Here is a 50,132-nt window from a genome sequence, read left to right as displayed (position 1 = left end):
GTGACGATCCAGAAGCAGGTGCTCGACCTGATCCAGAGCCTGGTCAAGGAGATGGGCATGGCCCTGATCCTCATCTCGCACGACCTGGGGGTGATCTCGCAGACGGTCTCGAAGATGCTCGTGATGTACGGCGGCAGCGTGGTCGAGAGCGGCCCGACCGAGGACGTGTTCGCCCGGCGCGCCCATCCCTACACCCAAGGCCTGTTCGCCGCGCGCCCCGCGATCGGCGCGCCGCGCGGCCTGCGCCTGGCGACCATCCGCGGCAGCGTGCCCGAGCTGGTCGACCTGCCACCGGGCTGCCCGTTCGCGGGCCGCTGCGCGTACACGGTGGATGCCTGCCACGCCACGCGCCCGTCCGCCACGGTGTTGCCGCCGAACCATGCGGTGCGCTGCATGCGTCTCGAAGAAATTGCAGCGATTGCGGGCAAGGAGGCTGTTGCGCCATGAATTCATCACCCCCGCTGCTGCAGGTGACCGACCTCGTGCGGCACTACGCCCTGCCGCGCGAGAAGCTCTTCGGCCCGCCGCCCACGGTGAAGGCGCTCAACGGCGTGAGCTTCGAGGTGCGGGCCGGCAAGAGCGTGGGCATCGTCGGCGAATCGGGTTCGGGCAAGTCGACCATCGCGCGCCTGGTGATGGCGCTGGACACGCCGACCTCGGGCAGCGTCGAACTCGAAGGGCGCAACCTGCACACGCTCTCGAAGGCCGACCTGCGCGCCGCGCGGCGCGACTTCCAGATGGTGTTCCAGGACCCGTACGGCTCGCTCGACCCGCGCCAGACCGTCGCGCGCATCGTCGCCGAACCGCTCGAAGCGCTGGCCGAAACGCGCCGCGCCGAGCAACGCGAACGCGCGGCCGAAGCACTCGCCGCCGTGGGCCTGCGCACCACCGACCTGGACAAGTACCCGCACGAGTTCTCCGGCGGCCAGCGCCAGCGCATCGCCATCGCACGCGCCCTGATCACGCGGCCCAAGCTCATCGTGGCCGACGAGCCCGTGAGCGCGCTCGACGTGTCCGTACAGGCCCAGGTGCTCAACCTCATGCAGGACCTGCAGCAGCAGTTCGGCATCAGCTACCTGCTCATCAGTCACGACCTCGCTGTGGTCAACCACCTGTGCGACGAGGTGTGCGTGGTGTTCAAGGGCCAGATCGTGGAACGCGGCCAGCCCGCCGAACTTTTTGCGAACGCGCAGCACCCGTACACACGCACCTTGCTGTCGGCGGTGTTGCACACGCCGCCCGGCGGCACGCTGCGCGCGGCCTGAAGCCACCCGGGCACGGCCTCGGACACATCGGTCATGCGCATCTGGTGGCGCGAGGCCCTGGCTTCGCGCAAGATCGTTCGCCCATCCGGGAACGTCCCGAGGAAATACCGCCTGCGCCGGCGCGCACCGGAGGGCCTGCTGCGAGAGAATGATTGGCAGCACTTGGCATCTTTCGTGCTGCGTGTCTTTCTTTCGTGGCGCTGCGCTTCCCCCCGGGGCACGGTGCGCGCCGAAGCAGTCATTCGACACTGACCGTTTTCCGGAGATCACCCCGTATGTTGAACCGTCGCACCCTCCTTACCACCGCTGGCGCCACCGTCGCCCTGGCCACGCCGCTGGCCGGCATGGCGCAGGGCCGGAAGGACGCCATCGTGATCGGCATGGCCCTGGAGCCGCCGGGTCTGGACCCGACCACCGGCGCCGCCGCCGCCATTGCCGAGGTCGTGCAATACAACATCCTGGAAACACTCACCAAGATCAACGTCGACGGCAGCGTCACGCCGCTGCTGGCCGAGAGCTGGGAAATCTCGCCCGACCTGAAGACCTACACCTTCAAGCTGCGCAAGGGCGTGAAGTTCCAGAACGGCGAGCCCTTCAACGCGTCCACCGTCAAGTTCGCGTTCGACCGCGCCGGCGGCGAGAAGAGCACCAACAAGGACAAGCGCACCTTCGCCAACCTCGCCACGCAGGTGGTCGACGAGCACACGGTGGTGGTCATCAACAAGGAGATCGACCCCGACCTGCCCTTCGTGCTGGGCCAGGCCACGGCCGCCATCGTCGAGCCCAAGAGCGCCGAAGGCAACGCCACCAAGCCGATCGGCACCGGCCCCTACAAGCTCGACAACTGGGCCAAGGGCTCGTCGATCACGCTGAGCAAGTGGGAGGGCTTCCGCGCCCCGGCCGTCGCAAAGATCAACAAGGTCACCTTCCGCTTCATCTCGGACACCGCCGCGCAGGCTGCCGCCGTGCTCTCGGGCGACGTCGACGTGTTCACGCGCATCGGCACGCGCGCCGTGCCGCAGTTCCGCAACAACCCGCAGTTCCAGACCATCCTGGCCGGTTCGCGCGCCAAGACGATCCTCTCGATCAACAACAAGAAGAAGCCACTCGATGACGTGCGCGTGCGCCGCGCCATCCTCGCGGCCATCGACCGCAAGGCCGTCATCGAGGGCGCGGCCGATGGCCTGGGCGTGCCGATCGGCAGCCATTACGTGCCGGGCGCGGCGGGCTATGTCGACACCACGGGCATCAACCCCTTCGACATCGAGAAGGCCAAGAAGCTGCTGGCCGAAGCCGGCGTGAAGACGCCGCTCGAACTGCGCATGACCCTGCCCCCGCCGCCGTATGCGCGCCAGGGCGGCGAAGTCATCGCAGCCCAGCTCGCCAAGATCGGCATCGTCGTGAAGATCCAGAACGTCGAGTGGGCCCAGTGGCTCAGCGGCACCTACGGCAACAAGGACTACGACCTGTCGATCGTTTCGCACGTCGAGCCCTTCGACCTGGGCAACTACGCCAAGCCCGACTACTACTGGGGCTACCAGTCGAAGGCCTTCGACACGCTGTTCGACAAGATCAAGACCACGGCCAACCCGGCCGAACGCAACAAGCTGCTGGGCGAGGCGCAGAAGCTGCTGGCCACCGACGCGGCCAACGGCTTCCTCTACCAGCCGCAGTTCCCGACCGTGGCCAAGAAGAACGTCAAGGGACTCTGGAAAGAGAACCCGATCTTCGTGAACGACCTGTCGGCCCTGTCGTGGGGATGAGCCGCGCAGTGCCTGCCCCTTCCCTGCCTTCATTGAGCGACCTGTCGGCGCAGGAGCTGTCCGCGGCCTACCGCGAGAAGCGCCTGTCGCCGGTCGAGGTGACGCGTGCCGTCATCGCGCGCATCGAGCACTGCGAGCCCCGGCTGCAGGCCACGTGGCTGTTCCGGCCCGAGGCCGCGCTGGAACAGGCGCGTGCCTCGGAGCAGCGCTGGCAGCGCGGCGACGCACGCGGACCGCTCGACGGCGTGCCGACCACGATCAAGGAAAACATCGCCACGCGCGGCGACCCGCTGCCCGCGGGCACCGCCGCCGTCGACCTCATGCCCGCAACGGCCGACGCCCCGCCAGCCGCGCGCCTGAAGGAAGCCGGCGCCGTCATCGTCAGCAAGACCACCATGCCCGACTACGGCATGCTGTCGTCGGGGCTGTCGAGTTTTCACACGCTCGCGCGCAATCCCTGGGACCTGAGCCGCACACCGGGTGGTTCCAGTGCCGGTGCCGGTGCCGCCGCGGCCGCGGGCTACGGCCCGCTGCACCTGGGCACCGACATCGGCGGCTCGTTGCGGCTGCCCGCGAGCTGGTGCGGCATCTTCACGCTCAAGCCCAGCCTGGGACGCATCCCGATCGACCCGCCCTACATGGGCCGCGCCGCCGGCCCCATGACGCGCACCGTCGGCGACGCCGCGCTCATGATGCAGGCGCTGGCCCGGCCCGACGCGCGCGACAGCATGAGCCTGCCCGCGCAGGACATCGACTGGGCCGCGTTCGACGTCGCGCCCGACCACCTGCGCGGCCTGCGCATCGGGCTGCTGCTGGACGCCGGCTGCGGCCTCGCGGTCGAACCCGAGATCCAGGCGGCCGTCGAGCAGGCCGCGCGCCTGTTCGAGAAGGCCGGCGCCGTCGTCGAGCCGATGCAGCCCTTCATGTCGCAGGCCCTGCTCGATGGCATGGACCACCTGTGGCGCATGCGCTCGCTGGTGGACATGAAAGCCCTGCGCCCCGACCAGCGCGCCAAGGTGCTGCCCTACATCCGCGAATGGGCCGAGAGCGCTGCCGAGTTCAGCGGCGAGCATGTGTTCCGCAGCTTCAGCCAGTTCCACGCGACGCGCGTCACCACGGTGAACGCCTGCGCTCGCTTCGACTACGTGATCTCGCCGGTGTCGCCCAACATGCCCGCGGCGGCCGAAGCGCCCTCGCCCACCAATGATCCGCTGCGGCCACTGGAGCACATCGGCTTCACCGTGCCATTCAACATGTCGGAGCAGCCTGCGGCGTCAGTGAACTGCGGGTATGCAGCCGACGGCTTGCCGATCGGGCTGCAGATTGCAGGGCAGCGCTTCGACGACCTCGGCGTGCTGCGCGTGGCGCGTGCGTTCGAGCAGATCCGGGAAGTGCAGCGGCCCTGGCCGCAGGTCTGAATGCGTCTGGCCTGAAAGCCGTCAGGCCAGCTGCAACGACAGCATCTCCCGCGCCCGCGTCACGAACGCGGTCTCACCCCGCCGCGCGGGCAACCACTGGAACGCCACGCGCGGCAGCGCCGGCAACCCATGCGGCGGCGCGAGCCGCGCGATGCCCTCGCCGATCGTCGATTCGTTGAGGCAGGCCACGCCCAGCCCCGCGGCCAGGGCCGATTGCAGGCCCGCCACGCCTGATGCCACGTGCGCCAACACATACGGCACGCGGCGGCGGCGCAGCAGGGCCACGGTGAACTGGTGCAGTGAGCAGGTGTCGGGCAGCACCAGCAAGCGCAGCGGCTCGCCGCGCACCACGCGCAGACCGGGCGCACCCAGCCACGCGAGCGATTCGCGCCGCAGCACGGCACCGCCTCCACCCGCTGCAGCCGCATTCGCACCCGCGATGTTCATCGCCAGCGCCACGTCGAAGTCGCCATGCGCATAGGCGGTGCGCAGCGCATCGCTCTTCAGGATGGTCACATGCAGCCGCACCTGCGGATAGCGCTCGCCGAGCCGGCCCAGCAGGCGAGTGAGGTCGCCGGGGCGGAAGTAGTCGGTCACGGCCAGCCGCAGCTCGCCCTGCAGGGTTTCGCCGCGCAGGTCGCGAAAGGCCTCGTCGCTCAGCGCGAGGAGGCGACGCGCATGCCCCAGCAGCCGCATGCCCGCCTCGGTGGGCGCCACGCCGGCCTTGCTGCGGGTCAGCAGCGACTGGCCGGCGCGCTCCTCGAGCTTGCGGATCTGCTCGCTCACCGAGGACTGTGACAGGTACACGCGCGGCGCGGCGGCGGTGAGGCTGCCGGCGTCGGCCACCGCCACCAGGGTGCGCAACTGTTCGAGGTCGAAGCCTTGCATGGTGCCTTCCTATCCATTCGTTGTTCCGATGGATTCCATCATATCTTCCCGTTTTTCCGATGATTAGGCGACGCCCACAATCACCCCATCAACACCCGTCCTTCAACGCAACAAGGAGTTCACCATGCCCCATATCGTCGTCCACCTCTCCGGCCAGCCTGACGCCGCCCTCACCCGCAAGACCGTTGACACGGTCGCCGAGCTCACGCAGAGCGTGCTGGGCAAGGCGCTGCCGGTCATCGCCATCACCGTGCAGTACATCGCCGCCGACAGCTGGTTCATCGGCGGGCAGTCGCTGACCGAACTCGGCAAGTCGGCCTTCCATCTGGACATCAGCGTGACCGACGAGACCAACACCAAGGCCGAGAAGGCGCGCTACCTGCGAGAGGTGCATGCGGCCATGGCACGGCTGCGGCCCGACCTGCACGAGGTCTCGTACGTCCACGTGATCGACGCGCGCGGCGCGGCCTACGGCTACGGCGGCAAGACACAGGAGTACCGCCACCAGCAAGCGGGTGTCTGAGAAGACTTGAAAGACGCCGGGGGCGTGGCACCATGCCGCCATGCCCTCCCACGGAATCCCGCACACCGCCGACAGCCTCGGCAATCCGCTCACGCTCGACGACGACGCCAACCTCACTTTGGTCGACGACTTCGTCATGGGCTTTCTCTCGACCGAGGCGCGCGCCGTGAACCTGCTGGCGCTGGCCGAGCGTGATGCCAGCCCGATCGTGCAGGCCTACTGCGCGACGCTGCACCTGTTCGCCGAATCGCGCGAGGCCGCCGGGAATGCGCGGCCCTTCCTCGACAAGGCCCGCGCCGGTGCGGCGCGCGCCACGCCGCGCGAGCAGCGCTACATCGCCGCCGTCCAGGCCTGGGCCGACGGCGACATCGCACGCGCCATCGCGCTGCATGCCGAGCAGGCGCACGAGCATCCGCGCGACCTGGTGTCGGTGAAGCTGGGCCAGTACCACTGCTTCAACACCGGCGACTGTCCCGGCATGCTGCGGCTCGCGCTCGCGGCGCTGCCGGCCGCGGCCGAGGTGCCCTACGTGCACGGCATGGCGGCCTTCGGCTACGAGCAGTGCCACCTGCTGCGCGAGGCCGAGGCCAGCGCGCGCCGTGCGATCGGCCTGTGCCGCAAGGAGCCGTGGGCGCACCATGCGCTGGCGCACGTGATGCTCACCGAAGGCCGGCTGGCCGAGGGGCTGGCGTTCATGCAGAGCGTGAGCGACACCTGGACCGGGCTCAACTCCTTCATGGTCACGCACAACTGGTGGCATGTGGCGCTGTTTCTCATCGACCTGGGCCGCGACGCCGAGGCGCTCGCGGTGTACGACGAGCACGCCTGGGGCGTGGTGAAGGACTATTCGCAGGACCAGATCGGCGCGGTGTCGCTGCTCGCGCGGCTGGAGCTCGCGGGCATCGACGTGGGCGATCGCTGGGACGACGTGGCGAACCATCTGCGGCAACGCCAGGCCGACCACGTGCTGCCCTTTCTCGACCTGCAGTACCTCTACGGCCTCGCGCGTGCCGGCCGGCCCGAGGCGCAGGTGCTGCTGCACAACATCGAGGCCTTCGCCCCCATCGCGCCGGTGTCTACGCGCGCCGCCTGGCAGCGCGTGTGCGTGCCGGCCGCGCGCGGCCTCGTGGCCCATGCGCGCGGTGATGTGGCGGGCGCGGTCGAGGGCCTGGGCATCGCGTTGCCGCGCATGATCGAGATCGGCGGCAGCCATGCGCAACGCGACCTGTTCGAGCAGCTGTACCTCGACGCGCTGGTACGCACCGGCACCGAATCCGCGCTCGCGGGCGCGCAAGGCCTGCTGCAGCAGCAGCTCAACGGCCAGCCCGAATCGCTGCGACTGCGGCGGCAGGCCGACGCGGTCTACGCGCGGCTGGGGCTCGGGCAGCTCGCGAAGGGCTGAGTGCCCTGGCTACGGCAAGACTGAACTTAATCTTCCTTCAGGTGCCGCCGCTGGTCGTAGGTCGGCTGCGGCGGCAGGTCGGCGAGGTGGCGCGTGTCGGCCCACTCGACGATCTCGATGGCGTCCGGCGCGGCCGGGTCGGCGATGCGGATGCGGTTGAAGCCCGCATTGGGAATCTCGCTCTGGCGCGGTCCGCTGAGGCTCAGGCCGCGCGCGGTGCGCCACACCATGTCGAGCACGCCGCCGTGCGTGACGACGATCAGGCGCTGGCCGCGGTGCGCGGCGGCGACGGTGCCGAGTGCGGCGATCACGCGCGCATGGAACTCGCGCGCGCTCTCGCCCTGCGGCATGGCGTGGTCTTCGCGGAACTCCAGCCACTCTTCCCAGGCGCGCGGATGCTGGCTCTGGATCTCGTCGGCCCGCATGCCCTCGACCACGCCGAAGTGCTGCTCGCGCAACGCCACCGAAGTGACGACCTGCAGCGACAGCTGCTGCGCTGCGGGCGCCGCGGTCTGCTGGGCGCGCATGAGGTCGCTGCTGATGAGGTGCTGTGCCGTCTCGCCCGCAAGCCGCAGGCCGAGGCGGCGGGCCTGCTCGTGGCCGATGTCGTTGAGCGGAACGTCCGCATGGCCCTGGAAGCGCAGTTCGCGGTTCCAGGCGGTTTCGCCGTGGCGGATCAGGATGAGGTCGGTGGGGGCGGAGTCGGGGGTGGTGGACATTGCAAGCATTGTCCCCCGAGTGCATGACACGCCGGCTTCGTGCCAACCCGCTGTTGCACGGTCGCCACCTCGTACCCGCGCTCCGAGCACGTCCGATCGCGCAGAATCAGCGCATGCCTCAACTTGTCCTGCTGCCCGGCCTCGCCTGCGACGAACGCCTCTGGGAAGCCCAGTTGCCCGCCCTGCCCGCCGCCTTCAGCGCCCGCGTGAGCGATGTCCAGACGCGCCACGACACCATCGAAGGCATGGCCAGTGCCGTGCTGCGCGAACACGACGGCCCGCTGGTGCTGTGCGGCGCATCGATGGGCGGCATGGTCGCGATGGAAGCGGCGCGCCAGGCGCCCGAGCGCATCGCCGGGCTGATGCTGCTGGGCACCAGCGCGCGGCCCGAGACGCCCGACATGTTCGCGCTGCGCGAAGGCGCCATCGCGTGCTTCGAGCGCGGCGAGGTGCGCGAGATCGTCGAGCCCAACATCGCCTTCGCCTTCCATCCCGCGCAGGCCGCCCACCCGGCGCTCGTGCAGCGCTACCTGGACATCGTGCTCGGCGCTGGCGCGGCCCAGCTCATCCGCCAGAACCACGCCGTGATGCGCCGCCCCGACGCACGCACGCACCTGGCCCTGTTGCGCGCGCCGGTGCTGCTGGTGTGCGGCGACGACGACCGCCTCGCGCCGCCCGAATGCACCCGCGAGATGGCGGCGCTGCTGCCGCGCGCGGAGGTGGTGTGGGTGCCGCAGTGCGGCCACATGCTGACGCTGGAGAAGCCTGCCCTCGTCAATGCGGCGCTCAACGCCTGGCTGGGCAAGCACTTCCCCCGCGCGTGAGAGCCCCGGTCAGTGCAGCTGGCCGCCGGTTTCCGCGACGTCCTGCTTCACGGCGAGTGCTGTCTTCACGGTGATGCGCAAGGCATCGACCAGCGTCTCGAGCGCCATGCTCGGCGCGCCCGGAAAGCGCGCCGCCTGCGCGGGCAGGTAGGGAATGTGGATGAAGCCGCCGCGCGCGCCCGCCGCCGACGGATGCGTCGCGAGGCGGTGCATCAGCCCGTAGAAGAGGTGGTTGCACACGAAGGTGCCCGCGCTGTTCGACACCGAGGCCGGCACGCCGCCCGCACGCAGTTCGCGCACGATGGCCTTCACAGGCAAGGTCGAAAAGTAGGCGGCGGGCGCACCGGGCACCACCGGCACGTCGATCGGCTGGCGGCCGTGGTTGTCGGGCACGCGGGCGTCGTCGACGTTGATGGCGATGCGCTCCGGCGTGAACTCTGCGCGGCCGCCGGCTTGGCCGATGCAGATCACCAGCGTCGGCCGGAGCTCGTCCATCGCGCGGTCGAGCGCGGTGAGCGCATCGCCGAAGACGCAGGGCACCAGTCGCGCATGCACCGTGGCGCGATCGCATTTCCAACCGTCGAGCGTGCGCACCGCCTCCCACGACGGATTCAGCAGTTCCTGCTCGAAGGGCTCGAAGCCCGTCAGCAGGACGTTGGGAGAAGCGCGCTTCGCCGGCATCGCGTGGCCCGCGTTCAGGCCATCGCGCGCACGGCGATGCCTTCCTGCTGCAGCCGTTCGCGGATGCGCCGCGCGAAAGCCAGCGCATGCGCGCCGTCGCCGTGCAGGCATACGCTCTGGGCGTTGACGGGCACGGTGCTGCCGTCGATGGCGACCACGCGGTGGTCGCGCACCAGCGACAGGGTCTGCGCCAGCGACTGTTCTTCGCTCTCGATGAGCGCGCCGGGCTGGCTGCGCGGCACGAGGCTGCCGTCGGGCATGTAGCCACGGTCGGCGAACACCTCCTCGACGGGCTGCAGGCCGGCACGGCGCGCCGCATCAATCATGTTGCTGCCCGCCAGGCCGAAGAACTTGAGCGAAGGATCGAAGCGGCGCACCGCCTCGCACAGCGCCTCGGCAAGCTCGGGTTCTTTCACCGCCTGGTTGTAGAGCTGGCCGTGCGGCTTCACGTGCGCGAGCCGGCCGCCCTCGGCCTTGACGATCGCGGCCAGCGCGCCGACCTGGTAGAGCACGTTCGCCACGATCTCCTCGGGCGGCAGGTGCATGGTGCTGCGGCCGAAGTTCTCGCGGTCGGGAAAGCTCGGATGCGCGCCGATCGCCACGCCGTGCGCCATGGCCCAGCGCACGCACTGCTGCATCGTCCTGGCGTCGCCCGCGTGCCAGCCGCAGGCGATGTTGGCGGAACTCACGAGGCCGAGCAGCGCTTCGTCGCTGCCGGCACCTTCGCCGAGGTCGGCGTTGAGGTCGATCTGCATGGGAGGTTCTCCGTCTCGTGGGGCAGGCAGGTGCAAAAACGACCTGCGCTGCCCGACAGTCTAGGCCGCGCCGGGCCAGCCTGCAGCCGCGAGGCCTTGCGCCACCTGCGCAAGATAGCGCTGCTGACCGGCCCAGGCCGCGAGCGCATGCGGCAGGTCGGTGCGCACCAGCCGCAGCCGGCCGCCGAGCGGCGCCTGCGCGAGCTTCCACAGGTCGGCGCGGATCACCACGCCGATGCGCGGATAGCCGCCCGTGGTCTGCGCGTCGCCCATGAGGATGATCGGCTGGCCCGAGGGCGGCACCTGGATCGTGCCGGGAATCACGCCCGACGACAGCATGTCGCCGGCCGCCTTGCGCTGCAATTCAGCGCCGGCAAGCCGGCTGCCCATGCGGTTGCTCTGCGGCGTGATGCGCCAGCGCTCGTTCCACAGCAGCGCCTGCGCGTCGGGCGCGAAGAACTCGAACTCGGGGCCGGGCAGCACGCGCAGCGCGAGCGCTCCGTCGGGCTCGGCCGTGCCCCAGTCGGGCGCGCGCAGGCCGAAAGGACGGCGCGCGTTCTGGTCTGCACCGAGACGCGAAGCCCCCAGCGCGAGCCGGTCGCCCTTGCGCAGCGCGCGGCCTTCGTGGCCGCCGAAGCCGGCCTTGAGGTCGGTGCTGCGCGAGCCGAGCACGGGCGCCACGTCGATGCCGCCCGCCACCGCGAGCCAGCTTCGCAGGCCGGCCTTCGGCGTGCCGGGCGTGTTGGCGCCGGCGAGCCGCAGCGTCTGGCCGGCGCGCACCGGCACGCTCCAGCAGGGCCATAGCGGCACGCCGTCGAGCGTGGCGCCGAAGTCGTCGCCGGCGAGCGCGATGCGGGTGTCGGTCTCGAACTGCAGCTCGCAGCCGCCCATGGTGAATTCGATGCCGGCCGCTGCGTCGGCGTTGCCGGCCAGCCGGTTCGCCAACGTGAGCGCGAGCATGTCGAGCGCGCCGCCCGGGCAGATGCCGAGCTGGCGCAGGCCGGGTCGCCCCAGGTCCTGCACCGAGGCATGCACGCCGGGTTTGCGCACGAGGATCATGTCTGCACGCTTTCAACGACGAAGCGCACGCGATCGCCGGGGCGCAGCAAGGTGGGCGGCTCGGCCGATGGGTCGAACAGTTCGAGCGGCGTGCGGCCGATGAGCTGCCATCCGCCCGGCGACACCAGCGGGTAGATGCCGGTCTGCTCGCCGCCGATGCCGACCGAACGCGCCGGCACGGCGGTGCGCGGTTCGGCACGACGCGGCGTCGCGAGTTCGGGCGGCAGTCCGCCCATGAAGGCGAAGCCCGGCAGGAAGCCGAGCAGGTAGACCACGTAGTCACCGCCGCTGTGGCGGCGCACCACCTCGGCCGCCGAGAGCCCGGTGTGGGCCGCTACGTCGGCGAGGTCAGGGCCGTGCTCGCCGCCGTAGGCCACGGGAATCTCGACGCGCCGCCCTTCGGCGGCATGGGCCGCGAGCGTGGGCCAGGCCTCGAGCACGCGGGCCGCGAGTTCCTCGAACGCCACAGCGGTCGGGTCGAAGGTCAGCGTGAGGTTGTTCATGCCCGGCAGCGCCTCGCCGACGCCGGGCCAGGCCAGCACCTCGGCGGCCAGCGCCCAGATGCGCTGCTGCTGCGCCAGCGTGGCGGGCGCGGGCAGGTCGCACACCAGCGCCGCGTCGCCCAGCGGATGCAGGCGGGGCAAGGGGGTGTCGCTCACCTCAGCGCGAAGCCTGGGAGCGGGCTCATTCCCTGCCGAGGCTGCGGACTTTGGCGGTCAGCTGCTGCTCGACGTTCGGCGAGACGAACTTGTTGACCTCGCCGCCGAGCATGGCGATCTCGCGCACGAAGGTGCTGGAGATGAACTGGTACTTGTCGCTGGGGGTCAGGAACACGGTCTCGACGTCGGGCATCAGCGAGCGGTTCATGCCGGCAAGCTGGAACTCGTAGTCGAAGTCGGTCACGGCGCGCAGGCCGCGCACCATGGCCTTGCCGCCGCGCGCGACGACGAAGTCGCGCAGCAGGCCCGAGAAGCTCTCGACCGTGACCTGGTCGCTGTAGGGCTTCACCGCATCGCGGGCCATGTCCATGCGCTCGGAGAGCGTGAACAGCGCCTTCTTGTGGTGGCCCGCCGCGACAGCGACGATCACCTTGGAGAAGAGTTGGGTTGCACGCCGCACCACGTCCTCGTGACCGAGGGTGATGGGGTCGAAAGTGCCGGGATAAACCGCGATCACGTTGCTGGCCATGGTTGGTTCTTCCTCATGCTGCCGGTGCGGCTTGTCCGGCGGATTATGCAGGCACGGACTCGGCGCGCCGCAGCAGATGGGCATGCACGGCACCGGCCTTCAGGTAGCGGAATTCCACGAGGCCCAGCGCGGCGAGTTCTTCGGCGGCCCAGCGGCGCGGCGCCTCGAGGTAGATCGTGCCATCGACGTGCAGCGCACGCGCGGCGGCGCGCAGCGCCGGCTCGTACAGCGCGACGGTGTCGAAAGGCGGATCGAGAAACACCGCCTGCAGGCTGCCCGCCGCGGCACGTTCGAGTGCGGTGACGCCGTTGCCGCGCTCCACGCGCACGGCCTCGGCCGAAAGCTTGGTCTTCGCGGCCTGCAGCTGGGCGACCAGCGCGGCGTCCTGCTCGCACAGCAGCACATGGGCCGCGCCGCGCGAAGCGGCTTCGAGGCCGAGCGCGCCGGTGCCCGCGAAGGCATCGATGCAATGCCAGCCCGGCAATGCACCGCCGCCCACGCCGGCCAGGCTCGCGAGCCAGTTGAACAGCGTCTCGCGCACGCGGTCGGGCGTGGGGCGCAGGCCTGGCTTGTCGGCCACGGCCAGACGGGTGCGCTTCCACTCGCCGCCGATGATGCGGACCTCGCTGGGCCGCGACGGGCGCTTGGCGGCGGGGGCGCGCGAGACGGGCGCGACGGCTTTCTTCTTCGAGGGCTTCTGGGGCATGCGGCGAGCTTAACGCCGTGGCCGGCCCACCTCGCCTCGCTCAGTAGCCCATGAACGCACGCCGGGCGAGGAAGGCCGCCAATACGAGCATGGTGCCGCCGATGAGCGCATCGAGCATCTGCCAGGCACGTGGACGCGCGAACACCGGCGCCAGCAGCCGCGCGCCGAAGCCCAGCGAGGTGAACCACAGCACGCTGGCCAGCGTCGACCCGACCACGAACCAGGCCTTGAGCAGGCCCGGGTACTGCGCCCCGGCGCTGCCCACGAGCAGCACGGTGTCCAGGTAGACGTGCGGGTTCAACAGCGTGAAGCCGGCGGCCTGCGCGACCACCGCGGCGCGCGAGCACGAGGCGCCCTGCGCCACCGTCTGCAGCGCACTCGGCTGGCGCGAGCGCCACAGCGCGCGCAGGCCGTAGCCGCAGAGAAAGACCGCGCCGAAGCCCGCGAGCAGCGTCGCCAGCATCGGGCGCCCCTTCAGCGCCTGCGCCATGCCGGCCACGCCCGCCGCGACCAGCACCGCGTCGCAGGCGGCGCAGAACAGCACCACCGCGCTCACGTGCTCGCGGCGCAAGCCCTGGCGCAGCACGTAGGCGTTCTGGGCGCCGATGGCGACGATGAGCACCAGGCTCATGAAGAGCCCGTTGAGGAAAGCGGTGGAGGCGTGAACGGCGGTCATGGTCCGAGCTTGCCGCCGTCACTGGATTCAATCAAACTAAACTTTCTAACTTCAATTCAGTTTTACTTCATTCCTCAACATGCTCGACTACGCTGCCCTGCACGCCCTCGCTGCCGTGGTGCGCGAAGGCAGTTTCGAGCGCGCCGCCCGCGCCCTGAACGTCACGCCCTCGGCCGTCTCGCAGCGTGTGAAGCTGCTCGAGGAGCGCACGGGCGGCGCGCTGCTGGTGCGCGGCCAGCCCTGCGTGGCGACCGAGGCCGGCCTGCAGCTGTGTCGGCACGTCGAACGCGTGGGCATGCTGGAGCACGAGTTGCGCGAGGCCCTGCCCGCGCTCGGCATGGGCAGCGGCGAGGCGCACGAGCGCGTCACGGTGCGGGTGGCGGTCAACGCCGACAGCCTCGCGACCTGGTTCATGGCGGGGGCCGCGGCCTTCGCCGCGCAGGCACCCGAGGCCCTGCTCGACCTCACGGCCGACGACCAGGACCACACGGCCGAACGGCTGCGCAGCGGTGCCGTGCTGGCGGCCGTGACCGCGCTGGCCCAGCCGGTCACGGGCTGCAACAGCGAGGCGCTGGGCACGGTGCATTACGTGGCCGCCGCGAGCCCGGGTTTCGTGGAACGGCACTTCGCCAAGGGCGTGGGCGCGCGCACGCTGGCGAGCGCGCCGAGCCTGGTGTTCGACCGCAAGGACCGCCTGCAGGCGCGCTGGGTGCGCCGCATCTGCCACCGCAACGTGGAAACGCCGCGGCACTGGATCCCGTCGCCCAATGCTTTCGTGGAGGCCGCCTGCGCGGGCATGGGGTGGGGCATGCATCCGGCCAGCATGGTGGCCGATGCGATCCGCGAAGGCACGCTGGTGGAACTGGTGTCCGACTCGACGCTGCCGGTGCCGCTCTACTGGCAGCAGGCGCGCGCGGCGCCGCGCCTGCTGGCGCAGCTCGGCGCCGCCGTGCGCGTCGCCGCGCGCAGCGGGCCGCACGCGCTGGCCTGATCGCCTTTTTTAGGGCGCGGCCTGCTTGCCGCCCACCACCACCGTCACCATGCGCTGCGGCTGCAGCTTGCGGCCGAACGCGGCCTTGATGTCGGCCGCCGTGACGGCGTTCATGCGCGCGGTCCAGGTGTCCAGGTAGTCCAGCGGCAGGTCGTGCCAGGCGATGTTGGCGACGTTGCCGATCAGCTTGCGGTTGCTGTCCAGCAGCAGCGGGAAGCCGCCGATCAGGTTGTCCTTGGCGGCCTTCAGTTCCTTCTCGGTCGGGCCTTCGGCCACGAACTTCGCGAGCACTTCGCGCGAGACCTTGGTCGCCGCCTCGGCCTGGTCGGGCCGGGTCTGGAAGCCGATGCGGAAGGCGCCCGCGTCGAGCCCCGGCGCAAAGCCGCTGTACACGCTGTAGGCCAGGCCGCGCTTCTCGCGCACCTCTTCGGTCAGCCGCGAGACAAAACCGCCGCCGCCGAGCACGTAGTTGCCGAGCGTGAGCGCGAAGTGGTCCGGGTCCCGGCGCGGGTAGCCCGGCTGGCCGATGAAGACGTGGGCCTGCGCCGAGTCGAAGGCAATGCGCTCGTCCTTCGGCGCCGTGAGCGCCGCCACCGGCGCGATGGCCGGCAGCGGTGCGCAGGCGGCAGGGCTGGGCAGGCGCGACAGCAGCGTGGTCGCGAGCGACTCGGCCTCGGTGCGCGTGACGGCGCCCACGATGCTGAGCTTGGCGCGGCACGGCAGGATGAGCTGCTCGTAGCGCTGGCGCATGGCGGCGGTGTCAATGCGCGCCAGCGTCTCTTCGGTCACTTCCTGGCCGTAGGGATGCGTGCCGTACACAGCCTGCGCGAAGGCGCGGCCGACGACGGTCGCGGGCTTGGTGTTGGCTTCCTTGATAGCAGCGTTGATGCGCTCGCGCTCGCGCGGCCAGATGTCGTCGGGGAACGAGGGCTCGCCGATCTCGCGCGCCGCCAGGGCCACGGCCTTGGTCAGCAGCGCCGGGTCGGACAGCGTGCGCAGCGTGTAGCTGGTGCGGTCGGTGCCGGCGCTCACGTCGAAGCTGGCGCCCAGGTCGGCCCAGGCCTCGCCCAGCGCGTTCTGGTCGAGCGCGGGCTCGCCGTTGCGCCCGGCGCGCACGCCCTTTTCGACCATCGCAGCGCTGGTGCTGGCCAGCCCGGCCTGCGCGGCTGGGTCACGCCGGCTGCCGGCGTCGAAATCGATCTGCACGTCGACGATCGGCAGTGCGTTGGTCGACACCAGGTACACCCTGGCGCCGTTGGCCAGCGTCCAGTGCTCGATGGGCAGCGCGGCCTGCGCACTGCCCATGCCGAACAGCGCGGTGATGCCCGCCAGGAGGGCGGTGCTTGCAATCTTCTTGAGGGTCTTCATGGGAATCCGGTGCCTTTCAGCGCATCTCGCCAGCGGGGGCTGCGAAGCCGCGGCCGCGCTTGGGTTCGGGCGGCAGGGGCCGCAGCGTGGCGACCGTGAGCTGGTCATCGCCGAAATACCGGGCGGCCACGGCCTGCACCTGCGCCGCCGTCACGGCCTGCAGCCGGGCGACGATGCGCTCGCTGGCGTCCAGCGGCAGGCCCTGGATCCAGTTGCTGCCGAGTTCGCGCGCCTGCGCCATCACCGAATCGCGCTTGTAGGTCTCGCTCGCCACCCACTGCGTCTTGACGCGGGCCAGCTCGGCCTCGCCGACGCCCTCTTTCGCCACGCGCGCCACCTGCGCACGCAGCGCGGCCTCGACCGTCTCGGCGGTCTTGCCGGCGGCCGGCACGCCGTCGAGCATGAACAGCTGCGGGCCGCGGCCGACGAAGCCCGCGTACGCGCCGGCCGAGTCGGCCACGCGAGCGGGGCCCTGCGTGAGCGCGCGGTCCAGCCGCGCGCCGGCGTAGCCGTCGAGCACCGCCGAGAGCACCACCAGCGCCCAGGCGTCGCTGTTCGCGTCGTCGACGTTGGTGAGCTGCGGCACGCGGAACGCGAGCGACACGTACGCCTGCTCGGCCGGGGCCTTGAATTCGATGCGGCGGATGCCGCGTTGTGCGGGCTCGGTGCGCGGCTTGCGCTCCGGCACGGCGCGCGCGGGGATGCTGCCGTAGTACTTCTCGGCCAGCGCGCGCACGCGCGCCACGTCGACATCGCCGACCACCACGAGCACGGCGTTGGCCGGCACGTACCAGCGCTGGAAGAAGGCGCGCGCATCGGCGGGCGTCATCGACTCAAGGTCGCTCATCCAGCCCACCACCGGGCGGCGGTACGGCGACGAGGTGAAGACGGCGGCGTTCTGCTGCTCGCCGAGCAGCGCGCGCGGCTGGTCCTCGGTGCGCAGGCGGCGCTCTTCCTTGACCACCTCGATCTCGCGCTTGAACTCGTCGTCAGGCCACTGGTTGTTGGCGAAGCGGTCCGATTCGAGCTTCATCACCTGTTCGAGGCTACCGACCGGAATCTGCTGGTAGTACCCCGTGGCGTCGCGCATGGTGAAGGCGTTTTCCTGGCCGCCCAGCGCCGCCACGCGGCGCGAAAACTCGCCGGGCGGCACGGTCTTCGTGCCCTTGAACAGCATGTGCTCCAGCACGTGCGCCACGCCCGAGGTGCCGTCGACCTCGTCCATGGACCCGACCCGCACCCAGACCATCTGCACCGCGGTCGGCGAGCGCCGGTCGGGCTGCACGATCACGGTCATGCCGTTGGCGAGGGTGAATTGCTGGGGGCCCGGGGCCGCGGCGGCGGAGGCCGACGCGGCGGAAGCGGGGTTGGACTGGGCCTGCGCAGGCACGGTCCACAGCGCCGAAAGCGCCAGGGCCAGCACCGCACCAGACGCAGCGCGGCGTGGCGAGAGGTGTTTCATAGAATGGGTCGGATTGTAAAAAGCTCCCGATGTTCAGTTTCTTCAAGAAAAAACCACCTGCCGATGCCCCGGTGACACCGGCCCCGCCGCCGATCACCGAACCCGCGCCCTCCCCGGCCGCGGAACCCGCACCGGCACGCTCGGTGTTCTCGCCGTCGAGCTGGTTCGGGTCGAAGCCGGCGGCGGAAGCGCCCGTGCCTGCCCCCGTTCCTGCACCGCCACCTGCCCCGGCTCCCGAGCCGACACCTGCGGCGCCTGTGGTTGCTCCGGCGCCAGTGGTTGCTCCGGCGCCAGTTCCGGTCGCCGCGCCGACGCCGATCCCTGCGCCTGCACCCGTTCCCGCACCCGCGCCTGTCATTGCGCCACCGCCCCCTCCGGCGCCCGTGCCCGCACCGCCTCCCGTGCCTGTCGCTGTTGTCACCGAACCGGCCCCCATCGCCACCGAGCGCAAGAGCTGGTTCGACAAGCTCAAGACCGGCCTGCGCAAGACCGGCACCGGCATCCAGGCCGTGTTCGTCAACGCGCAAATCGACGACGCGCTGTATGAGGAACTCGAATCGGCATTGCTGATGGCCGACACCGGCGTCAAGGCCACCGAGTACCTGCTCGCCGACCTGAAGGTGCGCGTCAAGCGCCAGATGGCGACCGACGCCGCGCAGGTCAAGCTGTTGCTGGCCGACGCCGTCACCGACCTGCTCAAGCCGCTGGAGAAGCCGCTGGTCATCGGTGAGTACACGCCCACGGTGATCATGGTGGCGGGCGTCAACGGCGCGGGCAAGACCACCTCCATCGGCAAGCTCACCAAGCACCTGGCCACCGAAGGCGCCTCGGTGTTGCTGGCCGCGGCCGACACCTTCCGCGCGGCGGCACGCGAGCAGTTGCTGGTCTGGGCCGACCGCAACACCGTCGAGATCGTCAGCAACGAAGGCGGCGACCCCTCGGCCGTGAGCTTCGACGCCGTGAACGCCGGCAAGGCGCGCGGCAAGGACGTGGTGCTGGTCGACACGGCCGGGCGCCTGCCGACGCAGCTGCACTTGATGGACGAGCTGAAGAAGATCAAGCGCGTCGTCACCAAGGCCGACGCCACCGCGCCGCACGAGGTGCTGCTGGTGATCGACGGCAACACCGGCCAGAACGCGCTCGCACAGGTCCGGGCCTTCGACGAAACGCTGGGCCTCACGGGCCTCATCGTCACCAAGCTCGACGGCACCGCCAAGGGCGGCGTGCTGTGCGCCATCGCGCGCGAGCGGCCGATTCCCGTGTACTTCATCGGCGTGGGCGAAAAGCTCGAAGACCTCGAGACTTTCAACGCCCGCGAGTTCGCGCAGGCATTGCTGGGCTGAGCGAAGAAGCTTTCGCCTTTCGCTTCGGACAAAAAAACGGCCCCCGACTTTCGCCGGGGGCCGTCAGCTCCCTGTCTTTCTTATTTCTCCCTTTGTATTTCCCCCTGCGTGTGTGCCTTTTTGGGACTCAGAAACCGAACAGTGACACCGGACCGCAGACCGGGCTGGCATTGCAGTCGGTCGGTGTGAAGTAGTAAGCCTTCTGCTCGCCGCTGCTCAGCGCCAGATGGCCGAGCAGCGCCGCCTTCTTGGCCCCTTCTGCATTCGCTTGCAGGATGAAGGCCGTGGCGTTGGTGGTCGGTGCGAGCGAATAGAAGCTGAAGGTCGCCGACTGCGACAAATCCTTGGTGTAGATCACACCGCCGCCATCGGAGAAGACAAACTCCGTGCGGAAACGGAAACCACGAGCGCCGCGCTCGTTGAACTGCGCAAGGTAGCCAGCGTGGTCACCGATGGGATCGCCCAGTTCATAGCCGAACGTGGCGCTGCTGGCCGAACTCTTTTCGTAGACGGCCACCGCACCCGCCGGATCACCGGTCAGGAACGCGAACGTGCGGTTGTAGAAGCCGCTCGCGCCCTGGCCGTTGGCCTGCGTCAGGTAGGCTGCCTTGCTTGCGGCCTGCAGCTCGACGCGATAGCTGTAGGTGGCACCGTCGGCACCGCTCTTGCGGTAGAGGTTGAAGACCTCGCTGCCGACGCCCAGCTCGCCCGCCCATTGGAAGCCCCGCGCACCGGCTTCGTTCAACTGGTTCAGCAAGTCCGCATTGGACGTAGCCTGCGGCTTCTTCTCGTAGCTGTAGGTCGCATCGACGGTTTTCACGAACCCATCAACCTGATCGAAGGTGGTCGGGCTGGTCGTGAAGGCGAAACCGCTCAGGAAACGGAATCCCCGTGCGCCCTGCGCGGCAAGGCTGTCAAAGAATGCCGATGCCGTGGTCGCCGCCGGCAGGCCTTCGTACAGGTAAGTGGTGGCACCCGGATTCGGTGCAGGTGCGGGTGCCGGAGCCGGCGTGGGGGCTGGAGCGGGTGCCGGGGCGGGGGCAGGTGCCGGAGCAGGCGGCAAGGCGAATCCGCCGCCACCACCGCCGCTGCCTCCACCTCCGCATGCGGTCAGAGCCAGCAACGCGGCCGTCGCGGCGGCCACTGCAGCAGGTTTGAAATTCATGAGCACTCCCTGGTCGATTCTTGTTCGGGGGCAACGCGGACCGCAGTCCGTCGACGCCGTGGAAACCCGAAATTACGACGGGGCCAGTGTTCCCGGCAGTGCCAAAAGTCATTGCATGTGTGCCTATCCGAATCGATCGGCACGCAATGAACTACAACGTATTCACTTTCGACCGCAAGCTGTGTACGGGACGCTACGGCGCCGTCGCGAGCCCCGCCATGGCCTGCAGCAGCGCATCGGGTGCCACGGGCTTGAACAGCACGGGCACGCCCGACTCGCGCACGCGCTGCAGGCGGTCGGGCGAGGTCTCGCCGGTGATGAGCAGCAGCGGCAGCTCGGTGCCCAGGTGTCGGCTCAGGCGCAGGCCCACGTCGAGGCCGTCGACCCCGTCGGCCAAGCGGTAGTCGCACATCAGCAGCCCGAAGGGCCGACCCTCGGCGCGGGCCTGGTGCAGCGCATCGGACGCAGCGGCTTCGTCGGCGACGGCGTGCGCGTCGATCGCGTGCGAGCGCAGCAGATCGGTCATGGCTTCGCGGATTTCGAGTTCGTCGTCCATCAGCAGCACGCGGCCGGGCAGCGTGGCGGCGCGGCGGCGCACGGACAGTTCGGCGCTGCCGGCCGGGAACGGCCCCACGAGCGCACTGACCTGCGGCGGCACGGTCGGCAGCACGACGCGGAAGTGCGTGCCCCGGCCCGGACGCGAATGCATCTGCACCGGATGGCCCAGAAGCCGCGACAGGCGCCGCACGATCGACAGGCCGATGCCCAGGCCGCGCGCACGGTCGCGGCCCGGGTTATCGATTTGGTAGAACTCTTCGAAGATGCGGTGCGACTGCTCGGGCGCGATGCCGATGCCGGTGTCGCGCACCTCGATCCACACGGTGTCGCCGCGGTCGCGCGCCGTCACGGTCACGCCGCCCTGCACCGTGTACTTGAGGGCGTTGTCCATCAGGTTGGACAGCATGCGGTGCAGCAGCTGCGGATCGCTGCGCACCCACAGGCCGCTGGCGCGCACGCGCAGCTGCAGCTGCTTTTGCTCCGCCTGCGCCGAGAAGGTGTGGTTGAGCGGCAGGAACAGCGCATCGAGTTCGACCGGTTGCGGCGACGGCGTGATGACGCCGGCGTCGAGCCGGGACACATCGAGCATGGTGTCCAGCGATGCACCCAGCGCGTTCACGGCGCGCATCAGCCGCTCGGCATTGCGGCTCTCGGGGCGGCCGCGCAGTTCGTTCTCGAGCGCGGCGCCGAACAGCGCGATGGCGTGCAGGGGCTGGCGCAGGTCGTGGCTGGCGGCGCCGAGGAAGCGGGTTTTTTCTTCGCTGGCGCGCTCGGTGGCGGCGATCTGCTCGCCCAGGCGCGCAGCCAGCGCCTCGTTCTCGAAACGCAACATGAGCGAGTCGGTCAGCAGCCGGTGCTGGCGCACGCCGGCGTGCAGCGTGAGCAGGAGGTAAGCCGAGCCGGCCGCGGCCAGGAACAGATGCAGGCCGTCGCCCTGCCAGGCCAGCGCGATGATCATGCCCAGCGACATGGGCAGCGTGTAGCCGAACAGCGCGGGCTTGAGCGGCCACAGCGACTGCGCGGCGCGCGCGCAGCTGCCGACGATCACGGCCATCAGCAGCGAGGTCATGGGCATGTTCTCGTGCGGCACGATGAACCAGGGCACCACCGCCGTGATCATGCTCACCAGCGTGACCATGCGCGAAATCTTGCGCGCCCAGTACGGGCTCTCCGAGGCCGGGCGGGCGGGCGTCCAGCGCGGCGTGAAGAACACGTAGATATCGACCGCCACCAGCGCCGCCATCCAGAACAGCAGGCGCGCGTCGTCGAGCTGCGAATAGATGATGCAGCCGAACACGATCACGAAGCCCAGATGGGTCAGCGTGGAAATGCCGTAGGTGTCGTAGACCGAGCCGACGTGCTCGCGCAGCACGCGCTGGCTCAGCAGCTGGCCGGCGGCGGCGTCGCCGCGGCCCGCCAGCGTGGCGCCGCTCAACGCAGCATGCTGATCAGCTGGGCGCGCGAGCGCATGCCGAACAGCAGGAGGATGGTTGAGACATGGTTCTTCACCGTGCCCTCGCTCAGGTTGGCCAGTTGCGCGATCTCCTTGTTCGCCTTGCCTTCGAGCACCCACTGCAGCACCTGCATCTGGCGCGGCGTGAGTTCCTGCCAGGCGCTGGCGTGCGCGAACTCCGCATAGCCCGAGAGCGACTTGGGCAGCGCCGCCGGCGGCAACGGCTGCGGCGGCGTGCCGTCGGCCTCGAACAGGCCGCAGGCGCGGATGAAGCCCACCATTTCCTTCAGGTCGGCGGACTTCGGCAAGAAGGCGCTGGCCCCGAGTGCGAGCGCGCCCTGCGCCAGCGTGCTGTTGGCGGTGCCCGAGAGCACCACGACGCGCGCCGCTGGAAACCGCAGGCGGAATTCGGCCAGGCCGCTGAGCCCGTGCGTGTCGGGCAGCGCGAGGTCGAGCAGCACGAGGCCGATGGCGGCCTCATGAGCCGCGTAGAGCGCGAGCGCATCGGCGATGTTGCCGGCCTCGAACACCGAAATGCGCGCACCCGAGGTGGCGGCCTGCGCCTGCACCAGCGCGCTCACGCCCAGGCGCAGCAGGTCGTGGTCGTCCACCACCAGGATCGCGCCGGACACGCCGACAGGCGCACCGGTGTCGGTGGTGGGCGGCGGGGGTACGGAGGGGGAGTCGAAAGAGGCCACGGATTTGATCTTAGCGGCGCAGGTCCGGCGCGACAGTGCCCTAAGTCATGGCGCCGGGACAGCGCTACTTGCCATGGTGCCGCGCCGTGGGCACCATGGAAGTCCTGCCGCAACGCACGGCGCCCCGGAGACCCGCCATGACCCACACCGCCGCCGCCCCGCTCGCCACCAGCGAGCGCAAGGTCGACCGCCTGCTCGCCCATTACGAGGAGAGCCACCGCCATCCGACCAACGAGTTGATCCACTTCGTGGCCATTCCCGCGATCATGCTGAGTATCGTCGGGCTGCTGTTCGCGATCCACCCGTGGGTGGCCTACGCTTTCGTGGCGGCCAGCCTCGTGTACTACGCCCTGCTGCGCTCGCCGGCCTTTCTCATCACCATGCTGGCGCTCACGGTGCTGGCGCTGGTGGCGGTGCATGCGATGGGCGCCGCGGTGGCGCCGGTGTCGGCGGCGATCTTCGTGGTGGCGTGGATCTTCCAGTTCGTCGGCCACAAGATCGAAGGCAAGAAGCCGTCGTTCTTCGAGGACCTCCAGTACCTCTGGGTCGGCCCGCTGTTCGTGCTGTCGAAGCTGTTCGTCAAGCTCGGCATCCGCTGGTAGCCGGCGGGCCCGGCCACGCGGCGCGCTCGGGAGGCAGGGTGCGCCGCGTCCGCACACGAGGGCTCGTTCAAGGCGACACGAGCGGCTCGGCCGCATACGCCCGGTGCAGCAGTTCCACGAAAGCCGGTGCTGGCGGCAAGGCCACGTCGCCGATGCGGTGCACCGCCACGCCCGGCGTCCACGAGTTCATGACCACGGCGCCGGCCAGCCCAGGCAGGTCGGCCAGCCGCAGCACCTGGCTGCGCTGCGGGACGCCGACGCGATCGAGCTGCCGCCGCACGATGCCCATCGTGGTACCGACGAGGATGTCGGCCTCCGGCCACACCACCGCCTCGCCGTTCCAGAAGGCCAGGTTCCAGATCGACGCCTCGCCGAGGCCGCCGAAGAGGTGGGGCTGACGCCGGCGGCCGTGAGCCACCAGATCAAGGAGATCGAGGAGCAACTCGGCGTGATGCTGTTCACGCGCACCAGCCGCAGCATCCGCCTCACGTCGGCCGGCGCCGTGTGGTTCGAGGCCACCGCCGAGGCGCTCGACACCCTGCGCCGCGCCGCCGGCCGCGCCCGGCGCATGGCGCGCGGGGTGGCGACGCTGCGCCTGTCGACCAGCGCCCGCTTCGCGACCAACTGGCTGCTGCCCCGGCTGCCGCAGTTCCGGGCCACGAACCCAGGGCTGGAACTGGGTTTCGACATTTCCGACACGCTGCGAGACTTTGACGCCGACGACATCGACGTGGCGATCCGCTTCGGCACCGGTCGCGACGCGGGCACACGTTCGCAGCGGTTGTTCGACACCGTGATCGTGCCGGTCTGCAGCCCCAGGCTCCTTGCCAGCGGACCTCCGCTGGCAACGCCGCGCGACCTGTTCCAGCACACGCTGTGCTACGTCGACTGGAAGACCGACGGCATGGTCTGGCCGAACTGGCCGATGTGGATGGCCGCGGCCGGCATCGAAGGGTTCGACGACAGCCGCTGCATCGGTTTCGTCGACTCCAGCGACGTGGTGCGCGCCGTCACCGAGAGCGGCATGGTCGGCCTGGCCGACCTGGACATGATCGCCGCCGACCTCGCGCAGGGCCGTCTGGTGCGGCTGTTCGACATCGGCGTTCCCATGACGGCGGGCTACGCCTACCACTTGGTTTACCCGGAAGGCAGCGCCCGGGACCCGCGTATCCTGGCGTTTCAGGAGTGGCTGCTCAGGCAGGCGTTCAAGGCTTGAAAAACGTCAAACGGCCTACAAATATCCAACAAATCGCGACAAAAGCTATCGCAACGATAGAAAAGCAAGGGAACCCTTGGCTTAGCACTCCCTCTAACCGAGTGCTAATATGGCCAACACAAAGGAGTTTCCCCTGATGACAACGCTGTCTGGAGTCTCTGCCAACCAGCTGGCCGTCGCCAACCCATGGTCGATGGTCCCCCCGCTGGGCAACCTGGATGCCTACATTTCGGCCGCCAACCGCCTGCCGCTGCTCACGCTCGAAGAAGAGCAGGGCTTCGCACGCAAGTTGCGCGACCAGAATGACCTCGAAGCCGCTGGTGCGCTCATCCTGTCGCACCTGCGCCTGGTCGTCTCCATTTCCCGCCAGTACCTGGGCTACGGGCTGCCGCACGGCGACCTGATCCAGGAAGGCAACGTCGGCCTCATGAAGGCCGTGAAGCGCTTCGACCCCGACCAGGGCGTGCGGCTGGTGAGCTACGCCATGCACTGGATCAAGGCCGAGATCCACGAGTACATCCTGAAGAACTGGCGCATGGTCAAGGTCGCGACGACCAAGGCCCAGCGCAAGCTGTTCTTCAATCTGCGTTCGATGAAGCAGGGTTTCAAGGCCGACTCGGCCGCGGCCGACAACGGCACGCACCGCGAAACGCTGAGCCCCGATGAGGTCTCGCAGATGGCCACGCGCCTGAACGTGAAGCCCGAGGAAGTGCTCGAGATGGAAACCCGCCTGTCGGGCGGTGACGTGCTGCTCGATCCGGGTCCGTCCGATGACGGCGACGAAGGCTTCGGCCCCATCGCCTACCTGGCCGATGCCACGCAGGAACCGACCGCCCTGCTCGAATCGCAGCAGCGCGACCGCCTGTCGAGCGATGGCATCGCCACCGCCCTGGAGGCGCTGGACGACCGCAGCCGCCGCATCGTCGAAGAGCGCTGGCTCAAGGTGAACGACGACGGCTCGGGCGGCATGACGCTGCACGACCTGGCCGCGGTGTACGGCGTGAGCGCCGAGCGCATCCGCCAGATCGAAGTGGCGGCGATGAAGAAGATGAAGAAGGCGCTGGCCGAGTACGCGTAAGCGTCACGACTGCCCTCCTCCACGAAAAAGCCCGGCAGCGCCGGGCTTTTTTGCGTTCAGGACATCAGGGTGTCGACTTGGTCAACGTGCGCAGCGCTCGCTTCGCGATGTAGCGCGTCTCGACGGTCGGCGATTCGGCCACCCAGCGCGTGCACAGCGTCTCGACCCACTCGGGCTGGGTCTTGCTCGCGTCATTGAGCCAGTTGGCCACCGAGTTCTGCACATAGCGGTGGCCGTCGGCGCGCAGCGGCTCCAGCAGCGGCAGCGCCAGCCAGGGCTCGGTCTTCAGCGCCTCGATCTGCGCGCACCACACGCCACGCGGACGCGTGAGTTCGCTGGCGAAGCGGCGCACGTTCGGGTCGGCATCGGTCACCCAGGACTGCAGCAGGGCCAGCGCCTCGTCGAGCGAATCGATGACGCTGTCGCGCACCGCCATCCAGGCGAACTCGCGCACGCCGAAGTGCGAGTCGGCGGCGAAGCGGCGCACGGCGACGAGCTGCTCTGCGAGCGGCAGATCCGACAGCGTGATCCATTGCACCGCCCAGCAGCGTGCGACGTCGCTCGCGTGCGTGGCCAGCCGGTGCGCCACGGCATCGCGTTCGGCGTGTTCGGCCGTCATGTCGTACAGCGCCCGCGCGATGTGGCTGTGGCGCTGCATGGGCTTGAAGGCGGCCAGCATGGCGAGCGTGTCGTCCAGCCGTTCGTGCGCCGCGTCGAGGCCGACATGGCCCGCCACGCTGCGTGCGAGCAGCGGCAGTTCGAGCGCGAGGAATTCGTTGAGGTTGACGGTCTCGAGCAGCCCGCCGTTCAGCGCGCCGAGCACCTCGGGCGGAATGAGCGCAATGCGGAACGCGCCCTTGCGCGATTTCAGGTGCGCGGCCGAGGCGACGTCCATGTCGTGGGCGCCCGGCTCAGGAGGCGAGCAGCGTCTTCAGGTCCGACACCATCGCCGGCACGCCCGCGCCGTAGCGCGCGTAGAGCCGCAGGCGGCCTTGCGGGTCGTAGATGTAGCTGGCGGCCGAGTGGTCCATGGCGTAGCTGGTCGGCGTCTTGCCATCGACCTTCTTGTAATAGACCTTGAAGTCTTTCGCGACGGCGGCCAGCTGCTCGGGCGTGGGAATGAGGGCCACGAAGCTCGGGTCGAACGCGCCCATGTAGGCCTTGAGCACCTCGGGCGTGTCGCGCGCCGGATCGACGGTGACGAACAGCACCTGCAGCTTGCTGCCGTCGGCGCCCAGCTGCTGCTTGACCTGCGCCATCTCGGTCATGGTGGTCGGGCAGACGTCGGGGCACTGCACGTAGCCGAAGAACAGCACGACCGCCTTGCCCTTGAAGTCGGCCAGCGTGCGCACCTTGCCGTCGGCGTCGGTGAGCGAGAAGTCCTTGGCGTAGTCGGCGCCCGTGATGTCGACCGCCTGGAAGCTCTGCTTCGGCTGCTGCTCGCTGCAGGCCGACAGGCCCAGGCCCAGCGTGGCCGAGGCGGCCACCCAGCCGGCCGTGGCGGCGATCGATTTCAGGGCATTGCGCTTGTTCATGGGCAGACGGTCCGGTCAGCGGAGGTAATGGTCGATGAGCAGCGCCGCGAACAGCACGCTCAGGTGGATGAGCGAAAACCGGAAGGTCTTGCGCGCCAGCGTGTCGGAGTAGTTGCGCCACAGCGCGAAGGCATAGCCGGTGAAGCCGATGCTCACGCCGATCGCGACCGCGAGATAGAGCCAGCCGCTCATGCCGTAGATGAAGGGCATCAGGCAGGCGGCGAACAGGATGAAGGTGTACAGCAGCACCTGCAGCCGCGTGAACTCGTTGCCGTGCGTCACGGGCAGCATCGGCAGGCCGGCCTTGCGGTAGTCCTCGACGCGGTACAGCGCCAGCGCCCAGAAGTGCGGCGGGGTCCACAGGAAGATGATGAGGAACAGGATCAGCGCCTCGGGGCCGACGTCGCCCGTCATCGCGGCCCAGCCCAGCACCGGCGGCATGGCGCCGGAAGCTCCGCCGATCACGATGTTCTGCGGCGTCAGCGGCTTCAGGATGACCGTGTAGATCACCGCATAGCCGACGAAGGTGGCGAAGGTGAGCCACATGGTCAGCGGATTGACCGTGAACCACAGCAGCGCCGAGCCGGCCGCGCACAGCAGCGCCGAGAACACCAGCGCCTGCAGGTCGCTGAGCTGCCCGCGCGCCGTGGGGCGCCAGGCGGTGCGCTTCATCTTGGCGTCGATGCCCTTCTCGACCAGGCAGTTGAACGCCGCGGCCGCACCGGCCACGAGCCAGATGCCCAGGCAGGCCAGCACGCCGCGCTGCACATCGGCCCACGACGGCAGGCCGGGCACGGCCAGCACCATGCCAATGAGCGCACAGAACACGATCAGCTGCACCACGCGCGGCTTGGTGAGCGCGTAGAACTGGCGCAGCACGTTGGCGGTGCTGGCGTGCTGAACAGGAATCGGGGTGCTCACGCGGTGGCTTTCTTCGGGTTGGGGGTGCCGCGCGCATTGTCGGCGGCGCGCGGAATCGGCGCTGCAGCGACGCTTTCGCGGCGGCTCTCGCACAGCGCCCAGGTCAGGACCACGGCCAGCGCCGCGGCGCCGCCGGTGTGGAGCACGGCGGCGGCCAGCGGCCAGCCTAGCAGCACGTTGCCCAGGCCCGTGGCCAGCTGCAACAGCGCCAGGCCGGCCAGCCAGTGCGCCTGCGCACGCAGTGCGTCGATGCGACGCAGGCGCCAGGCCAGCAGGCCGAGCGCCACGAACACGGCGTACGCCATGAGGCGGTGCGCGTAGTGGATGGCGGTGAGGGCGGAAAAATCGAGCGGCTGGCCGTCGGCGGTCACGCCGAGGTGGCGCCAGATCTCGAAGCCCTGCGCGAAATTCATCGGCGGCCACCAGCTGCCCTGGCAGGTGGGGAACTGCGTGCAGGCCAGCACCGCGTAATTGGTGCTGACCCAGCCGCCGAGCGCGATCTGCAGCACCAGCAGCACCGCCGTGGCGATCAGCCCGTTGCGCAGCGCCGGCGACACGGCCGTGGGCAGGCGCTGCGCCGCCACCTGGCGGTAGCGCACGGCCTGGATGCACAGCAGCGCGAGCAGCACGATGGCGCCCATGAGGTGCATCGTGACGATGGCGGGGAACAGCTTCCAGGTGACAGTCATGGCGCCGAAGGCGCCCTGCAGACAGACCCAGACCAGCGTGGCCGCGGGCCACCAGGCGCTGAGCACGACGTGGTGGTGCGCGCTGTCGACCGGTGGTGCGGGCTGGCGCCGCTGGCGGCGGCGCACGATCCAGGTGGCTCCGGCCAGCGTGAGGATCAGCACCCCGACGCCGGTCGCGAGGTAGCGGTGGACCATCTCGATCCACGCCTTGCTGTGCGTCACCGGGCCGGTCGGCTGGGCCGCCTGCGCCATGGCGATCTCGTGGCGCGCGCCGGCCGGGCTGGCGTTGCCGTAGCAGCCGGGCCAGTCGGGGCAGCCCAGGCCCGAATCGGTGAGCCGCGTGAAGGCGCCGAACAGCGTGAGGTCGAAGGTGAGGAACAGCGTGAGCACGGTCAGCGCGTGCAGCCGCCGCGCAGGGCCGGAGCCGGCGTTGCGGCGCCACACCCAGGCCAGCGGGCCGAGCGCGAGCAGCACGCCAGCGGCCATCATCCAGGCGATCGGCGTGAGGTCGTAGAGGGAGCGCGTGTCCATGGGGCGGTCTTCGTTCGTGCCGGGCTCAGCGGCCTGCTTCGTCCCACGAGGACGAAGCGCGCAGCAGGCGGTCGATGTCGCGCTTGGCGCGGCTCGCGCCGGCGGCGTCCATGCGGGCCGGGAAACGCATCATCCAGTTGCCCATCGGATCGACCACGTAGAGGTGCTCGGCCAGCGCGTGGCCCTGCACGGGCGCAAGCCAGCGGGCCAGTTGGTCGGCCGGCACGCGCAGCACGGTCGCACCGTGCAGGCCGTTGGTCAGGCGCTCGGGCACGGGCGCCGCATCGCTCACGAGCCACACGCGGTCGAGGCGATCTTTCTCGCGACCCAGGCTCTCGCGCAACTGGCGCTGCAGGTACAGCTGCTGCTCGCACAGCGCGTCGCAGGCCGCGTCGGCCACCGCCACCAGCAGCCACTGCCCCTTGAGCGTGGCCAGCTCGACCGGCGCGCCGCTGCGGTCGGTTGCCGTGAGGCGGGGCATCTCGCGCTGCGGGTCGATCAGCTCGCCGTACACGCTGCGGCCCTCGGGGCGGATCACGTAGTAGGTGAAGTACGAGGCGATCACGGGCGCTGCGCACATCAGCAGCACGGCGATCATCTTCCAGCGCCCGTGGACCGTGCGGCGGCTTTCGGCCTCGTCGAGCGCCTGGCGCGGCGACGGCATCGAGTGCACGGTCAGGCCCAGCGGCTCGTCAGAGGCCGCGGCCATCGCGTGCGCGGCGCCGCGCGCGCCGGAAGGGGGAGATGAATTGGAACCAGACATAGAGGATGACAACGAGGGCCGAAAGGCCGAACCACTGGAATGCGTAACCGTAGTGCCTCTCCAGGCCCAACGCCGGGGCCGGCCAGTCGCGCTGCAGGCCCTCGGACGCCGGCCCGCTCTGCTGCAGCGACACGTCGGTGCGCAGCGGCAGCTGGGTCTCGGCGCGGAATGCCTCCAAGTCGAGATTTTGCCGGATGGGGGAAGACCCCTGAATGCCCGGTGCCGGAGCAGTGGGGCCTGACGCGGCGGGGGCCGGCGCGGCGGCCGATGCAGCGGGCGCCGGCGCCGCCTTCGCGCCGAGTTCGAACAGATGGCTCGGCGGCGGCTCGATCAGCGCCGTGAGCTCGACGATGCCGGGCGGCGTCTCGACCACGCCGAGCTGCGTGCGGTCGACGAAATTGCGCTGCACCCAGCCGCGCTGGACCATCACGGTCTGCTCGCTGCCTTCGAGCGCGAAGGGCGTCAGCACGTAGAAGCCCGGCGTGCCGTGCATCTGGCGGTTGTCCAGGTAGACCGTCTGCGCCGTGAGCCACAGGCCGCGCAGCTGCACCGGACGGTGCAGTTCGCCGGCCGCCTCCCCCAGCGCCAGGAACTCCGCCTGCGACAGCGGGGGTTTTTGCTTCTGCGCGTCGATGCGGGCCTGCAGCGCCTCTTTCTGCGCAGCGCGCGAAAGCTGCCAGCGGCCCAGCGACACCGTCGCCCCCAGTGCCAGCACAGCCGCCAGCGTGACGATCAGGAAACGGCCCCGGTCTGCGCGGCGGCGCGGCGTGACAGAGGAAACAAGGGGCTCGGGAGGCGCGGGGGTCACTGGAGCGGACGGGGCATGCGGCCGATAATGCGGATCATGAAATATTTCGTCGCCCTGATCTTTCTGGGCATCTTCGCGAGCCTCGCTTTCGCGCTCTACTTCATGCTGAAGGACGGTCGCGACGGGCAGAACAAGCGCGGCGGCATGGCCCGCGCCCTCACCTTTCGGATCGGCCTGTCGGTCTTTTTGTTCCTGTGCATGCTGCTGGCCTGGAAACTCGGCTACATCCAGCCCACCGGGCTCCCGCTCGGGAAGTAACAGATGGTGCTCGTTCCACGAGAACCATGAAAAAGGCGCCTTACGGCGCCTTTTTTCTGGAATGCCGTGAGGGTCTTCGCTCAAAGCCAATAGACCAGCACGTACAGGCCCAGCCAGACCACGTCCACGAAGTGCCAGTACCAGGCGGCGCCTTCGAAACCGAAATGGCGCTCGGCGGTGAAGTGGCCTTTTTGCAGGCGCAGCGTGATGAACAGCAGCATCAGCATGCCGATGAACACGTGCAGGCCGTGGAAGCCGGTCAGCATGAAGAAGGTCGAACCGTAGGTGCCCGAGCTGAGCTTGAGGTTCAGTTCGGTGTACAGATGGAAGTACTCGTAGCCCTGCACGCCCAGGAAGATCACGCCCAGCAGCACGGTGAGCCACATGAAGCGGATGCACTGTGCACGGTGGTCGGCGCGCAGCGCGTGGTGGGCGATGGTCAGCGTCACGCCCGAGCTCAGCAGCAGCGCGGTGTTGATGGTCGGCAGCCAGAACGGGCCGACGGTCTGGAAGGGCTCGATGATGCCGGCGGGCGAACCGGTCACACCGGCCGCGACGCTGGGCCACACGGCCTTGAAGTCGGGCCACAGGATCGCGTTGTCCAGGCTGCCGAGCGTCGGCAGCGCATGGGTACGGGCCCACCACAGCGCGGTGAAGAAGGCGCCGAAGAACATCACTTCCGAGAAGATGAACCAGCTCATGCTCCAGCGGTACGAAAGGTCGATCTTGTGGCCGTACTGGCCGCTCTCGCTCTCGCCGACGGCAGCGCGGAACCACACGAAGAGCGTGCCGAGCCAGATCACCATGCCCAGCAGCAGCGACCAGGCGCCCCACTGGTGGCTGTTGATCCATTGCGCCGCGCCGAGGATCACGAAGAACAAGCCGATCGCGGACACGACCGGGTAGGCCGAGGGTCCGGGCACGAAGTAGTAGGGCGTGGTGCCGTGGGTGGTTGAACTCATATCAGCTCCTGGCTTTCTTTCTTCTCTCGATTCAATGATTCTGGAGATCGTGGTTTTCTTGTCTTCGGCTCAGCAGGCGCCGCTCACGCGGCCGCGACCACATGCCGCACCAGCAGCACCAGCCCGACCACGAAGACGATCACTGCGGCAAACGCCACCACGATGACGTGTAGCGGATTGAGCTTGCCCAGGTCTTCTTTGTAGGCGCTGTTGCGGCGCACCCCGAAGAATGACCAGCCCACCGCCTTCATCGTGTCCCACAGCGTGGGCTTGCGGCGCGGGGCTTCGGGCGGCAACGGCGAGGTCACGAGCGCGGCTCATCGGCGACAGCATGCGAAACGGCGGCCACCGGGGCCGGAGGCGTCTTGCCGCCCACCTCGAAGAAGGTGTACGACAGCGTGATGGTCTTGACGTCCTTCGAGATCTTCGGATCGATCACGAAGGCGACCGGCCACTGCTTCTTCTCGCCCGCGTCGAGCGTGTACTGGTTGAAGCAGAAGCACTCAAGCTTGTTGAAATGCGCCGCGGCCTGCTGCGGTGCATAGCTCGGAATGGCCTGCGCGGCCATACGGCGGTTCTGCGTGTTCTGGAACTCGTACATCACCGTGTTCAGCTGACCCGGATGCACTTCGATGAAGCGCTCGGCCGGCTTGAAGTCCCACAAGCCACCGCGCACGTTGGAGTCGAACTCGACCTTGATCGTGCGGGTCATGTCGACCTGCGTGTTATCCGGAACGCGCACGTTCTTGGCGCCGCTCGCGCCGCCCGGCACTTGCAGTTCGGAGAGCGCGAGGATGTTGATGCCGGTCATTTCGCAGATCGCGCGGTACATCGGCACCAGCGCATAACCGAAGGCGAACATGCCGCAGGTCACGACGGCCAGCTTGCCGACCATGCGGACGTTGGCGCGGCGGATGCGTTGGCCGAGGCTCATGCTGTTGCTTCCGTTCGGGGGTTGCGATGCGGCGCGGTCAGCGCCCGCTGAACCAGACCATGCGGACGATGAAGCCGATGAAGAAGATCACCGCGATGGAGGCCAGCGTGAGCCCCATGCGTCGGTTGTTCTTTCTTTGCTCAGGCGTCGTCATCGTCGTGCGGTCGTTGTGCTTGTCCGGCGTGCGCGGGTGATCAGCCGATCACCTTGGTGGCGGTCGCGTCGAGCTTGGGCGGGTTCTCGAAGGTATGGAACGGGGCCGGCGACGGCACTTCCCACTCGAGACCTTCGGCCGCTTCCCAGGGCTTCTGAGGCGCTGCTTCACCCTTGCCGCGCATCGAAGGCAGCACGATGAACAGGAAGAAGTAGAGCTGCGCGAAACCGAAGAAGAACGCACCCACCGAGGCGATGGCGTTGAAGTCGGCGAACTGCATGGGGTAGTCGGCGTAGCGACGCGGCATGCCGGCCAGGCCCAGGAAGTGCATGGGGAAGAAGGTGACGTTGAACGAGATCAGCGACCACCAGAAGTGGACCTTGCCGCGCGTTTCGTTGTACATCACGCCGGTCCACTTGGGCGCCCAGTAGTAGAAGCCCGAGAACATGGCAAACAGCGAGCCGGCCACCAGCACGTAGTGGAAGTGGGCCACCACGTAATACGTGTCCTGCAACTGCGTGTCGATGGGTGCGACCGCGAGGATCAGGCCGGTGAAGCCGCCCATCGTGAACACGAAGATGAAGCCGACTGCGAACAACATGGGCGTCTCGAAGGTCATCGAGCCCTGCCACATGGTGGCAATCCAGTTGAAGATCTTCACGGCCGTGGGCACGGCGATCAGCATGGTCGCGTACATGAAGAACAGCTGGCCGGTGAGCGGCATGCCGGTCGTGAACATGTGGTGGGCCCACACGATGAACGACAGGATGGCGATCGACGAGGTCGCGTACACCATCGAGGCATAGCCGAAGAGCTTCTTGCGGGCGAAGGCCGGGACCACCTGGCTGATGATGCCGAAGGCCGGCAAAATCATGATGTAGACCTCGGGGTGGCCGAAGAACCAGAAGATGTGCTGGTACATCACCGGGTCACCGCCGCCGGCAGGATTGAAGAAGCTGGTGCCGAAGTGGCGGTCGGTCAGCGTCATCGTGATGGCGCCGGCGAGCACGGGCATCACGGCGATCAGCAGGTAAGCGGTGATGAGCCAGGTCCAGCAGAACATCGGCATCTTCATCAGCGTCATGCCGGGGGCGCGCATGTTCAGGATGGTGACGATGATGTTGATCGAGCCCATGATCGACGAGGCGCCCATGATGTGCATCGCGAAGATGCCGGCGTCCATCGAGGGGCCCATCTGCAGCGTGAGCGGGGCGTACAGCGTCCAGCCAGCTGCGGGTGCGCCGCCAGGCATGAAGAACGAACCCGCCAGCATGATGGCCGCCGGAATCAGCAGCCAGAAGCTGAAGTTGTTCATGCGCGCGAACGCCATATCGGATGCACCGATCTGCAACGGGATCATCCAGTTTGCGAAGCCCACGAAGGCCGGCATGATCGCGCCGAACACCATGATCAGGCCGTGCATGGTGGTGAACTGGTTGAACAGCTCGGGGTTCACCATCTGCAGGCCGGGCTGGAACAGCTCGGCGCGAATCAGCAGGGCGAGCACGCCGCCGATCATCAGCATCGTGAAGCTGAACAGCAGGTAGAGCGTGCCGATGTCCTTGTGGTTGGTCGCGAACACCCAACGGCGCCAGCCGGTGGGCGCGTGGTGGTCGTGATGTTCGTCGTGTGCGTGGCCGCCTGGGGCGTGACCATGGGGGTCGAGGACTGCGCTCATGTCGTTGTTCCTTGCAATTTCTTCTTCGCGGTGCGCCGTCGGATCACTTGCCGCGCAGGGCCAGCACTTCAGCCGGTTGCACCAGCTGGCCCGTCTTGTTCGACCAGCTGTTCTTCGTGTACGTCGCCACGGCCGCGAGGTCGGTGTCGCTCAGCTGTTTCCAGGAAGGCATGGCACCGTTGTTCTGGCCGTTGAGCAACACCAGCAGTTGCACCTTGTGGTCAGGATCGGTCACCTTGGCTGCGCCATCGAGCGGCTTGATCGGACCTGCGCCCTTGCCGTTGGCCTGGTGGCAGGCCGCGCAGTTGGCGGCATAGACCTTCTCGCCGCGTGCCAGCATGTCGGGCAGCGTCCAGACCTTGGTCGGGTCGTCGAGCTTGGCGGCGGCTTCCTTGCGCTTGGTGGCGACCCAGGCGGTGTAGTCGGCTGCCGACAGCACCTTCACGTGGATCGGCATGTAGGCGTGTTCCTTGCCGCACAGTTCCTGGCACTGGCCGTAGTAGTCGCCCACGGTCTCGGCGCGGAACCAGGTATCGCGCACGAAGCCGGGAATGGCGTCCTGCTTGAGGCCCAGCTGCGGCACGGCGAAGGCGTGGATCACGTCGTTCGCGGTGGTAATGATGCGGACCTTCTTCTGCACCGGCACAACCATCGGGTTGTCGACCTTGAGCAGGTAGTCGTCGGGCATGGCGCCCTTCGCACCGGCGTCGGACATGGCGCGCTGCGAGCTGTCGAGCGTGGAGATGAAGGCCAGGCCCTCGCCTTCGCCATTCAGGTAGTCGTAGCCCCACTTCCACTGGTAGCCCGTGGTCTTGATCGTGAGGTCGGCGTTCGTGGTGTCCTTCTGGGCCACGAGCACCTTGGTGGCGGGCAACGCCATCACGATCACGATGAGGAAGGGAACGATGGTCCAGATGACCTCGACCACCACCGATTCATGGAAGTTGGCGGCCTTGTGGCCCACCGACTTGCGGTGCTTCCAGATGGAATAGAACATCACCGCGAACACGGCGACGAAGATGACCGTGCAGATGATCATCATGATCGTGTGGAGCAGATGCTGCTCCTGCGCGATCTTGGTCACGCCGACCGGGAGATTCAGCTGGCGCACCGCAGGGCCGCCGGGCAGATCGTTGACTGCGTGCGCCGCGTTGCTGAACGCCGCGCCGGCCGCCAGCAACAGATTCGCCGGCCTGTACTTATTGCGCCAAATGCTCTTCATCGTGTTCACGTTTCTTCAATTTTTCGACAAACCCAACCGTGCAGCACCGCGCGAGCCCCCTCAGGCGCCACGCAACGCCATGCGAATCTCGCGGGCCAGTGCGGCTCGCAACTCCGGGCGTACATAGCGCCCCACCCTGACCGATCGACCCTGCCCCGAGACCTCGATCAGCGAACGATCGCCGGTCTGCGGTTCGATCCGCACCTGGTGCGGAAGAAATTCCGTGCGTTCGTAGTGCCCACCGTTCTCGAGCTCTACGACGAGGCGCCCGCCTTGCAGCGCGATCCGTTCGCCATCGGTGGCATGCCGCGCGTACATCATGAACGCAAAGCCCACCGCGGCCAGTTCGAGCCAGGCGAATGGCAGTACCAGCGGCGCACCGTGCAGCCAGAACACCATGCCCGTTCCCAGAGATACCACGCACAGCGAGGCGTAGAGCCAGCCCAGCTGGCTCGGCGTCACCGAGCAATTTCGTTTCAGGAACCAGTGGATGTTCTGGCCTGAGACGGTGGCAAAACGAAACACGGAATTCGACACGGGCGAGTTCAGCAAATCGGTGCGTCGATGGTGGCCAAACCCCTCGTACAAACAGGATCCGACACCCCTCGATCGCGGGAGAATACCCGCGAGTTTCACGCAACGGCGGATTGTAGCGGGTAGAGCGTGCCCCTCGCGCACCGAATGAGGGCTGCCGCGTCGCTCAGGCGCCAGGGCGGCCGCGCTGGAGCATCGATCGCATCTCGCGCAGCGAGACCGCGCTCTCGGGCGACAGCGCGACGCGCGGCGTCGGCTTGAAGGCGTGCCCGTAGATGACCTCGAAGGTCAACGCGATGCGGCCCTCGCCTTCCGGGGCCGGTGCCAGCGCGGGCAGGGCCTGCTTGAGCGAACGGTGCCAGGCCTTGCCGCGCAGTGCGGCGAAACGTGCCGGATGCAGGTTGCGCCCCAGGGTGCGCAGCTCGGCCAGCGCGGCCTCGGGGGTGGCCCAGGTGAGCACGATGCGCTCCATGTCCATCACGGGCTCGGCGAAACCGGCGTGCACGAGCATGTCGCCCCAGTCATGCATGTCGGTGTATTCATGGCCGGCGGCGGGCCAGCCAAGCCGGGCGTGCAGGGCCCGCAGCTCACGCACGGTGTCCGGGCCGAGGCAGGAAAACATCAGGAAGCCGTTGGTCGCCACCAGTCGATGCCACTGCGCGATGAGCGCCTCGGGGTCGGCTGCCATGTGCAGCGACATGTTGGCCCAGAGCAGGTCGACGCCGTCTTCGGGCGGCGCGTCGAAGCGCGCCTTGCCGCCCTGCCAGCGGCGCGCGCTCCACCAGGGCGCGGTCAGCGCTTCGCCGGTCCGTTCGGCCAGCGCGGGCTCGGGTTCGATGACGAAGGCTTCGGCGTCGCGGTAGCGGCGGGCCAGCAGCGCGTGCGCCTCAAGGCCGCCGCGCAGCGGCGACCAGTCGGCCCAGGTGCGCGGCTGGGCCTTGATCCATTGCAGCCGGTCTTCCATCCGGCGGCCGATTTCCTCGTGCAGCCAGGGCGAGCCCTCGGCGGGCGCGAGCCGGCGCCAGCGGTCGGCCGCCGTGGAATCGATGGTCGGCGGGCGTCTTGCGGGGTCGGTGGCCATGGGGCCGTGAGTATATTGAGGCATGCACAACCGCCGGGCCCTGAGGCCTTTCACCTCGCTGCTCGCCCGGCTGCCCAGCCAGTGCGAGGTCTGCCGCGCCTGGCCCGCGCAGCGCGTGTGCGACGCCTGCGTGGCACGCTTTGCGCCACCGACCGCGCGCTGCGGGAGCTGCGCCCTGCCGATGCCCGAGGGCGTGGTCCGCTGCGGCGAATGCATCAAGCACCCGCCACCGCTCGATGCCTGCCTCGCGGCCTGCACGTATGCCTGGCCGTGGCCCGATTGCATCGCGCAGTTCAAATTCCGCGGCGAGGCGGGCTGGGCCGGTCCGCTGGCCACCCTGTTGCGCAGCGCGCCCTGGGTGGAGCCGGCGCTGGAGCAGTGCGACTTCGTGTTGCCGATGCCGCTGGCGCCCGGGCGGCTGGCCGAGCGCGGCTTCAACCAGGCGCACGAGCTTGCGCGCCGGCTGGCACCGGCCAAAACCGACGCCACCCTGCTGCTGCGCACGCGCGACACGCCCGCGCAGAGCGGCCTGCCGCGCGTCGACCGCCTGCGCAACCTGCGCGGGGCTTTCGCCGTGGAGCCGCTGCGCGTCGCGGACCTCCAGGGACGGCGCGTGGTGCTGGTGGACGACGTGATGACCAGCGGCGCCTCGCTGTTCGCCGCGGCCGCCACCTTGCGCCTGGCGGGCGCGACGCACATCACCGGCGTCGTGCTCGCGCGGACCGATCCGCCCCGCTGAACCCGCCAGCGGCGCCCGCGACAATCGGCACATGTTCCATATCGTCCTGGTCCACCCCGAAATTCCGCCGAACACCGGCAACGTGATCCGGCTCGCGGCCAACACCGGCTGCACGCTGCACCTGGTGGAGCCGCTCGGCTTTTCGATGGACGATCGCCTGCTGCGCCGCGCCGGGCTCGATTACCACGAGTACGCCGAACTCAAGCGCCACGCCGACTGGGCCGCATTGCTGGCCACGCAGCAGCCGCCGGCCGACCGCATGTTCGCGCTGACCACGCGCGGCACCCGCGCCGTGCACGACGTGCGCTTCCAGCCCGGCGACTGGCTGGTGTTCGGCTCGGAAACCGCTGGCTTGCCGCCGTCGATCCGCGACGGCTTTGCCGAGCCACAGCGGCTGCGATTGCCGATGCGTGCTGGCCAACGCAGCCTGAATCTGTCGAACGCGGTGGCCGTCACGGTGTTCGAGGCCTGGCGGCAGAACGGTTTCGGCTGACGGCCGTTCGCCCTTCGCGCGGCAGGGGCACATCCGATCGGCGCTGCGCAGCGTATGAGAAGGCATGTCGGTGATTCGCACCGGCATCCGTCCCCTCAATGCTCACTGCCAAGGAGTTTCGCCATGCACACCACCACCCTGCGCCTCGTCACGCTCGCCGCCCTCGCCTTCGGTGGCGGCGCCCATGCCTTCCAGGGCGAGCAGAACCCACTGCCGCCCGCGCCCTTCCAGTCGTCGCTGACGCGCGCCCAGGTCCAGGCGCAAGCCATGCAGCCGCTGCAGATCAGCAACGGCGGCACCGGCGTGGCCCGCCCGACCTCGGGCAACGTCGACCGCGCCGTGGTGCGCGCGAGCGCCGTCGGCATCACCCGCCAGGGCGCGGCCACCTACGGCGAGGTCACCGACCGCCGCATGTAAAGAGAAGAAGAGAAGAAGAAAAACTCGCTCAGGGAAAACGGCGCACCACCGACTCGGCGACACACGCCGGCTTGGCGGCGCCTTCGAGCTCGATCGTGGTTTCCCAGGTCATCTGCAGGCCGTCATTGGGAATCGGCTCGGCGCTCAGCAGCTTCATGCGCGCGCGCAGGCGCTGGCCCACGGGCACCGGCGACATGAAGCGCACGCGGTTCAGGCCGTAATTCACGCCCATGCGCGACTCGACCACGTCGATGGCCGTCTCGAAGAACTTCGGCAGCAGTGACAGCGTGAGAAACCCGTGCGCAATCGGCGCGCCGAAGGGGCCGGACCTGGCCCGCTCCACATCAACGTGGATCCACTGGTGGTCGCCCGTCGCTTCGGCGAACTGGTTCACCTGCTGCTGGGTCACGGCAATCCAGTCGCTCACGGCGACTTCCTGGCCGACGCAGGCGGCGAGATCCTGAAGGGTCTGGAATGTCTTTTTGGTCATGCGGGGCATTCTGGTACCAAGGGCACAAGGCTGGCTGTCGGACTTGCGACAACCGGGAATCGGGGAGATCCGGGGGCCGCTCAGGCGTCGAGCCATTCGCAGATCGGCTGCCACTGCGCCAGGTCGCGCTGCACGCGGCCCGGCGCAATGTCGAACAGCGTGAGCCCGCGCGCCGCCAGCTGCACGTAGTTCTGCGTGTCGCGCAGCTCGCCCAGCACAGGCACGCCGAGGCTCGCAATGAACTCGTGCAGCCGGTCGGCCGCCAGCGTGCGGGCGTTCACGCGCATGCCGACGAGGCCGATGCGGGTCTTCTCGGCGCGACGGCTTTCCATCAGGCGGTCGAGGAAATCGCGCGTGGCGTAGATGTCGAAGATGCTCGGCTGCAGCGGCACGATCACGCGGTCGGCCAGCGCCAGCACCTCCTTGAAGCGCCAGCCGTGCAGGCCGGCCGGCGTGTCGAGCACCGCATGCGTGGTGCCGCGCGGCGGGCGCACCACGGTGCTGTCGCCGGTGGCTTNGGTGGCGATGGGGCGGCCCTGCGGCGGGCGCAGGCCGAGCCACAGCCGCGAGGACTGCTGGCGGTCCACGTCGCCGAGCATCACGGCATGGCCGCGGCTCGCGAAATAGCCCGCGATGTTCGTTGCAATCGTCGACTTGCCCACGCCACCCTTGGGATTGGCGACCAGAACCACCGGCATGAGGATCTCCTCCAGAACTGGGACAGGGCTGGATGGTAGTCGCCCCGGGTTGCGCGTCGGCGACGGCGGGCCGTCTGCGTTATGTTCGCCACATGACGACAACAACATCCCCGGAGAACCCCGGCAGCATCTATGTGCTGGCGGCCCACCCGCACTGGCGCGACTCGCGCGTGAACCGCCGGCTGTTCGCCGCGGCGCAACGTGTACCGGGCATCGACGCGAACGATCTCTACGGCACCTACCCCGACTTCGCCATCGACGTCGACGTCGAACGCGAGCGGCTGGCCCGCGCGGACCTCGTGGTACTGCTGCATCCGATCCAGTGGTACTCGATGCCGCCGCTGCAGAAGCTCTGGATCGACGACGTGCTGGGCTACGGCTGGGCCTACGGCCCCGGCGGCACGGCCCTGCAGGGCAAGGACTGCTGGCTGGTCGCCACCACCGGCGGCCCCGAGCCGAGCTACCACCCGCAAAGCTACAACCGCTATTTCTTCGACGCCTTCCTGCCGCCCTACGAGCAGACCGCCGCGCTGTGCGGCATGCGCTTCCTGCCGCCGCTGCTGCTGCACGGCGCGCGCCGCGCCAGCGAGGCCGAGGTGGCCGCGCACGTCGAGGTCTTCGTGCAGCGCCTGGAAAGCTACCCGGTGTGGCCCGAGATGGACGAACTCGATGCCTGCATCGCCTGCCCGGTGCCCGAGACCGACCGACCCGCCGAATCGGACGACGTGAACAAGGTCGTGGCCGGCGCCTTCCACAGCGCGATGACGCACGGCCTGGCCGTCGCGAACGGTGCCAGCGGCGCCACGAACCACAAGGCGGCCTGAGCATGGAACACGCACCCGCCTGGCTGACCAGCAGCCTGATCTACCTGAGCGCCGCCGTGCTGGTGGTGCCGCTGTCCAAGGCCCTGGGCCTGGGTTCGATCATCGGCTACCTCGTGGCCGGCATCGCCATCGGGCCCTGGGGCCTGGGACTCGTGTCCAGTGTGGAAGACGTGCTGCACTTCGCCGAGTTCGGCGTGGTGCTGATGCTGTTTCTCGTCGGCCTCGAACTCGAGCCCAAGCGCCTGTGGGCCCTGCGCCGCCCGATCTTCGGCTGGGGTTCGGCGCAGGTGCTCAGCTGCGCGGCGGTGTTGTTCGCTATCGGCTGGGCCGTGGGCGCGCCGTGGCGCGTAGCGCTGGTGGCCGCGCTCGGGCTGGCGCTGTCGTCCACCGCCATCGCACTGCAGGTGTTCGGCGAACGCAACCTGCTGAAGACGCCCAGCGGGCAGGCCGGCTTCTCGATCCTGCTGTTCCAGGACGTGGCGGCGATCCCGATCCTTGCGCTGCTGCCGCTGCTGGCCGGTGCCACGGCGGCCGAACAGTCCATCAGTGGGCTGGACCGCGCGCTCGAGGCGCTGAAGATCGTCGGCGTGATCGCCGGCATCATCCTCGGCGGGCGGCTGCTGCTGCGCCCGATCCTGCGCTGGATCGCACGCAGCGACACGCCCGAGATCTTCACCGCCGCCGCGCTGCTGCTGGTGGTGGCCATCGCGGCGCTGATGCAGTTCGTCGGCCTGTCGATGGCGCTGGGCGCCTTCCTGGCCGGCGTGCTGCTGGCCGAAAGCGAATACCGGCGCGAGCTCGAGACCGACATCGAGCCCTTCAAGGGCCTGCTGCTGGGGCTGTTCTTCATCGCGGTGGGCATGTCGATCAACTTCGGCGTGCTGCTGGCCAACCCGGGGGTCATGGCCTTGCTGGTGGTGAGCTTCCTGGCGATCAAGCTGGTCGTGATCTACGCGTTGGCCAAGGCCATGGGCCTGGCCTACCAGGAGCGGCCTGTGTTCACGCTGCTGCTGGCGCAGGGCGGCGAGTTCGCCTTCGTGGTGTTCCAGGCCGCCGGGCCCGATGTTCTGCCGCCGCAGACCACCTCGCTGCTGATCGGCGCGGTGGCGCTGTCGATGCTGCTGTCGCCGCTCTTGTTGGTGCTGCTCGACAAGTTCGTGCTGCCGCGCTACAGCCACACGGGCGGACCGCAGCTCGAAGAGATTTCGGAGCAGCAGGACGCCAAGGTGCTGATCTGCGGCTTCGGGCGCTACGGCCAGATCGTGGGGCGCCTGCTGATGTCGCAGGGTCTGCAGGTGACGGTGCTCGATCACGACGCCGACACCGTCGAGGGCCTGCGCCAGTTCGGCTTTCGCGTGTTCTACGGCGACGCCACGCGGCTCGACCTGCTGCGCACCGCGGGCGCCGGCACGGCGCGCGCCATCGTGGTGGCGGTGGACGACATCGAGCAGTCGCTGGACATCGTCGACCTGGTGCGCGAGAACTTTCCGCAGGCGCGCATCGTGGCCCGCGCGCGCAACGTGACGCACATGTTCCAGCTGCGCGACCGCGGGGTGCAGGACGTCGAGCGCGAGGTGTTCGAGTCGTCGCTGCGCAGCGGCCGTTCGACACTGGAAGCGCTGGGCTGGCCGGCGGCCGAGGCGCGCGAGGCGTCGATGCGTTTTCGCCAGCGAAACCTCAAGCTCAGCGACGAGATCTACCCGCACTACAAGGACCGCGCCAAGCTGATCGCCGCCAACAAGGCGGGCCGCCAGCAGTTCGAGGAGCAGATGGCGCGCGAGCGCGAAGAACGCAAGCGGCGCTCAGGCCAGGACTGGGACCGGCTCGGGGAAGATGAACCGGGCGACGCGAAGGCGCCCTGAGACCAGCTTCCCGGCCGCATCAGACCGGCATCGGATGCGCGGGGAGCCGCAGCAGCGGAACCACGCCGCGCGCCGCGCCTCCTGAACCTCAGGCCGCAGGGGCCTCGAGCTTCAACAGCCGCACCGCGTTGTCCTTGAGGATGCCCGGCATCACCTCGGGCTTGAAGCCGGCCGCCTCGAAGTCGCGCATCCAGCGGTCGGGCGTGATCAGCGGGTAGTCGCTGCCGAATAGCACGCGGTCTTTCAGCAGCGTGTTGGCGTACTGCACCAGCTGCTTCGGAAAGTACTTGGGGCTCCAGCCCGACAGGTCGATCCATACGTTCGGCTTGTGCGTGGCCACGCTCAGCGCCTCGTCCTGCCAGGGAAAGCTGGGGTGGGCCATGACGATCTGCATGTCGGGAAAGTCGATGGCCACGTCGTCCAGGTGCATCGGGTTGCTGTATTCGAGCCGCAGGCCGCCGCCGCAGCGCATGCCCGAGCCGATGCCGCTGTGGCCGGTGTGGAAGATGGCCGGCAGCTTGTACTCGGCAATCACCTCGTAGATCGGCCAGGCCATGCGGTCGTAGGGATGAAAGCCCTGCACCGTCGGGTGGAACTTGAAGCCCTTCACGCCGTGTTCCTCGATGAGCCGGCGCGCCTCGCGCGCGCCCATCTTTCCCTTGTGCGGATCGATGCTGCCGAAGGCAATCATGATGTCGCTGTTCTGCGCCGCGGCCTCGGCGATCTCTTCGTTCGGGATGCGCCGGCGGCCCATGTTCGACTCCGCGTCGACCATGAACATCACCAGCCCGATTTTCCTTTCACGGTAGTACGCCACGCTCTCGGCGATGGTGGGGCGCCCGCTCGAGCCGAAGTACTTGTCGGCGGCGCGGTCGTATTCCTCGCCGTAGTTGTCGAAAGGGTTCCAGCAGCTCACTTCAGCGTGGGTGTGGATGTCGATCGCAATCAGGTTCCGTGGGTCCATGTCGTTGTCTCCAGTTCGGGTAAATCCCTAGGATTCGGGAGGCTCCAATGCCTTGAATTGATTATTTCTCATAACCATAATCCAACGCAACCCCGGACACCCTCATGACCCATCCAGACCTTCACCTCGACATCCGCGACGACGTCGCCATCGTTCGTCTCACGCGCGGCGCCAAGCGCAACGCGCTGTCCGACGGCCTGATCCTCGCGCTGCGCGACACCTTCGAGACGCTGCCCGCCACCGTGCGCGCGGCCGTGCTCGACGGCGAGGGCCCGCATTTTTGCGCCGGCCTGGACCTGAGCGAACTCAAGGAGCGCGATGCCGGCCAGGGCATGCAGCACTCGCGCCTGTGGCACAGCGCGCTTGACCTGATCCAGCACGGCCCGGTACCGGTGGTGGCGGCGCTGCACGGCGCGGTGGTCGGCGGCGGGCTCGAACTGGCCACGGCCTGCCACATCCGCGTGGCCGACCGCTCCACCTTCTATGCGCTGCCCGAAGGCTCGCGCGGCATCTTCGTGGGCGGCGGCGGCTCGGTGCGCATCCCCAAGCTGATCGGCGTGGCGCGCATGACCGACATGATGATGACCGGCCGCGTCTACAACGCCGAGGACGGCGAGCGCGCCAACTTCGCGCAGTACCTGGTCGACGAGGGCACCGCCTTCGACAAGGCCTTCGAGCTTGCGAAGCGCATCGCCACCAACGCACCGCTCACCAACTACGCGCTGATGCATGCGCTGCCGCGCATCGCCGAGCAATCGGCCGACCACGGCTTCTTCACCGAGTCGCTGATGTCGGGCATCGTCCAGGCCGCGCCCGAGGCCAAGCAACGCGTGCGCGATTTCCTCGAAGGCCGCGGCGCGAAAGTGAGCAAGGGATGACCGCCGTCCGCTACCGCCCGCTGGCCTTCGGCGTGACGCGCGCGGTGCTGCGCGATGGCGTGCCCGGCACGCGCTACCTCACGGCCGAAACGCCGCTGCTGCCCTACCGCGAGCGCATGACCGACCGGCTCGCACACTGGGCGCAGCTGGCGCCCGAGCGCACCTTCATCGCGCGCCGCGAACGCCTGCCGGATGGCCGCACGGGCGACTGGCTGCGCGTGAGCTATGCGCAGGCGCTGGAAGAAGCGCGCGGTATCGGACAAGCCCTGCTCGATCGCGGCCTGAACGCCGAGCGGCCGGTCGCGATCCTCAGCGAGAACGGCATCGAGCACGCGCTGCTTGCGCTGGGCTGCCTCTACGCGGGCGTGCCCTACTGCCCGGTGTCGCCGCCCTATTCGATCGTGAGCCAGGACTTCGACAAGCTGCGCCACGTGTTCGACACGCTCACGCCCGGCCTGGTGTTCGCTTCTGACGCGGCGCGCTTCGCCCGCGCCATCGAGGCCACAGTGCCCGCCGGCACCGAGGTCGTGCTCGCCGAAGGCACGCTCGCGGGCCGCGCCACCACGCGCTTCGACGTGCTCGCCGCCACGCCGGCCACGCCCGCCATCGACGCGGCGATGCAGGCCACCGGCCCCGACACCATCACCAAGTTCCTCTTCACCTCGGGCTCCACCAAGATGCCCAAGGCGGTGATCAACACGCACCGCATGTGGTGCGCCAACCAGCAGCAGCTGCGCCAGTCGATTCCCGCGCTGGGCGACGAGCCACCGGTGCTGGTCGACTGGTTGCCCTGGAACCACACCTTCGGCGGCAACCACAACGTGGGCATCGTGCTGGACAACGGCGGCACGCTGTACATCGACGACGGCAAGCCCACGCCCACCGGCATGGCCGAGACGCTGCGCAACCTGCGCGAGATCGCGCCCACCATCTACTTCAACGTGCCCACCGGCTTCGAGGCCATCGCGAACGCGATGGAAACCGACGCGGTGCTGCGCCGCAACCTGCTCTCGCGCGTGAAGATGTTCTTCTACTCGGGCGCCGCGCTTGCGCAGCCCGTGTGGGACAGCCTGCACCGCACGCAGGAAGCGGAAGTCGGCGAGCGCATCGTCATGGGCACCGGCCTGGGCATGACCGAGTCGGGCCCCTTCGCGCTGTACGTGACCGGCCCCGACGTGAAGTCCGGCGACGTAGGTCTGCCCGCGCCGGGCATCGAGCTCAAGCTGATCGAGGTCGACGGCAAGACCGAGGTGCGCTACCGCGGCCCCAACATCACGCCGGGCTACTGGCGCGCGCCCGGGGCCACGGCCGAGGCCTTCGACGAAGAAGGCTTCTTCTCGACCGGCGACGCGGTGCGGTGGATCGCCGACGACGACATCCACCGCGGCCTGCGTTTCGACGGCCGCATCGCCGAAGACTTCAAGCTCGCCACCGGCACCTTCGTGAGCGTGGGCCCGCTGCGCGCGAAGATCATCGCGGCCGGCTCGCCCTATGTGCAGGACGCGGTGCTCACGGGCATCAACCTGAAGGAAGTCGGCGCGCTGATCTTCCCGACGCAGAAGGTGCGGCAACTCGCCGGCCTGAGCGCCGACGCCACGATGCAGCAGATGCTCGAAAGCGCGCCGGTGCAGGCGCACTTCCAGCAGGTGGTCGACACGCTCGCGGCCGGCGCCACCGGCAGCGCCAACCGCATCGCGCGCCTGCACCTCATGGCCGAGCCGCCGTCGATCGACAAGGGCGAAGTGACCGACAAGGGCTCGATCAACCAGCGCGCCGTGCTCAAGCACCGCGCCGCGCTGGCCGATGCGCTGCACGACGGCACGTTGCCTTTCACGCTCAAGCCCCGCTAACCCATCCAGGAGATACACCATGAAGATCGAAGGACAAGCCGCACTCGTCACCGGCGGCGCTTCGGGCCTCGGCGAGGCCACCGCGCGCGAACTCGCGCGCCTGGGCGCCAAGGTCGCGGTGCTCGACCGCAATGCCGCGCTCGCAGAGAAAGTGGCCGCTGAGATCGGCGGTGTCGCGTGCGTCTGCGACATCACCGACACCGACAGCGTGAACGCCGCGCTCGACAAGGCAGCCGCCGCACACGGCCCCGCGCGCATCCTGATGAACGTCGCCGGCATCGGCAGCGCCAAGCGCATCGTCGGCAAGGACGGCAACCCCGCGCCGCTCGAAGACTTCGTGCGCGTCGTCAACATCAACCTGATCGGCGGTTACAACATGGCGCGCCTCTTTGCAGCGCGCTGTGCCAGGTTGGCCGCACTCGACAACGGCGAGAAGGGCGTGATGCTCTTCACCGCGTCCGTCGCGGCCTTCGACGGCCAGGTGGGCCAGCAGGCCTACAGCGCCTCGAAGGGCGGCCTCGTCGGCATGACCCTGCCGATGGCGCGTGACCTCGCGCAGCACGCCATCCGCGTGTGCACCGTGGCGCCCGGCCTCTTCGCCACGCCGCTGCTGCTGGAGCTGCCCGAGCCGGTGCAGCACTCGCTGGCCGCGTCGATCCCGTTCCCGCCGCGCCTGGGCAAGCCGTCGGAATTTGCCGAGCTGGCCTGCCACATCGTCACCAACGGCCACCTCAATGGCGAAGTGATTCGCCTCGACGGCGCCTTGCGCATGGCGCCGCGCTGATTCCCGCCCCCGAAAAAACCAGGAGACAAGACCATGACCACTCGACGCCACCTCATGACGGCGCTCGGCGGCACCGCCGCGCTCGCCGCATTGCATCCCTTTGCCGCACTCGCCCAGGCGGTGCAGCAGCAGGTGAAGATCTACTACGGCTTCCCGGCCGGCAGCGCGGGCGACAGCGTGGCCCGCCGCGTGGCCGACAAGCTGGGCAACACGCCCTTCACCGCCACCAACCCGGTGGTCGAGAACAAGCCGGGCGCGGGCGGGCGCATCGCGCTCGACACGCTGAAGACCTCGCCGGCCGACGGCTCGGTGCTGTGTCTCGCGCAGGCCTCGGCGCTGTCGATCTATCCGCACATCTACACCAAGCTCAGCTACGCCATCCCCGACTTCGCGACCATCTCCATCGGCGCCGTGATGACTCACGGCCTCGCCGTCGGCCCGATGGTGCCGGCCAGCGTGAAGACGCTGAAGGACTACATCGCCTGGGCCAAGGCCAACCCCGGCCAGGCCAGCTACGGCTCCCCGGGCGCCGGTTCCACGCCGCACTTCCTGGGCGCGCTGCTGGGCCTGAGCACGGGCGCCGACCTGCGCCACGTGCCCTACCGCGGCTCGCTGCCCGGCATCAACGACGTGGTGGGCGGCCAGATCGCCTCGTGCCTGACGCCCGCCGGCGACTGCCTGCCGTTCGCCAAGGCCGGCAAGCTGCGCGTGCTCGCCACTTCGGGTGCGCAGCGCCCCGCCTACCTGCCCGACGTACCCACCTTCACCGAGCAAGGCTTCCCGGAAATCGTCGCCGACGAGTGGTTCGGTTTCTTCGCACCGGCCAAGACGCCGGCCGCGACCATCGCCACGGCGAGTACCGCGATCCAGGCTGCGCTGAAGGACAAGGCCGTGGCCGACGGCCTGCTGTCGGTCGGCCTCATCGCGCACGGCTCTTCGCCCGAGGAGATGAAGAAGTCGCTGCAGTCCGAGTACGAGCGCTGGGGTCCGCTGGTCAAGAAGATCGGCTTCACCGCCGAGTCCTGAGACCGATGCACTACCAGCCCCGCCCCGAAGACGTCCGCTTTCTCTTGAACGCGGTGCTCGATGCGCCGACGCGCCTGCGCGCACTCGCGCCTTTCTCGGAGGTCGACGAGGCGCTGCAGTCGCAGGTGCTCGAAGAAGCTGCACGATTCGTCGGCGAGGTGATCGCGCCGCTGAACCGCGAAGGCGACGAGGTGGGTTGCCGCTTCGACAACGGCGACGTCGTCACGCCACCGGGTTTTCGCGCGGCCTACCAGGCCTTCGTCGACGGCGGTTGGCCCTCTCTGTCGGCCTCCACCGAAGACGGCGGCCAGGGCTTGCCGGCGGTGCTCGAGGCCGTCGTCTACGAATGGCTCAGCGCCGCGAACCACGGCTTCACGATGGCGCCGGGGTTGCTGCACGGCGCGTACGCCTGCCTCAAGCACCACGGCGGCGAAGAACTGAAAAGCCGCTACCTGCAGAAGATCGCGACCGGCGAATGGCTCGCGACCATGTGCCTCACCGAAGCGCACGCCGGCAGCGACCTCGGCCAGGTGCGCACGCGCGCCACGGCGCAGGCCGACGGCAGCGTGCGCGTGAATGGCGGCAAGATCTTCATTTCAGGCGGCGAGCACGACCTCACGCCGAACATCGTGCACCTCGTGCTGTGCCGCCTGCCCGATGCACCGGCGGGTCCCAAGGGCCTGTCGCTCGCACTCGTGCCCAAGCTGCTGCCCGACGGTGCGCGCAACGCGGTGCACTGCGAACGCATCGAGGAAAAGATGGGCCTGCACGGCAGCCCGACCTGCACGATGCGCTTCGACGACGCCACGGGCTGGCTGGTCGGCGAACCCGGTCGCGGGCTGGCCGCGATGTTCGTGATGATGAATGCCGCGCGCCTGCACGTCGCGCTGCAGGGCATTGGCCTGCTCGACGCCGCGTGGCAGAAGGCCGATGCCTACGCCGCCGAGCGCCGCCAGATGCGCGCACCCGGCTCCGTGCCCGCGAGCCGTGGCAGCGAGGCGGCCGACCTGATCGCCGAGCACCCGGCCGTGCGCCGCATCCTCGACACGCAGCGCGCGTGGATCGACGGTTCGCGCGCGCTGGCCTACCGCAGCGCGCTGATGCTCGACATCGCCACGCACGACGCCGACCCCAAGGCGCGCGAACGCGCGCAGCGCTGGTGCGCGCTCGTCACGCCGGTGCTCAAGGCCGCCTGCACGCACCAGGCGTTCCATGGCGCGAGCGAATGCCTGCAGG

Annotated in this window: 53 protein-coding genes and 3 pseudogenes (1 of these 56 only partly in view); 23 read left to right on the top strand and 33 right to left on the bottom strand. The window is 69.0% G+C overall.

Features of this window, described 5'->3' with window-relative positions:
- The 4 genes from ASD34_RS13185 to ASD34_RS13170 all read left to right on the top strand — a co-directional run.
- A partial coding sequence (locus ASD34_RS13185; protein ID WP_162248700.1) for an ABC transporter ATP-binding protein occupies positions 1 to 447 on the top strand: 447 nt, incomplete at its 5' end.
- A complete protein-coding gene (locus tag ASD34_RS13180) occupies positions 444 to 1,265 on the top strand; it encodes an ATP-binding cassette domain-containing protein (protein ID WP_056578012.1) in 822 nt (273 codons plus the stop codon). The genes ASD34_RS13185 and ASD34_RS13180, both read left to right, overlap by 4 nt.
- Before the next feature lie 275 nt (positions 1,266 to 1,540).
- A complete protein-coding gene (locus tag ASD34_RS13175) occupies positions 1,541 to 3,028 on the top strand; it encodes an ABC transporter substrate-binding protein (protein WP_056578011.1) in 1,488 nt (495 codons plus the stop codon).
- Positions 3,029 to 3,051: 23 nt separating this feature from the next.
- On the top strand, positions 3,052 to 4,446 hold the full coding sequence (locus tag ASD34_RS13170; RefSeq protein WP_235510059.1) for an amidase: 1,395 nt from the start codon (positions 3,052 to 3,054) through the stop codon (positions 4,444 to 4,446).
- Positions 4,447 to 4,467: 21 nt separating this feature from the next.
- On the opposite strand, the gene ASD34_RS13165 is transcribed toward ASD34_RS13170, so the two are convergent.
- A complete protein-coding gene (locus tag ASD34_RS13165) occupies positions 4,468 to 5,334 on the bottom strand; it encodes a LysR family transcriptional regulator (RefSeq protein ID WP_056578007.1) in 867 nt (288 codons plus the stop codon).
- Positions 5,335 to 5,458: 124 nt separating this feature from the next.
- Here ASD34_RS13165 and ASD34_RS13160 point away from each other — a divergent pair, with 124 nt between their 5' ends.
- Together ASD34_RS13160 and ASD34_RS13155 are read left to right on the top strand one after the other, a co-directional pair.
- Entirely contained in the window at positions 5,459 to 5,857 is a 399-nt protein-coding gene (locus ASD34_RS13160; protein WP_056578005.1) for a tautomerase family protein, read from the top strand.
- A gap of 40 nt (positions 5,858 to 5,897) precedes the next feature.
- Positions 5,898 to 7,259, top strand: a complete 1,362-nt coding sequence (locus ASD34_RS13155; RefSeq protein WP_056578003.1) for a tetratricopeptide repeat protein — start codon at positions 5,898 to 5,900, stop codon at positions 7,257 to 7,259.
- Positions 7,260 to 7,285: 26 nt separating this feature from the next.
- Here ASD34_RS13155 and ASD34_RS13150 read toward each other — a convergent pair whose 3' ends face one another.
- A complete protein-coding gene (locus ASD34_RS13150) occupies positions 7,286 to 7,978 on the bottom strand; it encodes a histidine phosphatase family protein (RefSeq protein ID WP_056578001.1) in 693 nt (230 codons plus the stop codon).
- A gap of 113 nt (positions 7,979 to 8,091) precedes the next feature.
- Here ASD34_RS13150 and ASD34_RS13145 point away from each other — a divergent pair, with 113 nt between their 5' ends.
- A complete protein-coding gene (locus tag ASD34_RS13145) occupies positions 8,092 to 8,802 on the top strand; it encodes an alpha/beta fold hydrolase (RefSeq protein ID WP_200937583.1) in 711 nt (236 codons plus the stop codon).
- A gap of 9 nt (positions 8,803 to 8,811) precedes the next feature.
- Here the strand turns inward: ASD34_RS13145 and pcp are convergent, their stop codons facing one another.
- The 7 genes from pcp to ASD34_RS13110 are packed head-to-tail and all read right to left on the bottom strand — an operon-like array spanning position 8,812 to position 13,867.
- On the bottom strand, positions 8,812 to 9,483 hold the full coding sequence (gene pcp, locus ASD34_RS13140) for a pyroglutamyl-peptidase I (protein ID WP_056577999.1): 672 nt from the start codon (positions 9,481 to 9,483) through the stop codon (positions 8,812 to 8,814).
- 14 nt (positions 9,484 to 9,497) lie between these two features.
- Positions 9,498 to 10,238 (bottom strand): 5-oxoprolinase subunit PxpA, encoded by a 741-nt coding sequence (gene pxpA / locus ASD34_RS13135; protein ID WP_056577997.1) that lies wholly within the window; start codon positions 10,236 to 10,238, stop codon positions 9,498 to 9,500.
- A gap of 60 nt (positions 10,239 to 10,298) precedes the next feature.
- Positions 10,299 to 11,297, bottom strand: coding sequence for a biotin-dependent carboxyltransferase family protein (locus ASD34_RS13130; protein ID WP_056577995.1), 999 nt, complete (start codon positions 11,295 to 11,297; stop codon positions 10,299 to 10,301).
- Entirely contained in the window at positions 11,294 to 11,941 is a 648-nt protein-coding gene (gene pxpB, locus ASD34_RS13125; RefSeq protein ID WP_056578086.1) for a 5-oxoprolinase subunit PxpB, read from the bottom strand. Before pxpB ends, ASD34_RS13130 begins: the two co-directional genes overlap by 4 nt.
- Before the next feature lie 40 nt (positions 11,942 to 11,981).
- Positions 11,982 to 12,485, bottom strand: coding sequence for a pantetheine-phosphate adenylyltransferase (gene coaD, locus ASD34_RS13120; RefSeq protein ID WP_056577993.1), 504 nt, complete (start codon positions 12,483 to 12,485; stop codon positions 11,982 to 11,984).
- Between the two features lie 43 nt (positions 12,486 to 12,528).
- Complete coding sequence (locus ASD34_RS13115) at positions 12,529 to 13,191, bottom strand: RsmD family RNA methyltransferase (protein WP_056577991.1); 663 nt, start codon at positions 13,189 to 13,191, stop codon at positions 12,529 to 12,531.
- 40 nt (positions 13,192 to 13,231) lie between these two features.
- Entirely contained in the window at positions 13,232 to 13,867 is a 636-nt protein-coding gene (locus ASD34_RS13110; RefSeq protein ID WP_056577989.1) for a LysE/ArgO family amino acid transporter, read from the bottom strand.
- Between the two features lie 79 nt (positions 13,868 to 13,946).
- Here ASD34_RS13110 and ASD34_RS13105 point away from each other — a divergent pair, with 79 nt between their 5' ends.
- Positions 13,947 to 14,858 carry a LysR family transcriptional regulator ArgP gene (locus ASD34_RS13105; RefSeq protein WP_056577987.1) on the top strand — a complete coding sequence of 304 codons (912 nt, stop codon included), beginning with the start codon at positions 13,947 to 13,949 and terminating at the stop codon, positions 14,856 to 14,858.
- A gap of 9 nt (positions 14,859 to 14,867) precedes the next feature.
- Here ASD34_RS13105 and ASD34_RS13100 read toward each other — a convergent pair whose 3' ends face one another.
- Entirely contained in the window at positions 14,868 to 16,226 is a 1,359-nt protein-coding gene (locus ASD34_RS13100; RefSeq protein ID WP_056577985.1) for a M16 family metallopeptidase, read from the bottom strand.
- A 16-nt stretch (positions 16,227 to 16,242) separates the two neighbouring features.
- Positions 16,243 to 17,688, bottom strand: coding sequence for a M16 family metallopeptidase (locus tag ASD34_RS13095; protein ID WP_157609683.1), 1,446 nt, complete (start codon positions 17,686 to 17,688; stop codon positions 16,243 to 16,245).
- A gap of 29 nt (positions 17,689 to 17,717) precedes the next feature.
- On the opposite strand from ASD34_RS13095, the gene ftsY reads away from it, so the two are divergent.
- On the top strand, positions 17,718 to 19,031 hold the full coding sequence (ftsY, locus tag ASD34_RS13090; RefSeq protein WP_056577983.1) for a signal recognition particle-docking protein FtsY: 1,314 nt from the start codon (positions 17,718 to 17,720) through the stop codon (positions 19,029 to 19,031).
- A gap of 127 nt (positions 19,032 to 19,158) precedes the next feature.
- On the opposite strand, the gene ASD34_RS13085 is transcribed toward ftsY, so the two are convergent.
- The 3 genes from ASD34_RS13085 to ASD34_RS13075 all read right to left on the bottom strand — a co-directional run bounded on the left by ASD34_RS13085 (position 19,159) and on the right by ASD34_RS13075 (position 22,905).
- Positions 19,159 to 20,196, bottom strand: a complete 1,038-nt coding sequence (locus ASD34_RS13085) for a hypothetical protein (protein ID WP_056577981.1) — start codon at positions 20,194 to 20,196, stop codon at positions 19,159 to 19,161.
- Positions 20,197 to 20,389: 193 nt separating this feature from the next.
- Complete coding sequence (locus ASD34_RS13080; protein ID WP_235510054.1) at positions 20,390 to 22,189, bottom strand: hybrid sensor histidine kinase/response regulator; 1,800 nt, start codon at positions 22,187 to 22,189, stop codon at positions 20,390 to 20,392.
- The gene (locus ASD34_RS13075) at positions 22,186 to 22,905 is read right to left on the bottom strand and encodes a response regulator transcription factor (protein ID WP_056577979.1); all 720 of its coding nucleotides are present in this window, start codon (positions 22,903 to 22,905) and stop codon (positions 22,186 to 22,188) included. Before ASD34_RS13075 ends, ASD34_RS13080 begins: the two co-directional genes overlap by 4 nt.
- 137 nt (positions 22,906 to 23,042) lie before the next feature.
- On the opposite strand from ASD34_RS13075, the gene ASD34_RS13070 reads away from it, so the two are divergent.
- On the top strand, positions 23,043 to 23,507 hold the full coding sequence (locus ASD34_RS13070; RefSeq protein WP_056577977.1) for a DUF962 domain-containing protein: 465 nt from the start codon (positions 23,043 to 23,045) through the stop codon (positions 23,505 to 23,507).
- A 67-nt stretch (positions 23,508 to 23,574) separates the two neighbouring features.
- On the opposite strand, the pseudogene ASD34_RS28195 reads toward ASD34_RS13070, so the two are convergent.
- Positions 23,575 to 23,889: pseudogene (locus ASD34_RS28195) on the bottom strand (aminotransferase class IV); the annotation flags it as partial.
- Here ASD34_RS28195 and ASD34_RS28190 point away from each other — a divergent pair.
- Together ASD34_RS28190 and rpoH are read left to right on the top strand one after the other, a co-directional pair.
- Positions 23,884 to 24,723, top strand: a pseudogene (locus ASD34_RS28190) (LysR substrate-binding domain-containing protein); the annotation flags it as partial. The pseudogenes ASD34_RS28195 and ASD34_RS28190 overlap by 6 nt on opposite strands.
- 136 nt (positions 24,724 to 24,859) lie before the next feature.
- Positions 24,860 to 25,801: an RNA polymerase sigma factor RpoH gene (gene rpoH, locus ASD34_RS13055; protein ID WP_056577975.1), complete on the top strand. Its 942-nt coding sequence runs from the start codon at positions 24,860 to 24,862 to the stop codon at positions 25,799 to 25,801.
- A 64-nt stretch (positions 25,802 to 25,865) separates the two neighbouring features.
- Here rpoH and ASD34_RS13050 read toward each other — a convergent pair whose 3' ends face one another.
- Genes ASD34_RS13050 through ASD34_RS13025 form a run of 6 tightly spaced genes read right to left on the bottom strand, consistent with a single transcriptional unit; the run spans position 25,866 to position 31,048 of the window.
- Complete coding sequence (locus ASD34_RS13050; protein WP_056577973.1) at positions 25,866 to 26,696, bottom strand: DNA alkylation repair protein; 831 nt, start codon at positions 26,694 to 26,696, stop codon at positions 25,866 to 25,868.
- Between the two features lie 16 nt (positions 26,697 to 26,712).
- The gene (locus tag ASD34_RS13045) at positions 26,713 to 27,336 is read right to left on the bottom strand and encodes an SCO family protein (RefSeq protein ID WP_082548645.1); all 624 of its coding nucleotides are present in this window, start codon (positions 27,334 to 27,336) and stop codon (positions 26,713 to 26,715) included.
- 15 nt (positions 27,337 to 27,351) lie between these two features.
- Entirely contained in the window at positions 27,352 to 28,257 is a 906-nt protein-coding gene (gene cyoE / locus ASD34_RS13040) for a heme o synthase (RefSeq protein ID WP_056577969.1), read from the bottom strand.
- Positions 28,254 to 29,477: a COX15/CtaA family protein gene (locus tag ASD34_RS13035; protein ID WP_056577967.1), complete on the bottom strand. Its 1,224-nt coding sequence runs from the start codon at positions 29,475 to 29,477 to the stop codon at positions 28,254 to 28,256. The genes cyoE and ASD34_RS13035 overlap by 4 nt, the downstream gene beginning before the upstream one ends.
- Positions 29,478 to 29,502: 25 nt before the next feature.
- Entirely contained in the window at positions 29,503 to 30,186 is a 684-nt protein-coding gene (locus ASD34_RS13030) for a hypothetical protein (protein ID WP_056577965.1), read from the bottom strand.
- The gene (locus ASD34_RS13025) at positions 30,170 to 31,048 is read right to left on the bottom strand and encodes an SURF1 family protein (protein WP_056577963.1); all 879 of its coding nucleotides are present in this window, start codon (positions 31,046 to 31,048) and stop codon (positions 30,170 to 30,172) included. The genes ASD34_RS13030 and ASD34_RS13025 overlap by 17 nt, the downstream gene beginning before the upstream one ends.
- Before the next feature lie 27 nt (positions 31,049 to 31,075).
- On the opposite strand from ASD34_RS13025, the gene ASD34_RS13020 reads away from it, so the two are divergent.
- Entirely contained in the window at positions 31,076 to 31,306 is a 231-nt protein-coding gene (locus tag ASD34_RS13020; RefSeq protein ID WP_056577961.1) for a twin transmembrane helix small protein, read from the top strand.
- An 80-nt stretch (positions 31,307 to 31,386) separates the two neighbouring features.
- On the opposite strand, the gene ASD34_RS13015 is transcribed toward ASD34_RS13020, so the two are convergent.
- The 8 genes from ASD34_RS13015 to ASD34_RS12985 form a co-directional block, all read right to left on the bottom strand.
- Positions 31,387 to 32,268, bottom strand: a complete 882-nt coding sequence (locus ASD34_RS13015) for a cytochrome c oxidase subunit 3 (protein WP_056577959.1) — start codon at positions 32,266 to 32,268, stop codon at positions 31,387 to 31,389.
- Between the two features lie 83 nt (positions 32,269 to 32,351).
- Positions 32,352 to 32,519: a DUF2970 domain-containing protein gene (locus ASD34_RS13010; protein WP_082818316.1), complete on the bottom strand. Its 168-nt coding sequence runs from the start codon at positions 32,517 to 32,519 to the stop codon at positions 32,352 to 32,354.
- 53 nt (positions 32,520 to 32,572) lie between these two features.
- The gene (locus tag ASD34_RS13005) at positions 32,573 to 33,202 is read right to left on the bottom strand and encodes a cytochrome c oxidase assembly protein (protein WP_056577955.1); all 630 of its coding nucleotides are present in this window, start codon (positions 33,200 to 33,202) and stop codon (positions 32,573 to 32,575) included.
- 37 nt (positions 33,203 to 33,239) lie between these two features.
- Positions 33,240 to 33,356 carry a cytochrome oxidase small assembly protein gene (locus ASD34_RS28185; RefSeq protein WP_217493469.1) on the bottom strand — a complete coding sequence of 39 codons (117 nt, stop codon included), beginning with the start codon at positions 33,354 to 33,356 and terminating at the stop codon, positions 33,240 to 33,242.
- Positions 33,357 to 33,396: 40 nt separating this feature from the next.
- A complete protein-coding gene (gene ctaD / locus ASD34_RS13000) occupies positions 33,397 to 35,034 on the bottom strand; it encodes a cytochrome c oxidase subunit I (RefSeq protein ID WP_056577952.1) in 1,638 nt (545 codons plus the stop codon).
- Positions 35,035 to 35,077: 43 nt separating this feature from the next.
- Positions 35,078 to 36,256: a cytochrome c oxidase subunit II gene (gene coxB / locus ASD34_RS12995; protein ID WP_056578080.1), complete on the bottom strand. Its 1,179-nt coding sequence runs from the start codon at positions 36,254 to 36,256 to the stop codon at positions 35,078 to 35,080.
- 60 nt (positions 36,257 to 36,316) lie between these two features.
- Positions 36,317 to 36,793, bottom strand: a complete 477-nt coding sequence (locus tag ASD34_RS12990; protein WP_056578078.1) for a DUF2244 domain-containing protein — start codon at positions 36,791 to 36,793, stop codon at positions 36,317 to 36,319.
- 163 nt (positions 36,794 to 36,956) lie between these two features.
- Positions 36,957 to 37,871, bottom strand: coding sequence for a class I SAM-dependent methyltransferase (locus tag ASD34_RS12985; protein ID WP_056577950.1), 915 nt, complete (start codon positions 37,869 to 37,871; stop codon positions 36,957 to 36,959).
- A gap of 22 nt (positions 37,872 to 37,893) precedes the next feature.
- On the opposite strand from ASD34_RS12985, the gene ASD34_RS12980 reads away from it, so the two are divergent.
- The 3 genes from ASD34_RS12980 (at position 37,894) to ASD34_RS12970 (ending at position 39,520) form a co-directional block, all read left to right on the top strand.
- Entirely contained in the window at positions 37,894 to 38,610 is a 717-nt protein-coding gene (locus ASD34_RS12980; RefSeq protein WP_056577948.1) for a ComF family protein, read from the top strand.
- Positions 38,611 to 38,641: 31 nt separating this feature from the next.
- Positions 38,642 to 39,103, top strand: a complete 462-nt coding sequence (gene trmL, locus ASD34_RS12975; protein ID WP_056577946.1) for a tRNA (uridine(34)/cytosine(34)/5-carboxymethylaminomethyluridine(34)-2'-O)-methyltransferase TrmL — start codon at positions 38,642 to 38,644, stop codon at positions 39,101 to 39,103.
- 123 nt (positions 39,104 to 39,226) lie between these two features.
- The gene (locus ASD34_RS12970; RefSeq protein WP_056577944.1) at positions 39,227 to 39,520 is read left to right on the top strand and encodes a DUF4148 domain-containing protein; all 294 of its coding nucleotides are present in this window, start codon (positions 39,227 to 39,229) and stop codon (positions 39,518 to 39,520) included.
- A 28-nt stretch (positions 39,521 to 39,548) separates the two neighbouring features.
- Here the strand turns inward: ASD34_RS12970 and ASD34_RS12965 are convergent, their stop codons facing one another.
- The 3 genes and pseudogenes from ASD34_RS12965 to ASD34_RS28180 form a co-directional block, all read right to left on the bottom strand.
- Positions 39,549 to 40,019: a MaoC family dehydratase gene (locus ASD34_RS12965; protein WP_056577943.1), complete on the bottom strand. Its 471-nt coding sequence runs from the start codon at positions 40,017 to 40,019 to the stop codon at positions 39,549 to 39,551.
- Positions 40,020 to 40,090: 71 nt separating this feature from the next.
- A pseudogene (locus ASD34_RS12960) lies at positions 40,091 to 40,527 on the bottom strand (ParA family protein); the annotation flags it as partial.
- A 1-nt stretch (position 40,528) separates the two neighbouring features.
- Positions 40,529 to 40,708: ParA family protein (locus tag ASD34_RS28180; RefSeq protein WP_235510053.1), on the bottom strand; the 180-nt coding region annotated here is incomplete at its 3' end.
- A 92-nt stretch (positions 40,709 to 40,800) separates the two neighbouring features.
- Between ASD34_RS28180 and ASD34_RS12955 the strand changes: the two genes are divergently transcribed.
- On the top strand, positions 40,801 to 41,532 hold the full coding sequence (locus ASD34_RS12955) for an NAD(P)H-dependent oxidoreductase (protein ID WP_056577939.1): 732 nt from the start codon (positions 40,801 to 40,803) through the stop codon (positions 41,530 to 41,532).
- Positions 41,533 to 41,534: 2 nt separating this feature from the next.
- Positions 41,535 to 43,394 (top strand): glutathione-regulated potassium-efflux system protein KefC, encoded by a 1,860-nt coding sequence (gene kefC / locus ASD34_RS12950; RefSeq protein WP_056577937.1) that lies wholly within the window; start codon positions 41,535 to 41,537, stop codon positions 43,392 to 43,394.
- 88 nt (positions 43,395 to 43,482) lie between these two features.
- Here kefC and ASD34_RS12945 read toward each other — a convergent pair whose 3' ends face one another.
- On the bottom strand, positions 43,483 to 44,358 hold the full coding sequence (locus tag ASD34_RS12945) for an amidohydrolase family protein (protein WP_056577935.1): 876 nt from the start codon (positions 44,356 to 44,358) through the stop codon (positions 43,483 to 43,485).
- 104 nt (positions 44,359 to 44,462) lie between these two features.
- Between ASD34_RS12945 and ASD34_RS12940 the strand changes: the two genes are divergently transcribed.
- The 5 genes in view from ASD34_RS12940 to ASD34_RS12920 are tightly spaced (at most 33 nt apart) and all read left to right on the top strand, a layout consistent with a single transcriptional unit that may run on beyond the window.
- Positions 44,463 to 45,236: a crotonase/enoyl-CoA hydratase family protein gene (locus ASD34_RS12940; RefSeq protein WP_056577934.1), complete on the top strand. Its 774-nt coding sequence runs from the start codon at positions 44,463 to 44,465 to the stop codon at positions 45,234 to 45,236.
- A complete protein-coding gene (locus ASD34_RS12935) occupies positions 45,233 to 47,086 on the top strand; it encodes a feruloyl-CoA synthase (protein ID WP_056577932.1) in 1,854 nt (617 codons plus the stop codon). The genes ASD34_RS12940 and ASD34_RS12935 overlap by 4 nt, the downstream gene beginning before the upstream one ends.
- A 19-nt stretch (positions 47,087 to 47,105) precedes the next feature.
- Positions 47,106 to 47,870 carry an SDR family NAD(P)-dependent oxidoreductase gene (locus tag ASD34_RS12930; protein WP_056577930.1) on the top strand — a complete coding sequence of 255 codons (765 nt, stop codon included), beginning with the start codon at positions 47,106 to 47,108 and terminating at the stop codon, positions 47,868 to 47,870.
- A 33-nt stretch (positions 47,871 to 47,903) separates the two neighbouring features.
- Entirely contained in the window at positions 47,904 to 48,896 is a 993-nt protein-coding gene (locus tag ASD34_RS12925) for a Bug family tripartite tricarboxylate transporter substrate binding protein (RefSeq protein WP_056577927.1), read from the top strand.
- Positions 48,897 to 48,901: 5 nt separating this feature from the next.
- A protein-coding gene (locus tag ASD34_RS12920) for an acyl-CoA dehydrogenase family protein (protein ID WP_056577925.1) crosses the window boundary here: on the top strand, positions 48,902 to 50,132 show its 5' portion. Its footprint extends 509 nt past the window's final position; the window shows 1,231 of its 1,740 coding nt (coding positions 1–1,231); the start codon lies at positions 48,902 to 48,904; the stop codon falls past the right edge of the window.

The organism is Variovorax sp. Root473 (genome assembly GCF_001426505.1).
Lineage (GTDB): Bacteria > Pseudomonadota > Gammaproteobacteria > Burkholderiales > Burkholderiaceae_C > Variovorax.
The sequence above is the reverse complement of the archived record's forward strand: the minus strand, read 5'-3'. Positions and strand labels throughout refer to the sequence as shown.

Excerpts from the sequence above, each read along its gene's own strand:
- ASD34_RS13030 (WP_056577965.1), bottom strand. The coding sequence starts at position 30,186 with ATGGCCGCGGCCTCTGACGAGCCGCTGGGCCTGACCGTGCACTCGATG.
- ASD34_RS12930 (WP_056577930.1), top strand. The coding sequence starts at position 47,106 with ATGAAGATCGAAGGACAAGCCGCACTCGTCACCGGCGGCGCTTCGGGC.
- coxB (WP_056578080.1), bottom strand. The coding sequence starts at position 36,256 with ATGAAGAGCATTTGGCGCAATAAGTACAGGCCGGCGAATCTGTTGCTG.
- ASD34_RS13015 (WP_056577959.1), bottom strand. The coding sequence starts at position 32,268 with ATGAGTTCAACCACCCACGGCACCACGCCCTACTACTTCGTGCCCGGA.
- ASD34_RS13045 (WP_082548645.1), bottom strand. The coding sequence starts at position 27,336 with ATGAACAAGCGCAATGCCCTGAAATCGATCGCCGCCACGGCCGGCTGG.
- ctaD (WP_056577952.1), bottom strand. The coding sequence starts at position 35,034 with ATGAGCGCAGTCCTCGACCCCCATGGTCACGCCCCAGGCGGCCACGCA.
- ASD34_RS13105 (WP_056577987.1), top strand. The coding sequence starts at position 13,947 with ATGCTCGACTACGCTGCCCTGCACGCCCTCGCTGCCGTGGTGCGCGAA.
- ASD34_RS13155 (WP_056578003.1), top strand. The coding sequence starts at position 5,898 with ATGCCCTCCCACGGAATCCCGCACACCGCCGACAGCCTCGGCAATCCG.
- pcp (WP_056577999.1), bottom strand. The coding sequence starts at position 9,483 with ATGCCGGCGAAGCGCGCTTCTCCCAACGTCCTGCTGACGGGCTTCGAG.
- ftsY (WP_056577983.1), top strand. The coding sequence starts at position 17,718 with ATGTTCAGTTTCTTCAAGAAAAAACCACCTGCCGATGCCCCGGTGACA.
- ASD34_RS13145 (WP_200937583.1), top strand. The coding sequence starts at position 8,092 with ATGCCTCAACTTGTCCTGCTGCCCGGCCTCGCCTGCGACGAACGCCTC.
- ASD34_RS13180 (WP_056578012.1), top strand. The coding sequence starts at position 444 with ATGAATTCATCACCCCCGCTGCTGCAGGTGACCGACCTCGTGCGGCAC.
- ASD34_RS12925 (WP_056577927.1), top strand. The coding sequence starts at position 47,904 with ATGACCACTCGACGCCACCTCATGACGGCGCTCGGCGGCACCGCCGCG.
- ASD34_RS12970 (WP_056577944.1), top strand. The coding sequence starts at position 39,227 with ATGCACACCACCACCCTGCGCCTCGTCACGCTCGCCGCCCTCGCCTTC.
- ASD34_RS13070 (WP_056577977.1), top strand. The coding sequence starts at position 23,043 with ATGACCCACACCGCCGCCGCCCCGCTCGCCACCAGCGAGCGCAAGGTC.
- ASD34_RS13150 (WP_056578001.1), bottom strand. The coding sequence starts at position 7,978 with ATGTCCACCACCCCCGACTCCGCCCCCACCGACCTCATCCTGATCCGC.
- ASD34_RS12945 (WP_056577935.1), bottom strand. The coding sequence starts at position 44,358 with ATGGACCCACGGAACCTGATTGCGATCGACATCCACACCCACGCTGAA.
- ASD34_RS13160 (WP_056578005.1), top strand. The coding sequence starts at position 5,459 with ATGCCCCATATCGTCGTCCACCTCTCCGGCCAGCCTGACGCCGCCCTC.
- kefC (WP_056577937.1), top strand. The coding sequence starts at position 41,535 with ATGGAACACGCACCCGCCTGGCTGACCAGCAGCCTGATCTACCTGAGC.
- ASD34_RS28185 (WP_217493469.1), bottom strand. The coding sequence starts at position 33,356 with ATGACGACGCCTGAGCAAAGAAAGAACAACCGACGCATGGGGCTCACG.
- ASD34_RS13020 (WP_056577961.1), top strand. The coding sequence starts at position 31,076 with ATGCGGATCATGAAATATTTCGTCGCCCTGATCTTTCTGGGCATCTTC.
- ASD34_RS13095 (WP_157609683.1), bottom strand. The coding sequence starts at position 17,688 with ATGAAACACCTCTCGCCACGCCGCGCTGCGTCTGGTGCGGTGCTGGCC.
- trmL (WP_056577946.1), top strand. The coding sequence starts at position 38,642 with ATGTTCCATATCGTCCTGGTCCACCCCGAAATTCCGCCGAACACCGGC.
- ASD34_RS13175 (WP_056578011.1), top strand. The coding sequence starts at position 1,541 with ATGTTGAACCGTCGCACCCTCCTTACCACCGCTGGCGCCACCGTCGCC.
- ASD34_RS13130 (WP_056577995.1), bottom strand. The coding sequence starts at position 11,297 with ATGATCCTCGTGCGCAAACCCGGCGTGCATGCCTCGGTGCAGGACCTG.
- ASD34_RS13005 (WP_056577955.1), bottom strand. The coding sequence starts at position 33,202 with ATGAGCCTCGGCCAACGCATCCGCCGCGCCAACGTCCGCATGGTCGGC.
- ASD34_RS13085 (WP_056577981.1), bottom strand. The coding sequence starts at position 20,196 with ATGAATTTCAAACCTGCTGCAGTGGCCGCCGCGACGGCCGCGTTGCTG.
- ASD34_RS13035 (WP_056577967.1), bottom strand. The coding sequence starts at position 29,477 with ATGGACACGCGCTCCCTCTACGACCTCACGCCGATCGCCTGGATGATG.
- ASD34_RS12985 (WP_056577950.1), bottom strand. The coding sequence starts at position 37,871 with ATGGCCACCGACCCCGCAAGACGCCCGCCGACCATCGATTCCACGGCG.
- ASD34_RS13050 (WP_056577973.1), bottom strand. The coding sequence starts at position 26,696 with ATGGACGTCGCCTCGGCCGCGCACCTGAAATCGCGCAAGGGCGCGTTC.
- pxpA (WP_056577997.1), bottom strand. The coding sequence starts at position 10,238 with ATGCAGATCGACCTCAACGCCGACCTCGGCGAAGGTGCCGGCAGCGAC.
- ASD34_RS12955 (WP_056577939.1), top strand. The coding sequence starts at position 40,801 with ATGACGACAACAACATCCCCGGAGAACCCCGGCAGCATCTATGTGCTG.
- ASD34_RS13100 (WP_056577985.1), bottom strand. The coding sequence starts at position 16,226 with ATGAAGACCCTCAAGAAGATTGCAAGCACCGCCCTCCTGGCGGGCATC.
- ASD34_RS13165 (WP_056578007.1), bottom strand. The coding sequence starts at position 5,334 with ATGCAAGGCTTCGACCTCGAACAGTTGCGCACCCTGGTGGCGGTGGCC.
- ASD34_RS13010 (WP_082818316.1), bottom strand. The coding sequence starts at position 32,519 with ATGAAGGCGGTGGGCTGGTCATTCTTCGGGGTGCGCCGCAACAGCGCC.
- coaD (WP_056577993.1), bottom strand. The coding sequence starts at position 12,485 with ATGGCCAGCAACGTGATCGCGGTTTATCCCGGCACTTTCGACCCCATC.
- rpoH (WP_056577975.1), top strand. The coding sequence starts at position 24,860 with ATGACAACGCTGTCTGGAGTCTCTGCCAACCAGCTGGCCGTCGCCAAC.
- ASD34_RS12980 (WP_056577948.1), top strand. The coding sequence starts at position 37,894 with ATGCACAACCGCCGGGCCCTGAGGCCTTTCACCTCGCTGCTCGCCCGG.
- ASD34_RS12965 (WP_056577943.1), bottom strand. The coding sequence starts at position 40,019 with ATGCCCCGCATGACCAAAAAGACATTCCAGACCCTTCAGGATCTCGCC.
- ASD34_RS12935 (WP_056577932.1), top strand. The coding sequence starts at position 45,233 with ATGACCGCCGTCCGCTACCGCCCGCTGGCCTTCGGCGTGACGCGCGCG.
- ASD34_RS12940 (WP_056577934.1), top strand. The coding sequence starts at position 44,463 with ATGACCCATCCAGACCTTCACCTCGACATCCGCGACGACGTCGCCATC.
- ASD34_RS13110 (WP_056577989.1), bottom strand. The coding sequence starts at position 13,867 with ATGACCGCCGTTCACGCCTCCACCGCTTTCCTCAACGGGCTCTTCATG.
- ASD34_RS13115 (WP_056577991.1), bottom strand. The coding sequence starts at position 13,191 with ATGCCCCAGAAGCCCTCGAAGAAGAAAGCCGTCGCGCCCGTCTCGCGC.